Here is a 56,727-nt window from a genome sequence, read left to right as displayed (position 1 = left end):
CCACCCGCGCATCCGCTCGGGACGACAGGAGGATCTCCATGCGATCTGCAACCACCGCGAGGGGGCGCGTCGGCATCGCCGCCGCGGGTCTCCTCGCCACCGCGGCGCTCGTCGCCGGCTGCGCGGCGGGCGGCGCCGACGGCGCGTCCGGCGAGCCCAAGGACGAGCTCAACTACGCGCTGCCCGCCAACGCGACGCCCAACTGGCTGATGCCCCTCGCCATCTCGGGCAAGCTGGCCACCCACAACTCGTCGCTGATTCGCGCGCTGTACGAGCCGCTCATCGCCTACGACGGTTCCATGGGCACCGTGGATCGCGTGCCGACCGCCGACCTGGCCGACGCGGTCGAGTTCTCCGAGGACGGCCTCAGCGTGACGATCACGCTCGACGAGCGCACGTGGTCGGACGGCACCCCCGTCACGTCCGCCGACGTGAAGTTCTGGTTCGACGTCGTCGCCGCGAACAAGGAGGACTGGGCCAGCTACCGCGTCGGCGCCATGCCCGACAACGTGACCGCGGTGGAGACCCCCGACGAGAGCACCGTGGTGCTCACGTTCGACCAGGTCTACAACCAGGAGTGGCTGCTGGCCTCGCAGCTGACCCTCATCGTGCCGATCCCGGCGCACGCCTGGGCCATCACCGAGGACGGCGGCGAGCCCGACACGGCGCTCGCCGAGACGCCCGAGGGCGCCCAGGCCATCTGGGACTACCTCATCGCCGAGGGCGAGGACCTCGCCGGCTACGAGGGCAACCCGCTCTTCGACATCGTGAGCGGACCGTACACGCTGGGCGCGTTCAGCGACTCGGGTCGCGTGACGCTGACCGAGAACGACGCGTACGACGGCGAGGACGCGGCCGGGATCCCGACCATCAACTTCCTGCCGTTCACGAGCGGCGACGCCGAGCTCGCGGCGGTGCGCTCGGGCGAGGTCGACTACGGGTACATCCCCACGAGCGAGCTCGACAACGCCGCGCAGTACGAGGACCTCGGCTACGACGTCGTGAACTGGGACGGCTGGTCCATCACGTACATGCCGTACAACTTCAACAACCCCGAGATGGGGCCGGTGTACCAGCAGCTCTACGTGCGTCAGGCGCTGCAGCACCTCGTCGACCAGGAGCAGATCTCCGAGGTCGTGTGGCACGGTGCGGCGAACCCGGGCTACGGTCCGGTGCCGCAGAACCCCGACAACAAGTTCCTCTCGGACGAGCAGCGCGAGAACCCCTACCCGTTCGACCCCGAGGCGGCGCAGGCGCTGCTGGAGGAGAACGGCTGGACGCTGGGCTCGGACGGCATCTACGTGTGCGAGACGGGTGCCGACTGCGGTGAGGGAATCGCCGACGGCCAGAAGCTCGCCATCACGATCCTCACGCAGAGCGGGTCGACCGAGACGGACAACATGTTCGCCGAGATGAAGTCGACCTTCGAGGAGGCGGGCGTCGGCGTGACGATCGAGTCCGCGCCGCTGAACACGGTCCTCGGCTCCATCGCCCCGTGCGAGCCGGACGCGGCGGAGTGCACGTGGGAGCTGCCGTTCTTCGGCACCGCCGGCTCGTGGTACTTCGGCGGGTACCCGTCGGGTGAGCGCATCTTCGGCACCGGCGCGGCCTCGAACTTCGGCTCGTACAGCGACCCCGAATTCGACGCGCTCATGGCCGACAGCCTGCGCGCCGACGACGACACCGCGATGCAGGAGTACTCGGCCTACGGCGCGATCAACCTGCCCGTCATGTGGATGCCGAACCCGGTGTACCAGGTGTCCGTCATCGACAGCGGACTGACCGGCACCGACCAGGACTCGCTCGGCAACTTCCACCCCCAGCGCTGGGCGTGGAGCGAGTGAGCACCCACTCGTGAGTCAGATCCCCGACGCCGTCCCCGCGACCGTCGCCGTTCAGGCGACGGCCGCGGGGCGGCGTACCCGCAACCCCTTCCTCTTCTTCCTGCTGCGCCGGGTCGGCCAGGCGCTCGTCGTGATCTTCGTCGTCACCGTCGTCGTGTTCGCCCTGCTGCAGATGCTGCCGGGCGGCCCCGCCCGCGGTGTGCTCGGGGTGCAGGCCACCGCCGAGCAGATCGAGGCGTTCAACCGCGCGCAGGGCTTCGACCGGCCGGTGTGGGAGCAGTACCTGCTGTTCCTCGGCCGCCTTCTCACCGGAGATCTGGGCGATTCGTACCTGCTCAACATGTCGGTCACCGATGCGATCGCGCAGCGGCTGCCCAAGACGCTGCTGCTGACCGGCATGGCGCTCGTCGTCGCGCTCGTCATCGCGATCCCCGTGGGCATCTTCCAGGCGGTGCGCCGCAACCGCGGCGCCGACTACACGCTCTCGGCACTCGCGATCGTCGCGTACTCCACCCCCTCCTTCTTCCTCGGGATGCTGCTGATCATGGTGTTCAGCCAGACGCTCGGCCTGCTTCCGGCCAACGCGCCCCAGGGCGGCACCGTCGCCGCCGTGCTCGCCGAACCCCAGCGGCTCGTGCTGCCCGTGCTCACCGGCGCGATCCCGCTCGTGGCGACCTTCAGTCGCTACATGCGCTCGTCGGCCCTCGACGGACTGAGCGAGGACTACATCCGCACCGCACGCTCGAAGGGCACGCCGTTCCGTCGCGTGCTCTCGCGTCACCTGCTGCGCAACTCGCTCACGCCGGTGGTGGCGATGCTCGGCTACCAGCTGCCCGTGATGTTCGGCGGGGCCCTGGTCATCGAGCAGCTGTTCAACTACCCCGGCATGGGCCTGTTGTTCTGGAGCGCGGCCCAGTCGAGCGACTTCCCCGTGCTGCTCGGCTGCGTGCTCGTCATCTCCATCGCGACGGTGGTGGGCTCGCTGCTCGCCGACGTCCTGCAGGCGATCCTCGACCCGCGCACGCGAGGAGGGATCGCATGAGCGGCCTCAAGCGCTTCGCCGCCAATCGGCTGGCCCTCGTGGGCCTCGTCGTGCTGCTGCTCGCGGTGCTGTTCGTCGTGGTGGGCCCGATCGTGCACCCCACCGAGCAGATCCGCACGGCCCTCGACCAGGCCAACCTGCGTCCCGGTGAGGGCGGGCATCCGCTCGGCACCGACGCCCTCGGCTACGACGTGCTGGGCCGGCTCATGCTGGCCGGGCGCACGTCGCTGCTCGTCGGCATCCTCGCCGGCGTGCTGGCGACCGTCATCGGCACGCTGTGGGGCGCCATCGCGGGCTATGTCGGTGGCATCGTCGACTCGATCATGATGCGCATCGTCGACGCGGGCATCGCGATCCCGGCCATCTTCCTGCTGCTCGTGCTGTCGACCATCGTCCGGCCCAGCGAGTGGATGATGATCGTCGTCATCGGTCTCGTGTCATGGCTCGTCCCCGCGCGGCTCGTGCGGGCGGAGTCGCTCTCGGTCAAGACGCGGGACTACGTCGTGGCGGCCCGCGCGATGGGCGCCACCCATCCCCGCGTCGTGCTGCGCCACATCGTGCCGAACACGGTGGGCACCGTCGTCGTGAACGCCACGTTCCAGGTGGCCGACGCGATCCTCCTCGTCGCGTACGTCAGCTTCCTCGGCATGGGCCTGCAGCCGCCGGCCACCGACTGGGGGGCGATGCTGAACGCCGGGCTCTCGCTCATCTATCAGAACGCGTGGTGGCTGATCCTGCCACCGGGCATCGCGATCGTCGTGGTCGTGTGCGCGCTCAACTTCGTCGGCGACGGGCTGCGCGACGTGTTCGATGTCAAGGGAAGGACCGCGTGATGGCCGCTGAGCGTGAGACGGTGCTGCGGATCGAGGATCTGCGGGTGCGCTTCGCGGGGCGCGACGAGGACGCCGTGCGTGGCGTCAGCCTCGATGTGGCGGCCGGGGAGGTCGTCGCCCTCGTCGGCGAGTCGGGTTCGGGCAAGTCGGTCACGTCGTTCGCCGCCATGGGGCTGCTGCCGCGCACGGCTCGCGCGACGGGCTCCATCCGCATCGCCGATCGCGGGGCGCAGCGCGAGGTGATCGGTGCCGGCGAGCGGGAGCTCGACGATGTGCGCGGCCGCGTGGTGTCGATGGTGTTCCAGGAGCCGATGACGGCGCTGAACCCGACGATGACGCTCGGCGCCCAGATCGCCGAGGCGGTGCGTAACCACACCTCCGCTTCGGCTCGGGAGGCCGCCGATCGCGCGGTCGAACTCATGCGCTCGGTCGGCATTCCCGAACCCGAGCGCCGAGCGAGGCAGTTCCCGCACGAGCTGTCGGGCGGGCAACGCCAGCGCGTGGTGATCGCGATCGCCCTCGCGTGCGAGCCGCGCGTGATCATCGCCGACGAGCCCACGACGGCGCTCGACGTGACCGTGCAGGCCGAGATCCTCGACCTGCTGCGTCGGCTCGTCCGGGAGCGCGGCACCGGCCTCATGATCATCACCCACAACATGGGCGTGGTCGCCGACCTGGCCGATCGCGTGTTCGTGATGCGACACGGCGAGGTGGTGGAGTCGGGCGACGTCATGCAGGTGCTGCGCGAGCCGCGCCACGAGTACACCCGCGCGCTCCTGGCCGCCATCCCGCAGCTGCCGCCGGGAGCGGTCCACGTGGGGGAGGCCGGCGCGCCCCGCGAACTGCCGGTCGTGACCGACCCCGTCATCGAGATGCGCGGCGTCGCAGCCGGGTACCGCGTGAACGGCCGACACGTGCCCGCCGTCGAGCACATCGATCTGGCCGTCGGAGCGGGAGAGATCGTCGGCCTCGTCGGCGAATCGGGCTCCGGAAAGTCCACCGTCAGCCGCATCGCGCTCGGCCTGCTGCCCGTCAGTGCCGGCGAGGTGACGCTGCTGGGTCAGCGGCTGTCCGGCCTGCGGGGAGCCCGCCGGCGCCGGCTGCACGCTGAGCTGGGCGTCGTGTTCCAGGACCCGGGCGGGTCGCTGGACCCGCGCATGACGGTCGGCGAGTCGATCGCCGAGCCGCTCGCGATTCACCGGCCGCGGATGTCGGGTGCCGAGCGGCGTGCGCGCGTGGCGGAGCTGCTCGACGCGGTGCGGCTTCCCAGCGACGCCGCCAGGCGATTCCCGCACGAGTTCTCGGGCGGCCAGCGCCAGCGCATCGGCATGGCGCGGGCGCTCGTGCTGAAGCCGCGCCTGCTTGTCGCCGACGAGCCCACGAGCGCGCTCGACGTGTCGGTGCAGGCCGAGGTACTCGACGTGCTGCGCGCGCTGCACGCCGAGCTCGGGTTCGGCTGCCTGTTCGTCAGCCACGACCTCGCGGTGGTCAACGAGCTCACCGATCGGGTCGTCGTGATGCGCCGCGGCCGCATCGTCGAGCAGGGGCCCACGGACGACGTGCTGGCGTCGCCGCGCGAGGAGTACACGCAGGAGCTGCTGGCCTCGGTGCCGGCGCCCGACCCCGTCGCGCAGCGCGAGCGTCGCGCCGCACGGCTGGGTCTTCTGGAGGGATGAGCATGACCACTGGCAAGCCCCGCATCGCGATCGTCGGCATGGCGATCGAGTCCAGCGCCTATGCCGCCCACCGCGCCGGCTACCGCGACTTCCCCGTCCTGACGGGCGAGGCGCTCCTCGAGCGCTACCCCCACCTCGCCCCCGGCCGTCCGCTGCGCGAGGCCGCCGAGTGGATCCCCGTGTTCATGGCCCGCTCGATTCCGGGCGGGGCCGTGCTGCGCGAGGTCTACGACGACTTCAAGGCGCGCATCGTCGACGGGCTGCGGGCGGCCGGGCCCCTCGACGGCGTGTACTTCGACATCCACGGGGCGATGAGCGTGGTGGGCATGGACGACGCCGAAGGCGACCTCGTCACCGCGGTGCGCGAGACCGTGGGCCCCGACGTGCTCATGACGGCGCCGATGGACCTGCACGGAAACGTCTCCGAGACCCTCGCCCTCGCGCTGGATCTGCCGACGTGCTACCGGCTCGCGCCGCACGAGGACGCGTGGGAGACGAAGGAGCGGGCCGCCCGCACCCTCGTCGAGTGGATCGAGCGGGGCGAGCGGCCGCTGCGCGCCTGGGTGCGGGTGCCGATCCTGCTGCCCGGCGAGAAGACGTCCACGCGTGTCGAACCGGCCCGGAGCCTGTACGCGCAGATCGAGCAGGTCGAGAAGCGCGCGGGCATCACCGACGCCGCCATCTGGATCGGCTACGCCTGGGCCGACGAGCCCCGGTGCCACGCCACGGTGATGGTCACCGGAGACGACGCCGCGGCGATCGCGACCGAGGCCGAGAGGATCGCCGGCGAGCTGTGGGACGTGCGTGAGGACTTCGCGTTCGTGGGCCCGCCCGGATCCCTCGACGAGGGCATCGCCGCCGCGATCGCCCACGCCGCCGCGGGCGGCGGACGACCGTATCTCGTCAGCGACTCGGGGGACAACCCGGGCGCGGGCGGCTCGGGCGATGTCACCTGGACCCTCGCCCGGCTGCTCAACAAGCCCGAGCTGACGGCACCGGACGCGCCGGTCACCTACGTGGCGTCGATCTTCGATCAGGGCGCCATCGAGCAGCTGTTCGCGCACACCCCCGGAGATGTCGTCGACGTCGAGGCGGGCGCGCGCGTGGACCACCGCGTCAGCGGGCCGGTGCGCATTCGCGGCGAGCTGCTCTCGCTGCGCGAGGGAGACCCGGCCGCCGGCCGCATCGCCGTGATCGGCGTCGGCGGCATCCGGGCGATCGTGACCGAGTTCCGCAAGGCGTTCCACGCGACGAACGACTTCAGCTCGCTGGGACTCGACCCGGGCGAGGCCGACATCATCGTCACGAAGATCGGGTACCTCGAGCCGACGTTGTACGACGTGGCGAAGGGCTGGACGCTGGCGCTCACTCCGGGACCGGTCGACCAGGACCTGGAGCGGCTGGGGCACCGGCGGATCGTGCGCCCCATGTACCCGTACGACGCGTTCCCGCAGCGCCCCGATCTTTCGGCCGCGCTGCTGCAGGGGCGCGAGTACGTGCGCGGCTTCGCCGCGGGCGGCATCGAGGCCGCCCCGGTCGGCGGGCGGGGGGAGCAGCGGTGACCGCGTTCGAGCTGGCTGTCCAGGACGCCGCCGGGCTCGCCGTGGCGGCGCGCGTGCGACCCGACCGCATCGAGCTGTGCGCGGCGCTCAGCACGGGCGGCGTGACCCCGTCGCCCGCCCTCACGGAGGCGGCGGTGGCCACCGGCGTGCCCGTGCACGTGCTCGTGCGCCCCCGCGAGGGCGGTTTCGACTACGACGACGCCGATCGCGAGCTGATCGTGGCCGACGCCCGCCACGCCGCGGGCCTCGGCGTCGCGGGCGTCGTGATCGGGGGGCTCGCGGGCGGGGCGGTCGACGCCGAGCTCGTGCGCCGCGTGCGCGGGACCGTCGGCGACCTGGAGGTAACCTTCCATCGGGCCTTCGACATGCTCGGCGACCTCGCGGGCGCTCTCGACGAGCTCGCCGGCCTCGGGGTGACCCGGGTGCTCACCTCGGGCGGCGCCTCCCGCGCCGCCGAGGCCGCGCCGATGCTGCGCCGGCTGGCCGAGCGCGCCGGCGACCGGATCCAGGTGATGGCCGGCGGCGGCGTGACCTCGGCGAACGCCGGGGAGCTCGCCGCCACGGGCGTGGCCGCCCTGCACGCGTCGGCCAAGCGGGAGGTCGTCGAGCACCTCGCCGTCGCGCTCGGGTCCGCGGCCCCGGCGGGACCGGCGCGGTACGCGACCGTGGACGAGGCCGAGGCCCTCGCGATCCGCGACGTCCTGGCCGGCGGTGCCGGCGCGTGAGGGCGCTCGGGATCGATTACGGCGGCACGCACACCAAGCTCCTGCTGCTCGAGGGGGAGCGGGAGGTGGCGCGTGACACCGTCGACACCGTGCGGCTCGAGGGTCTCGCCGATCAGGTGAGCTCCTTCCTCGGCGACGCGCGCCCCGCCGCGTTCGGCGTCACGGTCGCGGGCACCCTCGACCCCGTCTCGGGCGTCGTGGGCCGCAGCGCCAACCTGCCGTGGCTCGACGGCACCGCACCCGCCCGACTGCTCTCACAGGCGCTCGGCGTGCCCGGCGTGGCGGTGCAGGACGGTGAGGCGGCGGCACTGGCCGAGGCGCGCATCGGGGCCGGTCGCGGCTCCGACGACGTCTTCGTGATCGCCCTGGGTACGGGGATCGCCGGCGCGCACGTCTCCGGCGGTGCCGTGCGTCGCGGCGCGCACGGGGCGGCCGGCGAAATCGGGCACCTGCGGGTGACCGCCGCCGACCACGCGTGCTCATGCGGCGGCCGCGGCTGCCTGGAGACCGTGATCGGGGGTTCGCAGCTGGGCGCGCGCTGGAGCGAACGGGGCGGGGCCGGTGGCACCGCGCGCGACGTCGTCGCGGCGGCCCGCGCGGGAGACGAGGCCGCCCGTGCGGTGCTCGACGACGCCGCGCGCGGCCTGGGCCGCGCGCTGCTCGCGCTCTCCGCCCTCGTCGATCCGGCCCTCGTCGTCGTCGGGGGAGGCGTCGCCCGCGCCCCGGAGTGGACGGTGGAGCCCGCCCTCGCCCACGCTCGGGCAGAGGCGACCTTCCACACGCTGCCCGATGTCGCCCCCGCGGCGCTGGGCGTGTGGGCCGGGGCGCACGGGGCCGCCCTGGCGGCGCGCGACGCGGCCGCGGCGCGACCGGCGGACGCCTCGAGCGCGGCGCGCACGTAGTCGCTCGCGCGTTCAGCGCATGTCGGCGATCAGGCGCTCCACCGTCGATTCGCGCGCGCTCGCGGCGTGTCGGGACGCGGCGTCGGCCGCGGCGTCGGGGTCCTGCGCGGCGAACGCGCGCACGATCTGCTGGTGTTCCTCGACCACGGCGGCCATCCGTTCCGGCGTGAACGTGCGGGCGCCGAAGCGCCGCAGTCCGATCTCGACCGTGGACAGCAGCCGCGACAGATAGGCGTTGCCCGCGGCCAGGGACAGCTGCCGATGAAAGCCGACGTTGGCGTTCGAGAACGCGTGCGAGTCACCGGCTTGCGCCGCGCGGCGCATCTCGTCCTGCAGCTGCTCGAACGCCTCGAGCTGGGGGGCGCTGATCCGCGCCGCGACGAACCGCGCCGCGAGCGACTCCAGGCTCCCGCGCACCTGATACACGACCGACATGTCCTCGAGCGAGACCTGCGTGACCCGAGCGCCCGCGCCGCGCTCGCGCACGACGAGGCCCTCCTCCTCCAGCCGCGCCAGCGCCTCCCGCACGGGAGTGCGACTGACGCCGAGCGCCTCGGCCAGCACGACCTCGCGCAGCCACGCGCCGGGTTCCAGCACGTCGTCCAGGATCGCGTCGCGCAGCGCATCGGCCGTTGCCCCGACGATGTTGCCGCGCACGTTCTTCGTGATGCGGTAGGCCGCGAGCACATCGGCGAGGTCTCGTTCCGGTTCGGCGACCATGTCCACCCCTCGTTCCGTCTTCCTCGACGGTATCCGGGATGTCCACCGCCCATCCAGTCGGCCTGGGTGTGTCACCGCGCCCGCAGTCGCACGATTCGTCCCTCGGCGTCGATCGCGTCGTGGCGCTCGCGGACGCGCGGATCATGCCCCGGCACGACCACACCGCGCTCTCCGGCGAGCTCCGTGAGGCGGTCGAAGGCGCGGTACATGTCGCCCAGGTCGTAAAGGATGCCGTAGGGGTGATCGCCCTCGAGGTTGGCGTAGAAGTGACTCGCGTCCGACGCCAGCACGATCGGCCCCTCGTCGGTCTCGACGCGCACGACCTGCATTCCGGGGGTGTGCCCGCCCACGAGATGCGCACTGACGCGCTCGTCGATGGCGGCGTCGCCCTCCAGGAGGACCAGCCGTTCGGACCCGGTCAGCGCGCGGAGGCCGGCGATGTCGGCCTCGTGCTTCAGGTGCGCGAAGCTTCCGCGATCGGCCAGGGGTGAGGTCCAGAAGTCGAGCTCTGCGCGCTGCAGCCACACGCGCGCGCCGGGATAGGCGTCGATGAAGCCGGTGTGGTCGTAGTGCAGGTGCGTGACGATGAGGTCCGTCACGTCCTCGGCGCGTCGGCCCAGCCGTTCGAGCAACTCGAGCGGCGTCGCCAGGTACGGCCGGCTGCCGCGTTCGAGCGCGGTCTGCGGTGTGAAGCCGGCGTCGATGACGATCGTGCGGTCATCGTCGATCACCACCCACGTGAAGTAGTCGATCGGGTAGTCGCCGCAGCAGTCCGGCACATGCCCGTAGAAGTGCTCGCCGCGCTGCGACGCGGTCCGGTAGGCGTAGCGCAGCGCGAAGACGCCGTTCACCGGCCGCCCTCCGCCTCGTACGCGAGGGATTGGCCCGTCCACTCCTCCCAGAGCGTGGCGATCGCGGCGTAGTCGCGTCGGCCGAGGCCCCGCGCGGCGGCGAGGTCGTACACCGACTGTGCGGCCTGCGTCGCGAACAGGGGCACACCGGAGCGCTGCGCCATCGCGAGGGCGAGCGTGGAGTCCTTGCGCGCGGCGTCCAGCGGCATGCCGCCCTCGAACGATCCGTTCGCCACGCGCTCCATCATGCGGTGCGTGAGCGGCCTCATGAGTCCGCCGTCGGAGCGCTCGAGCATGTCGGCGATGTCGGCGAGCGCCACGCCCTCGGCCCTCGCCATCGCGAACGCCTCGGCGAGGACCACCATCACGGCGTGCGCGACGCCGTTGTTCACGACCTTCGCCGCCATGCCCGCCCCGAGCTCCCCGTAACGCTTCCAGCCCGCGCCGCCCATGGCGTCGAGCACGGCCGCGACGCGGTCGATGTGGGCGCTCGCGCCGCCGACGAGCAGGGTCGCCTGCCCCGACTCCATCTGGCCGACGCCCGAGAGCACCGCCGCGTCGATCACCAGCGCCCCCGCCGGTTCCAGGATGGTCGCCCATTCCCGGACGTCGGCGGGCAGCACGGTGCTCGTCTCGACGACGACGGTGCCGGGCGCCACGCGTCCGGCCAGCTCGCGGACCACCTGGCGCGACACCGCGGGGTTGGGAAGCGAGAGGACGATGATGTCGCACGCGGCGAGGTCGACGAGCGCCTCCGTCGTGGTGATCCGGTCGCGCTCCGCGGCGAGCGCGCGGCGCTCGGCGGTGATATCGAACGCGAGCACGTCGAAGGCGGCCGCGACGCGGCCCGCCACGGGCAATCCCATCTGTCCCAGGCCGCAGACGGCGATCGTGGTCATCTTCATCTCCTCGTCTCGTTCGTCGCTCATGCCTTGATCGCGAACGGGTCGCGGATGTCCTCGGAGAGGTCGATGAGCACGTTCTTGGTGCGCAGGTACTCGTCGATCGCCTCGACGCCGCGTTCCCGCCCGTGACCGGACTTCTTCACGCCGCCGAAGGGGGCCTGCGCGGCGCTGTAGCGGTAGGTGTTCACCCACACCGTGCCGGCGACCAGTTCGCGCGCGACCCGGTGGACGCGCGTGACATCGCGGCTCCAGATGCCGCTGGCGAGGCCGTACTCCGTGCCGTTGGCGATCTCGATGGCCTCCTCTTCGGTGGAGAACCGGTGCGTCGCGAGCACGGGGCCGAAGACCTCCTGCTGCGCCAGTGGCGAGGCGGGGTCGACATCGGCGAAGACCGTGGGCTGCACGAAGAAGCCGCCCTCCACGGCACCGGCGACCGCACCGGTGCCTCCCGTGAGGAGCCGTGACCCGTCGGCGAGCGCCTCGTCGATACGCGCGAGGATGCGCTCGCGCTGCAGCTCGCTGGCGACGGGACCCATCTGGGTTGCCTCGGCGCGCGGGTCGCCGAGGACGATGCCCCGCGCGACGTCCGCCACGCGGGCGACGAACTCGTCGTGGATCGAGTCGTGCACGAGCAGCCGGCTGCCGGCGATGCAGGTCTGCCCGCCGGCGGCGAAGATGCCGGCGACGGCGCCGGGGACCGCGCGCTCGAGGTCGGCGTCGTCGAACACGATGTTCGCCGACTTGCCCCCGAGCTCCAGCGTCACGGGCACGAGCGCTTCCGTGGCGGTGCGCTGGATCGCCTGCCCGACGCCCACCGAGCCGGTGAAGCTGATGCGTCCCAGGCGAGGGTCGGCGGTCAGGGCGACACCGGCCTCGGCGCCGCCCGTGACGATGTTCACGACGCCCTCGGGGAACCCCGCCTCCGACACGATCTCCGCCAGCTTCAGCGTCGTCAGCGGCGCGATCTCGCTCGGCTTGATCACGACGGTGCAGCCGGCGGCGAGGGCCGGCGCGAGCTTGTTGGCGAGCAGCTGCATCGGTGAGTTCCACGCCGTGATGAGCGCCGCGACGCCCACGGGCTCGCGCCGTGTGTAGTCGAAGGTGTCCCATGCGTCGAGCGGAATCGTCGCGCCGTGGAGCTTGTCGGCCAGACCGGCGAAGAACCGGTAGTTCCGCGCGGCAAAGCGCGCCTGTGTGCGCGTCTCGCGCAGCAGCTTGCCGTTGTCGCGCGTCTCCAGTTGCGCGAGCGACTCGGCATCTCGCTCGAGGATGTCCGCGAGGCGGTGCATCAGGCGCGCCCGCTCCACCCCCGGCACCCGGCGCCAGCTGGCGAACGCCGCCTCAGCGGCGCCGATCGCGTCGCGCACCTGCTCGGCGCTCGCATCCGCGATCGTCCCGAGATGCGCGCCGTCGATCGGGCTCGTCACGTTCAGCGTGCGTGCCGGGTCGATCTCCGGCCGCCTGCCGCCGATGAGCATCCGGGTGTCGAGGGTGGTGGGGATCGTCATGCGTGGATCTGCTCCAGTGCTCGGGCGAGGTGCGGTGCGAAGGCCGCAGGGTTCTCGCAGATGGGGAAGTGGCCGAGACCCGGCATCGTCCAGAACGTGGCGCCCGGGATCTTCTCGGCGGTGGCCCGCGACATGTCGGGCGTGCAGGAGTAGTCGTACTCGCCGGTCATCATGACGACCCGGCAGCGCCCGGTGTCGATGCGGGCGACCTTGTCGGTGCCGTCCCAGTCGCCGCTGTAGAAGTCGATGTCGCCGGCGAACGTTCCGGCGCCGCCCTGTGAGTACATCCAGAGGATGTCATCGCGGCAGCCGGCCGGCGCCGCAGGGCCGATGAGACCGGCGATCCACTCCGGCATGAACGTCATGCCGTCGACGCGGGGATCCCTCGCCCAGGGCGTCGTGCGCCCGGGCACCTTCTCGCTGGCCTCGCAGGCGATCACGCCGCGGAAGACCTCCGGCGCGCGGTACGCCATCTCGAGGCACACCTCGCCCGCCATCGATGCGCCGAGGAGGACGGGATCGTGCAGATCGAGCGCCGCGACGACCGCCAGGATGATGTCGCCGTACAGCTCGGTGGTGAGCGACCAGCCTCCCCACGGCCCGGGCAGGCGGCCGGAGCCGCCGTGCCCGGGGAGGTCGAAGGCGATGACCTCGTGGCGCGCCGTGAGGTGAGCGTCCGACAGCAGGGCGTGCGCCTGGCGCGCGTCGGCGCCGGCGGTGTGCAGCACGAGCAGCGGTGCGCCCTGCCCCGCACGCGCGACGTGGATGTCGACGGAGCCGGTCGGCAGGGCGATGCGCACATAGTGCTCGCGGATGACGGACCGGTCGATGACGGGCTCCTCCGGCAGCGAGGGCGCGCCGTGCAGCAGCTCGCGTCCGATCGCGAGCACGCGGTGGGCGATCCGCGCATGCTGGGCGTATGCCCGCTCGTCGCCGAGCACCCGCGTGCCCTCGATCCGCATCCGCATGGCGAGGAAGTGGTGGAAGCGTGGCGCGGGGGCGGGCTCGAAGAAGCGCGCCCAAGCGTCGCGCGGCGCCCGCAGCTCGAACTCCGCCTCACCGAGGCCGGGGCGGACCTTGCCGTGGTCGACCGCGAACCGCACGCGGTCGCCCTCCGGCGAGGACACCGCGAACTCGACGCGCGCCGAGCGGGCGGCGACGCGCAGGTCCGCGTCGTCGCCGCACCGCTCGATCCACTCCGCGGTCCGGCCGAAGGGGGCCGTCACGCGGCGATCCGCTCGTCGTCGGGAAGCGGCTCGGCCTCCCACTTGCGCCCCGGCCGGGTGGCGAACCACACGGCCACGAACGTGAGCACCGAGACGATGATGATGTACGGCGGAATCGACACCGAGGCGCCGAGGCCCGTGGCGAGCAGCGCGGTGAGGATCATCGGTGCGAAGCCGCCGCCGAAGATCGCCCCGATCTGGTACCCGAGCGACGCGCCGCTGTAGCGCACCTCGGGCGAGAACAGCTCGGCGAAGAGCGTCGCCATCGGGCCGTACATGAGCGGGTGGATCAGCGAGAGCCCGACGACCGACGTGAGCGCCAGCACCAGCTCGCTCTGCGCCGCCTCGTTGATGAGGAAGAAGGGGTAGGCGTAGAGGGCGAGCAGCACGGCGCCCGTGAGGAAGACCTTCCGGCGGCCGACGATGTCGGACAGCAACGCCGCGAGCGGCGTGGTGATCAGCTCGATCGCGCCGGCGATGGCCACGATCACGAGCACGATGCCGCGCTCGAAGCCGAGCTCGGTCGTCGCCCAGGTGAGGATGAACGTGGCGAAGAGGTAGAAGTTCACGAACGGCGCCAGGCACATCGCGATCGTGAGCAGGATGTTGAGCGGGTGGCGCTTGATGGCGTCGAGGATCGGCAGGCTGGAGGTGCGGCCCGTCGCCTCGACGTTGCGGAACTCGGGGCTCTCGACGATTCGGAGGCGGATCACGAGCCCGACGACGACGAGCACCGCGCTGAACAGGAACGGCAGTCGCCAGCCCCACGCGTTGAACTGCTCCGCGGGCATCAGCTGCGCCAGGCCGAAGGCGATGGTCGACAGCACGAGACCGGCGGGGGAGCCGGCCTGCGTCCAGCTGCCCGCCAGGCCGCGACGCTCGGGCCGCTCGTGCTCGACCGACATCAGCACGGCGCCGCCCCACTCGCCGCCGACGCAGAAGCCCTGCAGCAGGCGCAGCGCCACGAGGAGCACGGGGGCCCAGACGCCGATCTGCTGGTAGGTCGGCAGCAGGCCGATGAGGAAGGTCGCGAGACCCATGCCGATCAGGCTGATGACGAGCATCCGCTTGCGTCCGATGCGGTCGCCGAAGTGTCCGAAGACGATGCCGCCGATGGGACGGGCGAGGAAGCCCGCGGCGAAGGTGCCGAACGCGGCGATCGTGCCGAGCAGCGGGTCGGCGTCGGTGAAGAACAGCGCGTTGAAGATGAGTGCGGAGGCGGTGCCGTACAGGTAGAAGTCGTACCACTCGATGGCGGTGCCGACGAAGCTCGCCGTGACGACGCGTCGGCGCATGGTTCGGGCGCTGGCCGACGCGGTGCTCTGCTGGGTAGTCATCATTGACCCTTCTGCGGCCTCGATGCCGCACATGGTGTTGGGATACAGCTTGTATACAGAATGTAGACGAAGGAAGCAACCCTCTCGGGCCGCCGAGTTCAGGAGCGGGCGTACATGCGCAGGCGGGCCTCGCGCGCCGCCGACATGTGGCGCTCCGCGAGCTCGCGCGCGGCCGCGGCATCCTGGCGCGCGATCGCGTCGATGATGCCGTCGTGCTCGGCGAGCGCCTCGTGCCAGCGATCATCGCTGTCGAGCGTCGAGGTGGGGTACCTCCTCAGGTGGAGCCCGAGCCGATCGAGCAGGTCGACGAGGGTGGGGCTGTGGCTGGCCGCCCACAGCGCCTCGTGGAAGGCCTGGTTGGCCGCGGGCCGCTCCTCGCGTGACGTCAGGGCGCGCATGTCCTCCTGCCGCGCGCGCAGGCGCACGAGGTCGAGAGCGGACGCCTGCTGCGCCGCGCGCTGCGCCGCCGACCCCTCGAGGGTGATGCGCACGTCGTAGATGTCGAGGATCTCCTCCGGCGAGGTCGTGCGGACCACCGCGCCGCGCGGTCCCCGCTCGACGAGGCGCTCGATCTCGAGCCGGTGCAGCGCTTCGCGTACGGGGGTCCGGCTCGTGCCGAACTCGGCCGCGAGCGAGTTCTCGGAGAGCACGCGCCCGCCCTCGAAGGCGCCCGAGAGGATCGCGTCGCGGATCTGTTCGTATGCGCTCGTGGGCACGGGGCGTCCTCTCGGCTCGGCTGCGGATCGGTGGCGGTCGGTGTGGGGCGCCGCCCGGCGCCCCACACTATCTTCGCGTCGTCAGGCGACCGATCCCGCCCGCCGGCCGAAGACCATGCCGGCCGCCAGGCCGGAGCCGCCCGGGTAGTTGCCGCTGAAGAGGCCGCCCAGCATCTCTCCGCACGCGAACAGGCCGGTGATCGCCGAGCCGTCCTCCCGCAGCACGCGTCCCTGGAGGTCGCCCCGCACGCCGCCGAACGTGAAGGTGATGCCGCACGTCACGGGGTAGGCGTAGAAGGGCGGCGTCTCGATCGGCACCGCCCAGTTCGACTTGGGGGGCTCCACGTCGGCCCGGCGCCCGTCCTTCACGGTCGGGTCGAAGGGGACCTCGCGGTCGATCGAGGTGTTGAAGGCGGCGATGGTCCGGGCGAGACCGGGGGCGTCGATGCCCGCCGCCTGCGCGAGCTCCTCGAGCGAGTCGGCGACGTACTCGCTGATCCCCGGCATCTCGTACTCCTCGGCGCGCAGGGCGGGGCGCAGGGTGGCGTCGAAGATCTGCCAGCCGATCGAGCCCGGCTGCTTGAGGATCTCGCGGCCGAACTTCGCGTAGGTGTAGTTGCGGAAGTCCTGCCCCTCGTCCACGAACCGCGCGCCGTCGCGGTTCACGATCACGCCGAGGGGGTACGACTGGCGCGTGAGGCGGTTGGTGAGCTCGCGGTTCGACTCGTTGTTCTCGGCCTCCGCGTCCCACTGCGTGCTGTGGCAGGTCGACCAGTCGCCGTGCTTGGCGGCGCCCAGCGCGAGCGCGGCCTCGAGCATCTCGCCGAGGTTGTACGGCGTGCCGCGGACCTTGGCGTTGGCCCAACCGGGGCCGAGGTGCCTCTCGCGCAGCTCCGCCGACGACTCGAACCCGCCCGCCGCGAGGATGACGCTCTCGGCGCGGATCTCGTGTGCGGCGCCGTCCTCGGACTCGTAGCGCACACCGACGACGGCGTCGCCCTCGGTGAGCAGCGCCACGACGTGCGCGCCGTACCGCACCTCCGTGCCCAGCTTCGCGGCGACGGCCGTGTGGTCCTGGATGAGGCCGATGCCGCCGCCGACGTTGCCGATGTGCAGGCCACCCCAGAACAAGTACGTGCCGTCGGGGCGCTCGTACGCCTGCCGCTCGTACATCAGCCGGTACTTGAGGCCGAGCCCGCTGAGCCAGCGCACCGCATCCCCGGCCTCCGTGGTGAGCACCTCCGCCATGGCGCGATCCGTCTTGCCGTCGGTGACGCGGACGAGGTCGGCCATGTACTCCTCGGCGGAGTACGGCGGCACGATCGTGCGGTCGTGGCGGTCGTCCGGCTCGACCACGTCGCGCAGGCCGTCCAGCCCGTCGTGGGCGATGCGGGTGGCGCCCGCGGTGTAGTAGCTGTTGCCGCCCTCCATGCCGGGGGCGCCGCGCTCGAGCAGCAGCACCTTGCGGCCGCGCTCCGCCGCCGCGTGGGCGGCGGAGAAGCCGGCGTTTCCGCCGCCGACCACCACGACGTCGTAGGTTTCGGGGTTCTGCGTCATCTGGGTCTCCTGATCCGGCCACGCCCGAATCCGCGCGACCTGTACCCATCTGTATACAGATGCGTACAGAAGATCGCAAACGCGACGTCGCGGATCAGCGCGAGACGGTCTCGCGCGGCGCGGCGCCGTCGCGTCGCAGGGCGAGCCGGCGCCGCCGGCCGAGCTCGAGCCCGACGAGCGGCGGTACGACGAGCAGCAGCGCCGCGATGATCCACAGCACCACCGTGAGCGGGCTCGAGAGCAGGATCATCGGGTCGCCCTCGGACAGCGTCATCGCACGGCGCAGCTGCGCCTCCATGAGGGGGCCGAGGATGAGGCCGACCACGGCGGGCGCCGCGGGGATGTCGGCCAGGCGCATGAGCATGCCCACGAGTCCCAGGATCGACAGGATCACGATGTCCGCGGTGGATCCGCCGGCCGCGAAGGCGCCGAGGGCGGCGAACACCGTCACCGCGGCGTAGATCGACCAGCTCGGCAGCAGCAGCAGGCGCGCCCACGCCTTCGCGAGGGGCAGGTTCAGGATGAGCAGGAACACGTTGCCGATGAAGAGCGAGGCGATGAGGGCCCACACGAGGTCCCCCGATTCGGCGAACAGCGCGGGCCCCGGCTGCAGGCCGTACGACTGGAACGCCGTGAGGATGATGGCGGCCGTCGCCGACGTCGGCAGGCCGATGGTGAGAAGGGGCACGAGCACGCCGGCGGCGGCGGCGTTGTTCGCCGACTCGGGGCCGGCGACGCCCTCGATCGCGCCGTGGCCGAACTCGCCGCGGTGCTTCGACAGTCGCTTCTCGGCGGCGTAGGACAGGAAGGTCGGGATCTCGGCGCCACCGGCAGGGAGAGCGCCGATCGGGAAGCCGAGAGCGGTGCCACGCAGCCAGGCGGGCCAGGAGCGGCGGAACTCCTCGCGCGTGAGCACGGTGCGGCCCTTGACGGGCGTCACCGTCGAGGAACCCGACCCCGCCAGCACGTGCGAGAGCGTCTCGGCGATCGCGAAGAGACCGACGACGACGAGCACGACATCCAGGCCGTCCAGGAGCCGATCGGAGCCGAAGGTGAGCCGCGGCTGCCCGGACTGCACGTCGATGCCGACGAGCCCGATCGCGAGACCGATCGCCAGGCTCGCGGCGCCCTTGAGGAGGTTCGGGCCGAGAAGCGCGGCCACGGAGATGAACGCGATCGCCATGAGCGCGACATACTCGGGCGGGCCGAGGGTGATCGCGAACTGCGCCATCACCGGGGCGAGCAGCGTCAGCCCGACGGTCGCCACGATGCCCGCGACGAACGAGCCGATCGCGGCGGTGGCGAGGGCCGCGGCCGCCCGGCCGGCGCGTGCCATCTTGTTGCCTTCGATCGCCGCGACGATCGACGCGGACTCCCCGGGCGTGTTGAGCAGGATCGACGTCGTCGAGCCGCCGTACATGCCGCCCGCGTAGATCCCGGCGAAGAGGATCAGGGCGGCCGAGGGCTCGAGCCGGAACGTGATCGGCAGCAGCAGCGCCACCGTGAGCGCGGGGCCGATGCCCGGCAGCACGCCCACGGCCGTGCCGATGGTCACGCCGAGCAGGGCCCACAACAGGTTCGCGGGGGTGATCGCCGAGGCGAACCCCTGCATCAGCAGGTCGAAGGTCTCCATGTCAGAACCCCCAGGGCCCGGCGGGCAGCGTGAGCCCGATCAGGCGGTCGAAGATGAGCACGACGAAGCCGGCGATCAGCACGCCCGTGACGAGCAGATGCCAACCGCGGGGGGCGCCGATGAGCAGGGCGGCCGCGGCGTACAGCGCGACGGCCGCGACGAAGAAGCCCACGAAGGGCAGCAGGACGGCGAACCCGATCAGCGCAGCGATCAGCCCGAGCGCCCGGAGGGCCGCGCCGCGAGGCAGCAGTGCCTCGTGCGCCAGGCCGGAGCGGCGTGAGCGCACGAGCACGGTGGCGAAGCGCGCGTTGGTCGCGAGGAGCGCGACCCCCAGCAGCACGAGCACCGAGCCGATCACCAACGGGAAGGCCGCCGGCCCCAGCGGGTCGGTGGTCGGCGGCAGCCGGAGCGCGTCGACGATCACGACGACGCCCGCCACGGCCATGACCACGCCGACGATGAACGACGCCGCCCCCGACACCACCGCGGGATAGGCGCCGGCCTCGACGGGTGGCGGGGTCTGCTCGATCGCCGCGAGGTTCGTCGTCGTCAGTCCCGGCCGGTCCTGCGGCCGCGTCGTCTCCTCATCGCTCATCTCAGTCCACCAGTCCGATCTGTCGCAGCACGTTCTCGGTCGTCTCGATGTCGTTGGCGAGGAACTCCTGCAGTTCCGGCCCCGTCAGGTAGGCGTCCTCCCAGCCGCGGTCGGCGAGGATCTCCTGCCATGCCTCCGACTCGTGCATCTCGTCGAGCATGGTCAGCAGCGCCTCCCGCTCGTCGTCGGTGAGCCCCCTCGGCGCGGCGATGCCGCGCCAGTTCTGAAGCTCCACGTCGAGTCCCGCGTCGTACAGGGTCGGCACGCCGGGCATCGAGTCGAGGGGCTCGGGGCTGGAGACCGCGAGCGCACGCATCGAACCGTCCTCGATGTAGGGGGCGAGCTCGGAGATGCCCGAGATCCCGGCGGTGGAGCGGCCGGAGAGCATTGTCGTCAGCGCCTCGCCGCCGCCCGAGTGCGCGACGTACGAGGCCTCGCGCGGATCCGCACCGACCGCGCCGGCCAGAAGACCGGTCAGGATCTGCTCGACGCCTCCGGCCGACCCTCCCGCGATCGAGACCGAGCCGACGTCCTCGCGCATCATGTCGGCCAGCTGCTCCATCGACTGGATCTCGGAGTCCGCCGGCACCGCGATGACGAGGTACTCGGTCGTCAGGCGCGCGAGCATGTCCACGTCGTCGAGCGTGGCGTCCGAGCCGTTCGTGAGGATCGCGCCGACCATGATCGCGCCCGTGACCATGAGCTCGCTCGCGCGGCCCTCGTGGCGGACGAACTGCGGCAGCCCGATCGTGCCGCCCGCGCCGCCGACGTTGTACACCTCCGTGCGCCCGACGATGTCGCCGAGGGCGGTCTGCACGGCGCGCGAGGTCTGGTCCCACCCGCCGCCCGGCTCCGCCGGTGCCATGATGCGCAGCTGCTCACCCCCGAGCGCGTTCTCGAGCGCGCTCGCCGCGGTGGAGCGCTGCTGCAGCCCGGTCACCGCCAGCACGGCCACCATCGCGACCGCGGCGACGGCCCCCAGCAGGAGCCCCAGGCGGCTGCGTCGTGGGCGGAGGGATCCGTCGGATGGCATCTGCTCGTCCTCTCGACATCATCGTCAGCGTCCGTGAGCGGGACCCTGCACACTATGCCAAGGGCGGTGGGGCGGTGCCAATCGCCACGCGCGGCGTGGCGTCAACCGGGCGCGCGGCCCGGCGTCAGGACCTGAGGACGACGTTGAGCGGCTCCTCGCCGCGAGCGAGGCGCTCGGCCTGCGTGGCGACGAGACGGGCGATCCGCGGGTTCATCGCCGCGGTGCGCCCGCCCACGTGCGGCGCGATGATGACGCCCGGCAGTGACCACAGCGGGTGGTCGGCGGGAAGCGGCTCGGGGTCGAACACGTCGCTCGCCATCCGAAGGCGGCCGCGGCGCAGGTGATCCACCAGCGCATCGGTGTCGACGGTGGGGCCGCGGCCGATGTTGACGACGAGCGCGCCGTCGGGCAGCGCCGAGAGCACGTCGTCGCCGATGAGGCGGTGCGTCTGATCGCCCCCGGGCAGGGCGTTCACGAGGATGTCGGCCGTCGCGGCGAGCTCGCGCAGCTCGTCGATGCCGTGGACGTGCACGCCGTCCTCGTCGCGGGCGCGCGACGCCACCGGCACCACCTCGGCCTCGAAGGCCGCGATGCGGGCGGCGATCGCCTTGCCGACGCCGCCGTAGCCCAGCAGCAGCACGCGGCGGTCGGCGAGCCCGGCCGTTGTCGTCGGCTCCCACACGCCGCGGTCCTGAGCGCGCACGTAGTCGGCCAGCCCGCGCTGCGCCATGAGGATGAGCGCGAGCGTCAGCTCCGAGGTGGCGGTCTCGTGCACGCCGGAGGCGTTGGCGTAGACGAGGCCCGGCGGCAGCACATCGGCGACGCCGTCGTAGCCGATGGCCTGACCCTGCACGAGACGCGGTCGCAGCTCGCGGAGCGCGCGCAGCGTGGCGCCCTGCCGCATGTACGGGGGCACGACGATGTCGACCGGACGGTCGGGGGTCGAGGCGTCGTCCTTCCAGACGATGACCTCGATGTCGAGGGACGGGTCCAGCAGCGCCCGCACGTCGTCGGCGAGGCGTTCGGTCGGCACGGAGACGGTGAGAGCGGTCACCCGCTCCACGCTACCGGCCCCGCACCGCGGGTCACGCCGCGGCGGCCACCGTGGCGGCGACGGCGCTGGTGAAGAACCCGAGGCCGTCCGTGCCCGAGCGCATCGCGGCGGGGGTGGCCGGTCCGAAACCGGGCTCCACGGCGTGCTCGGGGTGCGGCATGAGACCCACCACGTTCCCCGCCTCGTTCGTGACACCGGCGATGTCGTTCAACGAGCCGTTGGGGTTCACGCCCAGGTAGCGGAAGACGACGCGGCCATCGCCCTCGATCCGCTTCAGCGTCTCGTCGTCGGCGATGTAGCCGCCGTCGGCGTTCTTCAAGGGGATGATGATCTCCTGACCCGCCTCGAACGCGCTCGTCCACGCCGTGTCCGCGTTCTCCACCCGCAGGCGCTGGTCGCGCCGGATGAACTGCTGGTGCGCGTTGCGGATCAGCCCTCCCGGCAGCAGGTGCGCCTCGACGAGCATCTGGAAGCCGTTGCAGATGCCGAGCACCGGCATGCCCTTCGCGGCGGCCTCCGAGACCTCGGCCATGATCGGCGCGTGCGCCGCGATGGCACCGGCGCGCAGGTAGTCGCCGTACGAGAAACCGCCGGGCAGGATCACGGCGTCCACGCCCTCCAGGTCGTGCGATCCGTGCCACAGCGAGACGGGCTCGCCGCCCGCCATGCGAACGGCGCGGCGCGCGTCGCCGTCGTCGAGCGAGCCGGGAAAGGTGATGACTCCGATGCGTGCGCTCATTCGGCGACCTCCACGCGGACGACGTCCTCGATGACCGAGTTCGAGAGGATCTCGTCGGCGACCTGACGCGCCTCGGCGAGAATCTCCTCGGTGACCTCGCCCTCCACGGTCAGCTCGATGCGCTTGCCGATGCGGACGTTCTGGAAGGCGCCGTGCCCGAGGCGGGCGAGCGATCCGGTCACCGCCTTGCCCTGCGGGTCCAGCAGCTCGGCCTTGGGCATGACGTCGACGACGATGGTGGGCATGTTCGAGCCTTAGGGTCGCGGGCGGGGTACGACACGATTCTACGGGTGTCTGGCTCCACGTCCTCTCTTGACAGCGTGGGAGCGCTCCCATAATGTCTGCGTCAGACGCGGTGGGAGCGCTCCCACGGCGATGTCCCTGATAGAACACCCCCGCACCCACAAAGGAGTGGAACAGTGACCACACGTGCCCTGCGCCGGACTCTCGCCGGCGTCGCACTCGCTTCGGCCGGCGGCCTCGTGCTCGCCGGCTGCACCGGCGGATCGGCTGACGGCGGCGACGCCGGCGGCGAGATCGAGCTCAGCATCGCCACCTTCAACGACTTCGGCTACAGCGACGAGCTGCTGCAGGAGTACGAGGACGAGCACCCGGGCGTGACGATCGTCCACAACCGCGCCGCCACGTCGAACGACGCCCGCGCGAACTTCTTCCAGAAGCTGGGCAACACGGGCCTGGCCGACATCGAGGCGATCGAGATCGACTGGACCGCCGAGATGATGCAGTACGCCGACCTGCTCGCGCCGGTCCCCGACGACCTCAAGGGCCGCTGGATCGACTGGAAGGAAGCCGCGGTGACCGACGCCGACGGCAACATGGTGGGGTACGGCACCGACATCGGTCCGCAGGCCGTCTGCTACCGCGGTGACCTGTTCGAGGCGGCCGGCCTGCCCACCGATCGCGAGGAGGTCGCCGGCCTGTTCACCACCTGGGACGACCTGTTCGAGGTCGGCGCCCAGTACACCGAGGCCACGGGCAAGCCGTTCCTCGACTCCGCCAACTCCGTGCTGCAGGGCCTGGCCAACCAGCTCGAGGTGACGTACGAGGAGGCGGACGGCACCGTCGTGGCGACCGAGAACCCCGACGTGCGCGCCATGTACGACACCGTCGTCGAGAAGGCGATCCCCATCACCGCCTACCCGGGCCAGTGGAGCGAGGACTGGTACGCCTCGATGGCCAACGGTGAGTTCGCCGCCATGCTGTGCCCGCCGTGGATGCACGGCATCATCTCCGGCGAGGCCCCCGACGTCACGGGCTGGGACATCGCCGACGTCTTCCCCGGCGGCGGCGGCAACTGGGGCGGCTCGTACCTGGTCGTCCCGGCCAACGGCGACAACGTCGAGGCGGCGCAGGAGCTCGCCGACTGGCTGACCTCGCCCGAGATCCAGGCGCGCGCCTTCGCGAACGTCGGCGCATTCCCCAGCCAGCCCGAGGCGTATGAGATGCCGGAGGTCACCGACGCGACGAACGAGTACTTCAACGACGCGCCGGTCGGCCAGATCAACGCCAACCGTTCGGAGGCCGTCACGGTCTCGCCGATCAAGGGACCGAAGTACTTCCAGTTCCACGAGGCCCTCAACCAGGCCGTCACCCGCGTCTTCGACGGGCTCGAGTCGCCCGAAGAGGCGTGGGAGTCGTGGGTCACCGAGGTGTCGGCCTTCTGAGCATGACCGCCACGATCGCGGAACGCGACGCGGCGCCCGGGGTCCCCACCCCCGGGCGCCCCGTCCGCGTCCTCTCCTTCTCGCAGCGGCTGAGCCGATGGGACGTGCGGCTGTCGCCGTACCTCTACATCTCGCCGTTCTTCATCGTCTTCGCCGTCGTCGGGCTGTTCCCGATCCTCTACACCGCCGTCATCTCGTTCATGGACTGGGATCAGATCCGCCGCTCCGGCGAGTGGGTCGGGTTCGCGCAGTACGCGTGGATCCTGCAGCAGCCGAAGTTCTGGGTGGCGCTGGGCAACACGTTCAGCATCTTCCTGCTCTCGAGCGTGCCGCAGCTGATCCTCGCCACGTTCATCGCGGCGATGCTCGACCGGCACATCCGCGCGCGCACGTTCTGGCGCATGAGCGTGCTGCTGCCCTACGTCGTGGCGCCCGTCGCCGTCGGTCTCATCTTCAACGCCCTCTTCGCCGACAACTCCGGGCAGGTCAACGCCTGGCTGGGGATGGTGGGGATCGGACCCATCCCGTGGCACGTCGACCCCTTCTGGAGCCATGTCGCGATCGCGACGATGGTGAACTATCGCTGGACGGGCTACAACGCCCTCATCCTGCTGGCGGCGATGCAGGCGATCCCGCGCGACTATTACGAGGCCGCCACCGTGGACGGCGCCGGGCCGTTCCGACAGTTCTGGAGCGTCACGCTGCCCTCACTGCGGCCCACGCTCATCTTCGTGATCATCACCTCGACCATCGGCGGGCTGCAGATCTTCGACGAGCCGCGGATGTTCGACCAGTTCGGCCGCGGCGGCGCCGCCTCGCAGTGGCTGACGATCACGCTCTACCTCTACGACATCGGTTGGGGCGAGTGGAACTTCGGCCGCGCCGCCGCGATGGCGTGGCTGCTCTTCCTCATCATCCTGGCGGTCGGGCTGGTCAACCTGCTCGTCACGAGAGCGCTCGTGCGCGACGAGGGCGGCAGAGGCCCGGTGCTCACGCGCGCCGAGCGGCGCGCGCAACGACGCGCCCAGCGGAAGGAGGCAACGCGATGACCGCACAGCAGATCGCCGGCGGCGAGGCGACGGCCGCCGTCATCACGCCCCTCGGCCGGCGCGGCCGCACGGTGCGGATCCGCGGCGCGCGTCCCGGATTCTGGGTGTACGCCGGCCTGGCCGTCGTGCTCGTCGCCAGCGTCTTCCCGCTGTACTTCTCGTTCCTCATCGGATCGGGCGACGCCTCGACCCTGCGCGACCCGAGCCGCTCGTGGCTGCCCGGGGGTAACTTCTTCGCCAACGCCGCGTCGGTCATGAACGACCCTGCGGTGAACTTCTGGCTCGCGCTGTGGAACAGCGTGTGGAGCTCGACCGTCATCGCCGTGAGCGTGGTGATCTTCTCGACGCTGGCCGGGTGGGCCTTCGCGAAGCTGCGCTTCCGCGGCGGGCCGGCGCTGCTCGCGTTCGTCGTGGCGACGATGGCGGTGCCCCAGCAGCTGGGCGTGGTGCCGCTGTACGTGCTGTTCAGCGAGATCGGCTGGACCGGCCAGATCGGCGCCATCATCGTGCCGGCCCTCACGAGCGCGTTCGGCGTGTTCTGGATGACGCAGTACCTGCGGCAGGCCGTGCCCGATGAGCTCATCGAGGCCGCGCGCGTGGACGGCGCCTCCATGATCCGTACCTTCTGGACAGTCGGCGTCACGGCCGCGCGACCGGCGGCGGCGATGCTGTTCCTGTTCACGTTCGTGACGGCGTGGAACAACTTCTTCTGGCCGTTCATCGTCCTGGACCGCCAGAACCCCACCCTGCCGGTGGCGCTGTCGCTGCTGCAGTCGAACTACTTCGTGGACTATTCGATCGTGCTCGCCGGCGTGGTGCTCGCCACGCTGCCGCTCCTGCTGCTGTTCCTGGTGGCCGGGCGGCAGCTGGTCAGCGGCATCATGGCGGGCGCCGTGAAGGGATGATGATGCGCTCTTTCCCCGAGGACTTCCTCTTCGGAGCCGCTACGGCGGCGTACCAGGTGGAGGGGGCGGCGTTCGAGGACGGCCGCACCGCCTCGATCTGGGACGCCTTCAGCCGCGTGCCGGGGGCGGTGATCAATGCCGACAACGGCGACGTGGCGTGCGATCACTACCACCGATACCGCGACGACGTGGCGCTCATGAAGGAGCTCGGCCTGCAGAGCTACCGCTTCTCGATCTCGTGGGCGCGCGTGCGCCCCGACGGCGGCGCGGTCAACCCGCGCGGCGTGGACTTCTACAGCCGCCTCGTGGACGAGCTGCTCGAGGCGGGCATCCGGCCGTGGCCCACCCTGTACCACTGGGACCTGCCCCAGGCGCTCGAGGACCGCGGCGGCTGGACGGCCCGCGACACCGTCGACCGCTTCGTCGAGTACGCCGCGACGATGCACGAGGCGCTCGGCGACCGCGTGGACACGTGGACGACGCTCAACGAGCCCTGGTGCTCGTCGTTCCTGTCCTACACGGCCGGCGCGCACGCCCCCGGGCGGCAGAGCGTGCGCGACGGTCTCCTCGCCTCGCACCACCTGCTCCTGGCCCACGGGCGCGCCGGGGAAGAGCTGCGGGCCCGCGATCCGCAGCTGAAGCTCGGCATCACGCTGAACCTCACGGTCGCCGACCCTGTGGACCCGCAGGACCCGGCGGATCTCGACGCCGCTCGTCGCATCGACGGGCAGTTCAACCGCTGGTTCCTGGACACGCTGCGCCTGGGGGAGTACCCGCAGGACATCGTCGAGGACATCCGGGCGGTCGATGCCGACGCGGTCGCCGCGTTCGAGGCGGCGGTCCGACCGGGCGACCTCGGCACCATCTCGCGGCCGCTCGACTTCCTGGGCGTGAACTACTACCACGGCGAGTACGTGTCGGGCCGCCCGGCCGCGGTTCCCGCCCCGCCGGGCGAGGCGCCGACCGATCGGGCGATCCGTCTGCCCTACCCGTCGCACGAGGGCATCCACTGGCACGACCGCGACCTGCCGCGCACGAACATGGGATGGGAGGTGCAGCCGGAGGGCCTCACGCGCCTGCTCGAGCGCGTGGCGGGCGACCTGCCGGGGCTGCCGCTGTACGTCACCGAGAACGGTGCCTCGTACGACGACGTCGTCGTGGACGGCGCGGTGGACGACCCCGAGCGCACGGAGTTCGTCCGCGCGCACGTGTCGGCGGTGCTCGACGCCATCGAGCGCGGCGTGGACGTGCGGGGGTACTTCTACTGGTCGCTGTTCGACAACTACGAGTGGGCGTGGGGCTACGCCAAGCGTTTCGGCATCGTGCGCGTCGACTACGAGACGCAGGAGCGCACCGTCAAGCGCAGCGGGCGGGAGTACGCGCGGATCGCCGCGGAGCGCGCCGTCGATATTCCCGCGAAGGCATACTGAGAGCGTGATGCAGCGGCCGGATGGCGACGCCGTGACGATCGAGCAGGTCGCGGCGCGCGCCGGCGTGTCCCGCTCCACGGTCTCGAGGGTCGTCAACGGGGGCTCCCGCGTGAGCCCCGACGCCCTCGAGGCCGTGCGCCGTGCCATCTCCGAGCTCAACTACGTGCCCAACCGGGCCGCCCGCTCGCTCGCGTCGCGCCAGACCCACGCCATCGCGCTCGTCGTGCCGGAGGACACGACGCGCTTCTTCGGCGATCCCTTCTTCGCGGCCGTCGTGACGGGCATCAGCGAGCGGATGTCGCAGTCCGATCACGTGCTGAACCTCTTCATCGCCTCGGACGACCCGGGCGACAAGACGACGAGCTACCTGCGTGGCGGCAACGTCGACGGGGCGATCGTCGTGTCGCACCACACGAGCGACACGTACATCGAGCGCATCGCGGAAGCCGTGCCGGTGGTCTTCGGCGGCCGGCCGATCCGGGACCGCGACGCCTATCACTGGGTGGATGTGGACAACGTCGCGGGCGCGCGCATCGCGGTGGAGCACCTGATCCGCTCCGGTCGCCGCCGGATCGGCACGGTGACCGGCCCGCTCGACATGCCGGCGGCGATCGACCGCCTGGAGGGCTACCGGGCGGCGCTCGCCGCCGCGGGGCTCGAGCCGGGCCCCGTCGTCGACGGCGCCTTCACCCTCGACGGCGGGGCGGCGGCCGCCCGCGGCCTGCTCGAGCGAGGGGAGCGGTTCGATGCGCTCTTCGTGGCGAGCGACCTCATGGCACGCGGAGTCGTGTCGGCGCTGCGCGATGCCGGCCGTGTGCTTCCCGACGACGTGGCGATCGTCGGCTTCGACGATTCTCCGCTCGCGACGAGCATCGTGCCCGCACTCACCACGGTGCGCCAGCCCTCCCGCCTGCAGGGGTGGACGATGGTCGACGTGCTGCTCGCGCGCCTGGCAGGTCAGACCCCGCCGCGCGTGACGATCCTCCCGACGGAGCTCGTCCAGCGCGACAGCGCCTGATCGCGGGCGCCCGCGAGCGGGTGGCGGAGGGGCGGCGTCCGCCACGCCGGCGCCGCGACCGCAGGCCCGGGATCCGCCTCGCCGAGACCGTCGGGTCGGGGACCGATCGGCCCCCGACCCGGCGTCACCGCCGTCAGTCCTGCTGGGGGTCGCCGCCCAGCTGACCCACCGCGGGGATCGGGCCGCCGTCGTCCGCGCCGTTCTTCGTCGCGCGGGCGATGAGGTTGCCGAGATGGTAGATCGCGAACGCGGCGATCGTGCCCAGCGCGATGCCCTCGAGGCGGAAGTCGCCCCACTGCATCGTGTACTGCGCGATCGCGACGACGAGCGCCACGCCCGCCGTGTACTGGTTCACCGGGCGCGAGAAGTCCGAGCCGTTGTCGACCCAGATCTTCACACCGATGATGCCGATGAGGCCGTACAGTGCGGTGGTCGCGCCGCCGAGCACCCCCGGGGGGATCGAGTTGAACACGGCGCCGATCTTCGGCGAGAACGCGAGCAGGATCGCCGTGAGTCCCGCGATCCAGTACACCGCCGTCGAGTACACGCGCGTGGCGGCCATGACGCCGATGTTCTCGCCGTAGGTCGTGGTGCCGGAGCCGCCGAACACGCCCGCCAGGGCCGTGGCCGCGCCGTCTCCGATGAGCGCGCGGCCGGTCTCGCGGTTGGCCCGCGGAGAGGTCATGGTCGCGACGCCGCGCACGTGCCCCACGTTCTCGGCGACGAGCACGAGGACGACGGGCAGGAACATCGGCAGCAGCGCCCATGTGCCGGGCGAGGCGAAGTCGGGGAAGGCGAACTGCGGCGGTCCGAACCAGGCGGCCTCGCCGATCACGTCGGCGGGCGTCACGCCCGCGTCGTTGGGCGTCGTGAAGTGGCCGGTGGCGACCTCGTAGAGGTAGCCGACGAGCACCCCGAGGAAGATCGAGATGCGGCCCAGGAAGCCCTTGAACAGCACCGCGAAGAGGATGATCGCCGCGAGGGTGACGATGGCGCCGTCCGGGCCGCCCTGCACACTGCCCCACGCGGCGGGTGCCAGGTTGAAGCCGATGAGCGCGACGATCGTGCCCGCCAGGACCGGCGGCATGGCCTTATCGATCCAGCCGACCCCGACGACGTTGACCACGAAGCCGATGAGGGCCAGCAGCACACCCACCGAGACGATGCCGGCGAGGGCGGAGCCCATGCCGTTCGTCGCGATGGCGGCCTGCAGGGGCGCGATGAACGCGAACGACGAGCCGAGGTAGCTGGGCAGGCGGTTGCGCGTGACGATGAGGAACAGCAGCGTGCCGAGACCGCTGAACAGCAGGGTCGTCGAGACGGGGAAGCCGGTCAGGGTCGGCACGAGGAACGTGGCGCCGAACATCGCGACGACGTGCTGGAGGCCCATCGCGATCGTGGCGCCCCAGCTCAGGCGCTCCTCGGGGGCGACGACGGCGCCGGGTTTCACCGTGCGTCCGTCGCCGTGCAGCTTCCAGATGGCCATACGGGTCCTTCGGGTCGAGGGGGCGGCGGGTTCCGCCTCGACACACCGTAGTGGCACAGCGCCGTCCCGGCGGAACGGCCGGCCGCCTCGCGGTCGGCGGGGCGGGTCGCTAGCGTTTTCCTTCGAGGAATCACCGGACGGAGTCGCATGAGCGAATCGAGCAGGACGAAGCCGCGCACGGGGAGCACCCGGACCGAGCCCGTGAGGCGCGTGCTGAAGGAGTTCACCCACCCCGCGCTGATCCCGGGGATCGGGGTCGAGGACACCCCTCGCCAGTTCTCGACCAACTGGGTGGTGCTGGGCGTCGCTGGTGTGGCGGTCTCGGCCGTGGTGGTGTGGGGCATCATCGCGCCGGAGAACATCCTCGGCGTGGGTCAGGCCGCGCTCGCCTGGGTCACCGACGGGTTCGGCTGGCTGTTCTCGCTGCTGGCGATCCTCACGCTCGTGTTCATGTTCGTGCTCGGCTACGGCCGCACGGGCGGCGTGCGCCTGGGCGCCGACGACGAGGAGCCCGAGTTCTCGACCGTCGCGTGGGTGGCGATGCTGTTCTCGGCCGGCATGGGCATCGGCCTGCTGTTCTGGGGGCCGTCGGAGCCGCTCGACTACTTCCACAACGTGCCGCCTGGCCTGGGCGGCGTCAACGAGGACGGCTCGACGTGGGGTGTGCAGCCGGGCACGCGTGAGGCGATGATGGCCTCGCTCGCGCAGGCGACGCTGCACTGGGGACCGATGGCGTGGGGCTTCTACGCGCTGGTGGGTGGGGCGATCGCCTACGCCGCCTACCGGCGCGGCCGGCCGCCGCTCATCTCCGCCATCCTGTACCCGATCTTCCGCGAGAAGACCGAGGGATGGATCGGATCGGTCATCGACATCTTCGCGATCCTCGTCACGCTCTTCGGCACGGCGGTGACGCTCGGGATCGGCGCGCTGCAGGTGGCCGAGGGCGTCGAGGTGGTCTCGGGCATCGGCGACGTGGGCAACGCGGGTCTGATCATCATCGTGACGATCCTCACCGCCGGGTTCGTCGTCTCGGCCGTCTCCGGCCTGAAGAAGGGCATCCGCCTGCTGTCGAACATCAACATGGCGCTCGCCGGGGTGGTGGCGTTCATCGTCTTCGTCGCGGGACCCGTCGTGTTCCTGCTGAACATCATCCCCGCCAGCGTGCCGGCGTTCTTCGCGGAGCTGTTCACGATGCTCTCGCGCAACGCCGCGCAGGGCGAGGAGGCAGCGGCGTTCATGGACACGTGGACGAACTACTACTGGGCGTGGTGGATCTCGTGGACGCCGTTCGTCGGCATGTTCATCGCGAAGATCTCGCGGGGGCGCACGCTGCGCGAGTTCGTCACGGTGGTGATCCTCGTGCCGTCGGCCGTGTGCGTCGCCTGGTTCGGCATCCTCGGCGGCTCGTCGATGTACTACGACGAGCAGACGGGCGGCGACCTGCTCACCGCGTACGAGGACGGTGGCTCGCAGGCGGTGCTGTACGCGCTGTTCTCGGCGCTGCAGTCGGATTTCGTGATCGGGGGTGTGCAGATCCCGATCGCTCCGGTGCTGAACGTGCTCGCGATGATCTCGATCGTGCTGTTCTTCGTCACCTCGGCCGACTCCGCGTCGATCGTGATGGGCTCCATGACGCAGCGCGGCAAGCCGGAGCCCAGCACGTGGGTGACGGTGGTGTGGGGCCTGCTGCTGGCCGTCAGCGCGCTGGTGCTGCTGCTGGCGGGCGGCACGAATGCGCTCGACGGGCTGCAGGCGATCATGGTCGTCACGGCGCTGCCCTTCGCCGTGATCGTGCTGGCGGTCATCGTCGCCTGGGCGAGCGAGGTGCGCAACGACCCGTACATGCTGCGGCGGCGGTTCGCGCGCGCGGCCATCGCGCAGGGCGTGCGGCGCGGGCTCGAGGAGCACGGTGACGACTTCGTGTTCGGGGCCACCGAGGTGCCCGCGGAGGAGGGTGCGGGGGCGAACATCGATACGGACGACCCGGCGCTGACCGAGTGGTGGGACACCGCCACCGAGCAGGTGGACGTGATCCCGGAGCACGAGGAGCGGCGGCACGCGGTGACGGCGACGGACGTGGCGCGCACGCTCGAGCCCGGGCGGGTGCAGAAGCCCGGGCCGGGCGACCCGCGCCACACCGCATCGGGTGACGCGTCGCTCACGGTGGGCGAGGACCGCCCGCGCCGCCGACGCCACCACGACGGGACGGGGCACGCCGGCCCGGATGCCGACGGCGAGGAGAGCGTCGATCCGGACCGGCGGACCGACTGATGCGCCGTCGCGAGGGGGCGGGGCCGTGACGGCGATCGATCTCAACGCCGACCTCGGCGAGGGGTTCGGGCGGTGGTCGCTGGGCGACGACGCGGCGATGCTCGACGTCGTCACGAGCGCGAACATCGCCTGCGGGTTCCACGCCGGCGACCCGGGGGGCATCCTCGCCACCGTCGAGGGCGCCCACCGGCGCGGGGTCTCGATCGGGGCCCACCCGGCGTACCGCGACCTGGCGGGTTTCGGCCGGCGATACGTCGACGCGACGCCGCGGGAGCTGTACGCCGACGTGCTGTATCAGCTCGGCGCCCTGGCGGGCCTCGCTCGCGCGGTCGGGGCGGAGGTGCGTTACGTCAAGCCGCACGGCGCGCTCTACAACACCATCGCGGCGGGGCACCCCCATGCGGGAGCCGTGATCGACGCGATCGGCGCGTTTGACCCGTCCCTGCCGGTCGTGGCGCTCGCGGGCTCGCCGTTCGCGGAGCGGGCGCGCACGGCGGGCCTGCGTGTGGTTCCGGAGGCCTTCGCCGATCGGGCCTATACACGCGACGGGTCGCTTCTTCCGCGCCGTGAGCCGGGGGCGGTGATCCACGACGCCGCGCGCGTCGCGGACCGGATGGTGCGGCTGGTCGAGGCGGGCGAGATCGAGGCGATCGATGGCACGATCGTGCCGGTAACGGCCGAGTCGATCTGCGTCCATGGCGACTCGCCCGGCGCCGTGGCCATGGCGGGCGCCGTGCGCGAGGCGCTGCAGTCCGCCGGCGTCGCGATGCGCCCCTTCGTCTGACGGCCGGCGCGATGCGGTTTCTGCGGGCGGGCGTCGACGGGGTGCTCGTCGAGGTCGAGGACCTCGACCGCGCCATCGCGCTGCTGCGCGCGCTGGAGGCCGATCCCGTGCCGGGCGTGCACGAGCTGATCCCGGCCGCGCGCACGGTGTACGCGCGATTCTCGCCGTTCGCGACGACCCCGCCCGAGGTGACGGCGGCCATCCGGTCGAGGCAGGCGGCCGCCGTCATGGTCGCGGAGGGGCGGCTCGTGTCCCTTCCCGTCGTGTACGACGGCGAGGATCTCGCCCAGGTGGCGAGCCTGACGGGGCTGGGGGTCGACGAGGTCGTCGCCCGGCACGTGTCGGCCACCTACACCGTGGCATTCGCGGGCTTCGCGCCGGGGTTCGCGTACCTGGCGGGCCTGGACCCGCGCCTGCACGTGCCGCGGCGCGATGTGCCGCGCACCGCGATCCCGGCCGGCTCGGTGGCGGTGGCGGGGGAGTTCACGGGCGTCTACCCGCGATCCAGTCCCGGCGGCTGGCAGCTGCTCGGCCGGGCGCTCGAGAGCATGTGGGATCTGCGGCGCGATCCTCCTGCGCTGCTGCAGCCCGGCATGCGCGTGCGGTTCGAGGCCCGCCGGGAGACCCTGGCGGCACCGGGCCTCGGGGTCACGCACGACCGCGTGTCCTCGCCGTCAGCACCGGACGCCGGCGCCGCGGGAGGTGCGGTCGTCCCCGCCGCGACGGTGGGGGCGTCGGGCTCGCGCACGGGGGCCGGCGTGGAGATCGTCGAGGCCGGGCCGCAGTCGCTGGTGCAGGACCTCGGCCGGCCGGGCCACGCCGCACTGGGCGTGTCGGCGTCGGGGGCGATGGACCGCGCGGCGCTGCGCCGCGCCAACCGTCTCGTGGGGAACCCGGTCGGGGCCGCCGGCGTGGAGGTGGCGGTGGGAGGGCTCGTGCTGCGGGCGCGGGGCGAGCTCGTCGCGGCGGTGACCGGGGCCCTCGTCCCGCTCGCCATCCGCTCCCGGTCCGGCGTGCCGCGCGTCGCTCCGTGCGAGGCGGCCTTCGCCCTTGCCGACGGGGATGAGCTGGAGCTCGGGGTGGCCACGGCGGGTGTGTACGCGTACGTCGCGGTGCGCGGCGGGCTCGGCGTCGCTGGGGTGCTCGGATCGGCGTCGCGCGACGTGCTCGCCGCGCTCGGGCCCGACCCGCTGCGCCCCGGAGAGGTGCTGCCCGTCGGTCGTGCGAGCGCGTCGGCCGTGCTGGCGGACGCCGTGCCTCCGGCGCCGCCACCGGCCTCCGGGGAGGAGATCGTCGTGGCGCTCGCGGCGGGTCCCCGCGACGACTGGTTCACCGAGGCCGCCCGCGCGGCGCTGTTCGCGCAGCCGTGGGAGGTGACGCCGCAGAGCAACCGGGTGGGCCTGCGGCTCGCGGGCTCGCCGCTGGAGCGGGCGATCCCCGGCGAGCTGCCGAGCGAGGCCACTCCGGCGGGGGCGCTGCAGGTGCCGGCGAGCGGTCAGCCGGTGCTGTTCACCGCGGATCACCCTCTCACGGGCGGGTACCCGGTCGCCGGGGTGGTCCCGGAACGGGATCTCGACCGTGCGGCGCAGGTGCCGCCGGGGGGTCGCATCCGCTTTCGCCGCGTTCCCTGACGGCGTTGCCTGCCCCGGCGGGTCAGGCCGTCATGCGCTCCAGGAGCTCGCGGTACCGGGCGACGGTGCGGTCGATGATCTCCGCGGGCAGCTCGGGCGGCGTGCCCTGGCGGTCCCAGTTCGCGCTGAGCCAGTCGCGCACGATCTGCTTGTCGAAGCTGGCCATCCGCTCCTTCGGCGTCGTTCCGCTCCGCCAGGCAGCGAGATCCCAGTAGCGCGACGAGTCACTCGTGAGCACCTCGTCGGCCAGCCGCAGCACGCCGTCGTCGCCCACACCGAACTCGAACTTCGTGTCCGCGAGGATGAGCCCACGCGATTCGGCGGAGGCGGCGGCGCGGGCGTAGATCGACAGCGAGGCGGCGCGCAGCTGCGCTGCGCGCTCGGGGCCGACGAGCTCCACACTGCGCTCGAACGAGATGTTCTCGTCGTGCTCGCCGAGCGGGGCCTTGTACGCGGGCGTGTAGATCGGCTCGGGAAGGCGGTCGCCGTCCTGCAGCCCCGGTGGCAGCGCAATGCCGCACACCGTGCCGCTGTCGCGGTACTCCAGCCACCCCGATCCGGTGAGGTAGCCGCGCACCACGCACTCGATCGGCAGCATCTCCAGGGAGCGGACGATCATGGCGCGGCCGGCGACCTCGTCGGGGACCGCCTGGCCGGTCAGGTGGTTCGCGATCGGGTCGCCGCCGTCGGCCCCCGCCAGCTGCTCGAACCACCACAGGCTCAGCTCGGTCAGCAGCGCGCCCTTGCCGGGGATGCCGGGGGACAGCACGTGGTCGAAGGCGCTGACCCGGTCGGAGGCGACCACGAGCATGCGGTCGTCGGCTCCGTCCGCGGGTCGGTACAGATCGCGCACCTTCCCGGAGTACACGTGCGTCCAGCCGGGGATCTCGCGCGCCTCGCTCATCGGACCATTATCGCGGTCGCGGAAGGGCCCGTGATGCTCGGCGGACCGCCACGCGGACAGGGGGCGGTCAGACGTGGTCGCGCCAGGAATGGCGCGGCTCATAGCCGAGCACGCGACGCGCCTTCTCGATCGACAGGAGCGTCTCGTTCTCGCCGAACTCCCGCTTGCGGGGCACGTCCGGGAAGACCTCGTCGAGAAGCTCGGTGTTGGGGCGCGTCATGACGGTGTCGGCCGCCGCGATGATGAAGCGGTCGAACCCCGGGCGCGCGGCGTCGAGGGCCTTCTCGATCGCCTGGGCGCCGTCGCGGGCGTCGATGTAGCCCCAGAGATTCCACTTGCGTAGCCGGGCGTCCGCGTCGAAGGAGGGGAACTCCGCATAGTCCTCGGGCGTCATGACGTTCGAGAACCGCAGTGCTGTGATCGACAGGTCGGGGTGCCATCGCGCCAGCTCGATCGCGAGCTGCTCCTCGAGGTGCTTCACGAGCGAGTACACCGATTCCGGGCGGGCGGGATAGTCCTCGTCGACCGGCACGTACGGCGGCGGCGCGTCGAAGGGCAGGCCGAGCACCGTCTCGCTCGAGGCGTAGACGATTCGTCGGATGCCGAGGCGGGTGGCGGCCCAGAAGGCGTTGAACGTGCTCGCGATGTTGTTGTGGAACGTGGCCACGTCGGGACGAATGCCGGGAGCGGGGATGGCGGCGAGGTGCACGAGGGCGTCGACGCCGTCGTGCTGGTCGCCGACCGCCTGCAGGGCATCGACGACCTGGCCGTAGTCGGTGAGGTCCGTCTGCACGAAGCCCTTGCCTCGCCGGCCGGAAAGGTCGAGGCCGATGACATCGTGCCCGTGCGCGCGCAGCTGCCGCGCGACGACGGTCCCGAGCTTGCCTGACGACCCCGTGAGAGCGATGCGCATGGAGCAACCATGCCACGGCGGGCCGCCCGCGGACAGAGACCGCGCGGCTCCCGGCGTCAGTGGAAGGTCGCGCTGCCGGTGTAGTCGGTGGGCGTTGCGGGGCCGTCGCCCAGACCGAGCGCCTCGACGAGCCCGGAGCGGGCGCCGGCGCCGTCGAGGCGACGCTCGACGAGGTGCGCGTTGAAGCGGTTCGGGTACACGTAGACGGCGAGCAGCACGAGCGAGATCGCCCCGCCGATCGCATACGTGATCATCGTGGCGCCGGGCAGCGAGAACAGCAGCGCAACTGAGACGAGCGCCGGCAGCGTCGCGAACGCCATTCGCACGAACATCGTCGACTGGTACGCGGCGACGCCCGCGTCGTCCCGCACGCGCACGTTCGAGGCCGGGAGCGGCGGCACGCGGAACCCGACCGTGATGATCCCCGCCCAGGCGGCGACGCCGACCACGGCGGGCGCGATGAGTCCCGGCAGGTCGGGCATGCCCCACGGGTCGGACGACGGCGCGACGAACACCAGGGCGATCGTCATCACCGGGATCGCCCCGAGATAGGCCAGCGCGATCGTGCGCATGGTCCGCAGTCGCGCGGTGCCCATCGCCCCTGTCGTGCGGTCGGTCACGTTCGTCCCCCTCGAGTTCGCGGCTGGCCTCCATCATGGCACCCGCCTGCGTGGTGGGAGGATGAGGACGATGACTCGGCCGGGCGCAGACGACGACCGCTGGCGCGGGGTCGCGGGCGGGGCGATGCTCATCGGCGTGGCCGTGATGGCCGCCATCTACGCGCCGCAGCCGCTGCTGGCCGAGATCGCGGCGGAGTTCGGCAGGAGCGCCCTGGAGGCCAACCTCGTCGTCTCGATGACCACCCTGGGCATCGCCTGCGGGGTGTTCCCGGCCGCGTGGATCGCCGAGCGCGCGGGGCGCGGGCCCGTCCTCATGGTGTCGCTCGCGTGCGGGGCGGTGCTGACCGTCGTGACCGCGGCCACGCCGCAGTGGACCGTGCTTGTCGTCGCCCGGTTCCTGGCCGGCCTCCTCATGAGCGGCGTGCTCGTCTCGGCCGTCGTCTGGACAGGGGCAGCCGTGCCGAGGGTCCGCCGCGCGCGTGTCGCGGCCGCGTACGTCTCGGGCACGACCGTGGGCGGCATGAGCGGGCGCATCCTCGCCGGGGTCGCAGCCGAGGCGTGGGGCTGGCGCGCGGGCATCCTCGTCGTCGACGCGCTCGTCGTCCTGGGCGGCGCGGCCGGGGTCGCGGCAGTGGTGGCGCTCGCGCGCCGTCGCCGAGCCGCGGTGCCGGCGGTGACGGGCGGGATCCCGGTGGTGGGGGGCTGGACGCTCCGCGCCCGGCTCTACGCGATCGCGTTCCTCGCCATGGCCTCGTTCATCGGCGTCTACAACGCGGTCGCCTTCCGCATGGCCGAGCCGCCCTTCTCCCTCGGTGTGGGCCTCACGTCCCTGCTCTTCCTCGGCTACATCGCCGGCACCGTCAGCTCGGCCCGCGCGGGCGCGGTGCTCGACCGCATAGGGGTGCGCGCGACCATCCTCGCGGGCGTCGTGCTGGAGCTGGCCGGGATCCTCGTGACCCTCGTCGACAGCCTCCTCGCCGTCGTGCCCGGTCTGCTCCTGATGGCGGCCGGCTTCTTCGTCCTGCACGCGGCGGCATCGGCGACGGTGCCGGCGGTATCGCCGCGACCGACCGTCGGCTCGGCCTGGTACACGCTCTGGTACTACGCCGGATCGTCCGCGGGCTCGCTGCTGCTGGGCGCCGCCTGGGACGCGGGGCGATGGCCGGCGGTGGCGGGGCTGGCGGGCGCCATGTCGGTGCTGGCCGCCGGTGCCGCGGCCACCCTGCCCGACCGCCCCGCGATGCGCTGACGCAGCGCGGATCCCGGCGCAGGGCGGCGCGCCGCGACGGCGTGGGGCCCGGAATCAGGCGGCGCCGGCGGCGATGTCGCGCCGGTGGTGCGACCCCTCGAGCCCAATGCGGTCGATGGCGTCGTACGCCCGAGCCCGCGCGGTGGCGACGTCGGGCGCGAGCGCCACGACGTTGAGCACGCGGCCGCCCGTGGCCACCAGGGCGTCGCCCTCGGCGCGGGTGGCGGCGTGGGCGAGATGCACGCCCTCCACCGCGGCGGCCTCGTCGAGGCCCGTCAGCGGGCGACCCGTGACGGGGGCGTCCGGGTAGCCCTCGCTGGCCAGCACCACCGTGACGGCGGTGTCGTCCGAGAACGCCGGCGCGGGGGTCTCCTCCAGCGTGCCGCGCGCGGCGGCGAGCAGCAGCTCCGACAGCGGGGTGCGCAGCCGCGGAAGCACCACCTGGGTCTCGGGATCGCCGAAGCGGGCGTTGAACTCGATCACCTTCACGCCCCGCTCGGTGAGGATGAGCCCGGCGTAGAGCAGGCCGACGAACGGCGTGCCCTCCGCGTCGAGCTGGCGGATGACGGGCAGCGCGATGCGCTCGGTCACCTCCGCGACGAACGCCGCCTCGCTGCCGAAGCGGTCCGCGAGCCAGGGCAGGGGCGAGTACGCGCCCATGCCGCCCGTGTTCGGTCCCTGGTCGCCGTCGAGCGCGCGCTTGAAGTCCTGGGCCGGGCTCAGGGCGCGCACGGTGTCGCCGTCGCTGAGGAAGAACAGCGAGACCTCGGGCCCCGACAGGAACTCCTCCACCAGCACGGGCCCCGTCGGCAGGTAGGCCGCCGCGTGCGCGAGGGCCGCCGCGCGGTCCTCCGTGACGATGACGCCCTTGCCGGCGGCCAGGCCGTCGGCCTTGACGACGTAGGGCGCGCCGAACTCGTCGAGCGCGGCGGCGACATCGTCCGCTGTCGCGGCGTGGACCGCCCGTCCCGTGGGAACCCCCGCGGCCTGCATGATCCGCTTCGCGAACGCCTTCGAGCCCTCCAACTGGGCCGCGGCCCGCCCGGGGCCGAACACCGGGATGCCGCGCTCGCGCAGGGCGTCGCCGACCCCGGCGACGAGCGGCGCCTCGGGCCCGATGACGACGAGGTCGACGGCGTCCTCGTTCGCGAAACCCGTGACCGCGGCGGGATCGAGCATGTCGAGATCGACGATGCGGGCGTCGCGCGCGATGCCGGCGTTGCCGGGGGCGGCGAGGATCTCGTGCTCGGTGGGCTCCGAGCGCAGGGCCAGGATGATCGCGTGCTCGCGGGCGCCGGAGCCGAGGACGAGGATCTTCACGCGCACCAGCCTACGGGCCGCGCCGTGCTCGCGCCCGCGCGCGGATGTTGAATGGGGTCATGGCGAAGCGGATCGACACGGGAGAGGGGCGCGAGGCGCTGGCCGCCGTGCACGCGGCGCGGGATGCGGGCGCGAAGCCGGCGCGGGCGCACCTGGCGACGGCGGTGCGTTACCTGCTGCAGCTGCTGATGGAGAAGGCGCCGGGCGGGTCGGTGGAGGTGCGGGTGCCGCCGTTCGGTGCCGCCCAGGTGATCCAAGGGCCCCGGCACACCCGCGGCACCCCGCCCAACGTCGTCGAGATGGACGCGGCGACATGGATCGACCTGGCCACCGGCGACACCCCCTGGGAGGCGGCGCTGGCCGACGGACGCATCTCCGCGTCGGGGGTGCGCGCCGACATCGCCGCGCTCCTGCCGCTGCGGCCATGAACCGCCCACCGACGTCACCGCCAGCACTCAGGGACGGAGTGTTTGAATAGCCGCATGGCCCCGCAAACCCCCGTGCGATCCGGCGAAATCGTCGGCGTCCGCCGCGCGCCGAAGTACGGCGTCTTCGCCGCACTCGGCGCGATGCTGGGCATCGTGGCCGCGATGATCCTGTCGACGGTGTTCGACGGCACGAGCGAGCCGAGCCGGTACACGGAGATCGAGTACACCGCCTCGCAGGCGTTCGGGTTCATCCTGCTCTGGTGCCTGCCGGCAGGCATTCTCGTGGGCATGCTGGTCGCGCTGCTGCTCGACCGCACGGTCGGCCGCCGCGTGCGCGAGACGCGCGCGGTGCATGAGGTCGTCGACGAGGTTTAAGCCTCAGAGCAGGTCGGCCACGATCGGCCGGATCGCCGAGCCGAAGGCGGCGACATCGCCGCGCAGGCCGTCGCTCACGGCGATCGTGAGCTCGCCGAGCCGCCAGATGCCGCGCTGCGCGAACGGCAGGATCTGCACGTTCAGCACGAACGGGTGCGCCGCGCGGCCGATCCGGCGCTCCTCGGTGCGAACGGCGTGCGGCCAGGTGAGGTCGTTCACGCGCCCCCTCTGCTCCAGCCGCTGTCGCTCGTGCGCGGCATCGGCGTAGGCGAGGGCCGGCGCCGCGAGCGGTTCGATCGCCCGCCGCAGGGCCGCCGCCTCGGCGGGCAGGGCCACGTGGGTCTCGAAGCCGGGCACGAGCTCGAGCGGCGCCCCGGCCGGGTGGGCGAGTGGTTCGACCGTCATCTCCCAGTAGCGCAGCCACTGGGCGGCCAGCTCGTCGGAGGCGGGCCCGCCGGCGGGCACACCGCGCAGCGGCGGCAGTTGTTCGGGAGTGCGCACGCCGAGGGCGCCGCGCAGGTACAGCGCGATGAGCACGCCGAGGTCGGTGCTCTCGGTCACCTGCCACGTGGGCGCCTCTCCCCGCTGCATGCGGTCAGTCTAGGGAGGGCCGTGCAGCGAGCGGGCCGTCGGCGTCCAGCCCGCTCGCATCCAGCATCCCGGCGCGGAAGCTAGTCTTGACGCGTGGCCCCCGATCCCACTTCCGCGCGCCCGTCCGCGCACACCTCCACCTACAGCGAAGCCGGTGTCGACACGGCAGCCGGCGACCTCGCCGTCGAGCTGATGAAGTCGTCCGTGCGCGCCACGCAGGGGCCCGAGGTGCTCGGCGGTGTCGGCGGCTTCGCGGGGCTCTTCGACGCGAGCGCGCTGCGCGGCTACCGGCGTCCGCTGCTGGCCACGAGCACCGATGGCGTGGGCACCAAGGTCGCGATCGCGCAGGCGATCGACAAGCACGACACGATCGGGCAGGACCTCGTGGGCATGGTCGTCGACGACATCGTCGTGGTGGGCGCGCGTCCGCTCTTCATGACCGACTACATCGCGTGCGGCAAGGTGTTCCCCGAGCGCATCGCCGACATCGTGCGCGGGATCGCCGAGGCCTGTCGTGCCACGGGCACCGCGCTCGTCGGCGGCGAGACCGCGGAGCACCCGGGCCTGCTCGGCGTGGACGACTACGACGTGGCGGGCGCCGCGACCGGCGTGGTCGAGGCCGACGCCGTGCTCGGCGCGGAGCGCGTGCGCCCCGGTGACGCCGTGCTCGCGCTCGGATCGAGCGGCCTGCATTCCAACGGCTACTCCCTCGTCCGCCACATCCTCACGAAGGCCGGCATCGGCTACGCCGATCACGCCGCCGAGTTCGGCACGACGTGGGGCGAGGCGCTGCTGGAGCCCACGCGGCTGTACACCTCGCCGCTGCTGCGCCTCCTGGCGCAGGTCGGCGAGGGTGTGCACAGCCTCAGCCATGTCACCGGCGGCGGCATCGCGGCCAATCTCGCGCGCGTGCTGCCTCGCGGCACGTGGGCCGAGGTCGATCGGTCCACGTGGAGCCCGAGCCCCGTCTTCCGCGTGCTGAGCGACATCGCCGGCACCTCGCTCGAGTCGAGCGAGGGCACGTGGAACCTCGGCATCGGCTTCCTCGCCGTCGTCGATCCGGCCGTCGTCGACACCGCCGTGGCGGCGCTGGCCGAGGACGGCATCCCGGCCTGGCAGGTCGGATCCGTCGGAGCCGGCGACCCGCCGGGCGACGGCTTCGAGCAGGGCGCCAAGGGCGTCGACGGCGGCGCGGTGCGCCTGGTCGGCGCGTATGCCGGCGGCGCTGGCTGATACCGAGAGAACGGACGAAGTAACCACCCCATGTGCGGCATCGTCGGAATGGTCGGGAGCTCCCCGGTCAACCAGGACATCTACGACGCGCTTCTTCTTCTGCAGCACCGAGGCCAGGACGCCACGGGCATCGCCACGGCCGAGCCGAACGGTGTCATGCACCTGCAGAAGAAGCCGGGCCAGGTGCGCGAGGCCTTCCGCACCCGCGACATGCGCTCGCTGCTCGGCAACGTCGGCCTCGGCCACGTGCGCTACGCCACGAAGGGAACGGCGTCGGCGGAGGAGGAGGCGCAGCCCTTCTACGTGAACTCGCCGTACGGGCTCATCCTGATCCACAACGGCAACCTCACGAACACGCGCGAGCTCACCGCCGACATGGCCCAGCGCGACCGTCGGCACCTCAACTCGTCGAGCGACACCGAGCTGCTGCTCAACGTGCTCGCCAACGAGCTGCAGGCCACGACCAGCCCCGTCGACCTCGACCCCGAGCGCATCTTCGAGGCCGTCTCGCGCACGCACCGCCGCATCGAGGGCGCCTATGCGGTGATCTCGATCATCGCCGGCTACGGCCTGCTCGCCTTCCGCGACCCCTTCGGCATCCGCCCGCTCATCCTGGGCCGTCGCACCGGCGAGGACGGGCGCGACGAGTGGGTCGTCACGAGCGAGTCGCTGGTGCTCGAGAACGCGGACTACGAGGTGGTGCGCGACGTCGAGCCGGGTGAGGCCGTGTTCATCTCCAACGACGGCGAGCTGTTCGCCAAGCAGTGCGCCGACGACCCGACGCTGTTGCCGTGCTCGTTCGAGTACGTCTACCTCGCGCGCCCCGACTCGATCATGAACGGCGTCTCGGTGTACGAGTCGCGACTGCGCATGGGCGAGAAGCTGGCGGCCACCATCGCCAAGCACGTGCCCGACGGGCTGATCGACGTGGTCATGCCGATCCCGGACTCCTCCCGGCCCGCCGCGATGGAGGTCGCGCGCGTGCTCGGAATCGAGTACCGCGAGGGCTTCTACAAGAACCGCTACGTGGGCCGGACGTTCATCATGCCCGGCCAGGCGGTGCGCAAGAAGAGCGTGCGGCAGAAGCTCAACGCCATGTCGAGCGAGTTCAAGGGCAAGAACGTGCTGCTCATCGACGACTCGATCGTGCGCGGCACGACGAGCAAGCAGATCGTGCAGATGGCCTACGCGGCGGGGGCGAAGACCGTGACGTTCGCGTCGGCGGCCCCGCCCGTCCGGCACCCGCACGTGTACGGCATCAACATGCCGTCGCGTCACGAGTTGGTGGCCCACGGTCGCACGATCCCGCAGATCGCCGAGGAGCTCGGCTGCGACTACCTCGTGTACCAGGAGGTCGAGGATCTGCGAGACGCGATCATCGAGAGCGCGACGGGCGAGGCGACGTTCGCCGACCTCGACATGAGCTGCTTCGACGGCCGTTACGTGACCGGAACGGTCACGGAGGAGTATCTCGAGTGGGTCGAGGGCTCGCAGAGCTCCTGAGCGCCTTCGCCCTCAAAGGCGAGGGGATGGACGCACAAGAAGATCGCCGCGGGCCCTGGACCCGCGGCGATCTTGCTGTGTGGTGACGGCCTCAGGCGTGTCGTGCCTGATACTCGTCCTCGTCTTCGTCCGCGTACTGGTCGGCCCACTTGTCGACGTACAGGTCGTCGTCGTTGTGGCTGCCGAGTTCGCGCTCCAGCGCGTTGTAGTCCACGGCAGGGCTATACGACTTGAGTTCACGGGCGAGCTTGGTGTGCTTCGCCTTCTGACGGCCACGCCCCATGCGCGAGACCCCCTCGTATTGAGCTGCGGGTGCTGCCCCGATGTGATCGAGTTCACCGGCAAAACGGCCGGAAAGAGTAGAATTCAGGATACCACGAGGGTCGGAAGCACCGGCCGCCGGGCAACCCTGAAGGGGGCGATGACGATGTCGGAGAACCAGGCGGAGGCGGCGGGAGAGGTCCGCATCCCCGAGGAGGACAAGGCGCTGCACGGGGCTGTCGTCGTCGGAGCGATCCCCGATCAGAACCCCCGCGTGCTCAAGGAGGCCGCCCGTTACGCCACGCTCATGGGCGTGCCGCTGGTGGTCGTGCACGTGGATGTGACGCGCTTCGTCACGTACGAGGACCCGGACGGCTACGTGCATTCGGCACCCATCGACATCAACGTCGATGCCGGCGCGGAGGAGTTCGCGGCGGTCAAGGCGGTCGCGGCGGAGGTGCTCGACGGCAAGGCGGAGTGGACCGCGCGCCAGCTCGTGGGTGACCCCGCGCTGGCGATCAAGCACTTCACGGCGAAGATCGGCGCGAGGCTCATCGTGATCGGCACGCGCAAGCGCGGCTTCGGCGAGTCGCTGCGCGAGTTCTTCACCGGGTCGGTCGCCGCGCGCCTGTCACACCGCCAGTCGATCCCGCTGCTCGTCATCCCGCAGGGCGAGCTGCTGGCCGACGACGAGGACTACCCGGAGCGCTGACCGGCGCGCCGCGCCGGGTCAGCGGCCGACGGCGCCGCCCGATGCCCTGCGTTCCCGGCGTCGCCGCCACCACGCGGCGACCCGGGCCACCTGCCGGCGGAGCCAGGCCGCCCCGCGCCGCGCCCACGCGAACTCGGTGCCGAGGATCGCGAGCCCGCCCAGCAGCACGAGCGCGCCGGGGCCGGGCAGCGGCAGCAGGATCACGCCGAGCACGGTGACGATCCCGCCGACCGTGCCCACCGTGGCGCGGTAGCCCCGGCGGATGCGCGGGTGGCGCTCGATCCAGCCGCGCACCCGCCCCCGGCCGACCCCCGCCGAGGGTGGCCGGCCGGAAACGGGCGTGCGCTCGGGGCCGGTCACGTCAGCCCCTGAGGGCGCGGGTGACCTCCCGCGCGGCATCGTCGAGGGCCCTGGTGAGGTCGTCGACGATCGACGACGCGAGGTCGCCGCCGCGGGCGACGTGCGCACGCAGATCGCTGCGCACCCGACCGCGGAAGTCGGCGATCACGGCCTCGGCCCGTTGCAGCTGCTCGCGCGACTGCGCCCGGTCGTCCGCCGCGGGCGGGGGAGAGGTGCGCTCCGCGTGAGCGGCCGCGGCGAGATCCGCACGCAGGCTCTTCATCGCCTCCCGCACGCTCGCGCGCACGCCGTCGGCGATGAGGCGGACCGAATCGGCCAGCCCGGCCTCGATGCCGGCGATGTCGTCGGCGCGGGAGGCAACCTCGGCGCGGCCGGCCTCGGTGATCTCGTAGACCGTCTTGCGGCCGTCCGCCGTCTTGGTCACGAGTCCCTCCTCCTCGAGCTTCGCGAGTCGGGGGTAGATCGTTCCGGCGCTCGGCGTGTAGGTGCCGCCGGTGCGCTCGGCGAGCGCCTGCATGATGTCGTAGCCGTGACGAGGCGACTCGTTGAGCAGATTCAGCAGATACAGCCGCAGATCGCCGTGGGAGAAGACGGCGGGCATCAGAGGTCACCGTCCCTCGGGGGAGTGAGGGGCGTCTCGGCGCTCGCGGCGCCCTCGGCGCCCGTGGCGGTCGTGCGGCGCAGCACGGTGATGTCGCCGGCCACGGTGTTGGCGCGGACATCGGCGAAAGCGCCGGAGAGCTCGCCGGTCGATCCGTTGTAGCTGGAGGGCAGCCCGCTGCCGCGAGCCACGCCGTCGACCGTGATGCGCCCGCTGGCGCTGCGCAGCACGTAGTTCGCGGGGTACTCGGCGTCGAGCCGGAAGGTGGCGGCGCCCGAGACGCCGTTCAGTGAGATGGCGCCGATGGGGCCCTCGGCGTCGACGAAGGCGGTGCCCGACATCGAGTCGATGTCGGCCTTGGTCACGGCGCCCGACACCATGACGTCACCCGACACGGTGTGCGCATCGAAGGGCCCGGACAGGCCGCGCACCTGCACGTCACCCGAGACGGCGTTCACGCGCAGCGCGCCCTCGTGGCCGTCGACGAGCACGTCGCCCGACACCGTGTTGACGGAGGCGTCGCGGCGCAGTCCCGCCACGAGCGCCGTCGCGCTGACGACGCCGAGCGTGAGGGCGACATCGCGCGGCGCGGCGACGCTGATCTCGGCTCGCGGGCCGGCGGTGCCGAAGTTGCGGAACACCTCGAGGAAGTTGTCCCAGCGCAGCTGCGGGTGGTCGATCTCCAGCTGCCCGCCGGCGAGCTCGACCCGCAGGTCCTTCACGGTGACCCCGCGCACCTCGACGCGCACGTCGGGCTCGTCGTGGGCGATCACATCGATCTGGCCCCCGACGAGGCCGATCTTGAGGGACAGCACGCCCTCGACGTCGATGACCCGGTTCTCACCCGGGTGAATCAGCCATTTCTCCATGGTCCTCGCTCCTGCAAGACGGCCGGACGGTCCGGCGGCGAACTCGAGATATATCTCGATACGGAGAGTGAAACACGATATATCTCGATGCGCAAGAGGGGCCACCGCGTCCGCGGGAACGCCGCAGGCACCGATCAGCGGTTGCGCTCGGACTGCCGCGACTCCCGGGAGCCGCCGACCTCCTCGGGGAGCTCGTCGATGGGGATGACGACGATGTCCTGCACGCGCCAGTCGAGGTCGATGCAGCCGTCCCGAGCCGCCATCAGCTCCTGCAGGCTCGGTGTCCGTCCCTCTCGGGGCACGACGAACGACTCGACGTGGAAGACATGGCCCTGGTCGCGCATGCGGCTGCCGGCCTGCTCCACCCAGGGCAGGCCGCGCAGGTAGTCGTCCACCCGCGCGCCCACCGGGTGAGGCTTGCCGTCGTCGAACGTCGTGGCGCGGGTGTCGACGAGGTCCGTGATGGCGGCGCGCAGGTTGCGGGCACCGTCCCAGACGATGCTTCCCGCGATGAAGAGGGCGGCGGCCGCGTCGGCCCACCACAGGCCCAGGCCGATGCCGGCCACACCGACGATCGAGCCGGCCGCCGTCATCCAGTCGGCCTTGTTCATGTCGGCGTCCGCGTAGAGCACCTTGTCGTGCAGCTCGCGGGCGAGCCTCATCTTCACGCGCCCGAAGTAGATCGGCAGCGGGATGGTCAGCGCCATCGCGAGCATCATCAGCCATCCGAGCCAGACGGGCTGGCCGAAGAGCACGACGGATCCGATGGGCGGGTGCTCGGCGCGGAGCAGCCCCGAGGCGGAATCGACGATGAGGAACGCCCCCATCGCGAACAGCGCGACGCCCGCGACGAGATGGGCGACACCGACGGCGCGGTGATAGCCGTACGGGTACTTCTGCGTGGGCGGGCGGTTCACGATGCGCACGGCCACGAGGAAGGCGATCGGCGGCGCGAGGGAGAGGAGGTCCTCGATCCACGCCGCCTTCATCGCCTGCGAGCTGCCCATGACGAGGTACACCATCGTGATCGCGGCGGCGAGGAAGAGCAGCGTGAGCCACTCCATGCGGATGGCCGCGCGCAACGCGCGCTGCTGGCGCTCGGGCAGCTCGGTCCGGCCGAAGCGCACCGTCATGACCCCTCCTCGAAGAGGAACCGCTCCAACGCGACGAGCAGGCCGTTCTCACCCATCCGCACGAGCATGACGTGCTTGTCCCGCCCGCCCGCCGTCGCCGTGTAGGGGAAGGTCGTGGCCGCCTTGTCCACCCAGGGCGTGTCGTCGAGGAAGCCGCCGACGACCACGTCCAGCCGACCGCGTTCCAGCGCGTCGAGCAGATCGGCCTCGCTGCCCGTCGTCCATTCCACCGTGGCGTCCTGCGCCGCCGCGAACGCCTCGATCAGTGCCGGCTCGCTGCCTTCCGGTTCGTCGTCCTCGAGCTCCACCCACGGCGGGTTCTCGGTCGCACCGACGCGCAAGGTGCCCCCGGCGACGCGGTCGAGCGTGCCGTGGGGATCGTTCGGGATCTGGATCCCGCATCCGGTCAGCAACGCCGCGAGCGCGCCGAGCGCCGCGATCCCCCGAACGCCTCTGCTCATGAGCCCGACCATAACGAACAGCCCGGCGACCGGCCGCGACCTGGCTCGTGCGCCGTGCGAACGCGGATGGCGGACCGCCCGCGCGACGATGGCCACGGGATGAGCGGATACCGTGAAGTCGTGACCGTCCGCTTCCGTCGCACCCCGCTCCCGTGGGGGCTGCTGCCGCTCGTCGTGTCGGGCGGGGCGGTCGGTGTGACGGCACGGTATCTGCTCACGGCCGACGCGGCGGATCCGCTGCAAGGGCTGCCCGTGATCCTCGCCGTGAACGTGCTCGGCTCGGGCCTGCTCGGGATGCTCGTCGGCTGGGCGGGAGACCGCCCCCGCCTGCGCGCCTTCCTCGGCACGGGCGTGCTCGGCGGCTTCACCTCGTACAGCGCGCTCGCCCCCGTCCTCGCGCTCGCCGCGGCGCACTCGGTCGAGACGGGGGCCCAGTCGGGGCTCCTCGTCGCGGGCGGCACGCTGCTGCTGTTCGCGGGGGGAGGGGCCCTGGTGTTGGTCGCGCTGCCCGTGGGGGTGGCGGCTGCCGGCTATGCCCTCGGCGCGCGCGCGGCTCGGAGGCGCGACGCATGAGCCCGATCGAGGTGCTCGCGGTGGCGCTCGCGGGTGGTGTCGGTGCCGGCCTGCGCTGGATCATCGATGCCGCCCTGCGCCCCTCGCGCGGCTTCCCCTGGCCGATCCTGCTCGTGAACGTGACCGGCTGCTACGTCATGGCGCTGCTCGCCACCGTCTTCGCCGGCGTCGCGTCGCCCGTCCTGACCGTCGCGACGGCGGGGCTGCTCGGTGGTTACACGACCTTCTCGACCGTGTCGGTCGACACCGTCGAGCTGTGGCTGGCCCGGCGCCGGGCGGCCGCGGTCGGCAACGGCGTGGGCACGCTGCTGCTGTGCACGCTTGGTGCGGCCCTCGGGCTGGTGACGGCGACGGCTTTCCTGCCCTGAAGACGGGGGCTGACCCCCGCGCGCGCCGGGCGGGCGCTGTGTCAGACTGAACGCGTCGGATACAGCACCGTATCGGCGGTGCCGATCGGCGCTGCCGGTCGCGATCGAGAGTCACGTCTTGTCGAAACTCGCCGTCCTCAGCCTGAAGAACCGCGCCCTCATCGCGCTCATCACGATCTGCGCCGCCGTCTTCGGCGGCATGGCGCTCACCAATCTCAAGCAGGAGCTCATCCCGTCGATCGAGCTCCCCGCGCTCATCGTCATGACGAGCTACCCGGGCGCGTCTCCCGAGGTGGTCGAGAACGACGTCTCGACGCCGATCGAGGAGGCCATTCAGTCGGTCCCCGACCTCGACTCGACGACCGCGACGAGCACGACGAACGCCTCGATCGTGCAGGCGATGTTCGACTACGGCACCGACCTGGCCACCGCCGAGCAGAAGATCCAGCAGGCCATCAACCGCGCGCAGCTGCCTGAGGACGTGGATCCGCAGGTGATGTCGGTGAGCATCGACGACCTGCCGGTCATCCAGATCGCCGTGAGCGGCTTCGGTGAGGGCGACGACGCCCAGGGGCAGCTGGAGAACTCCGCCATCCCCGAGCTCGAGGATGTCGACGGCGTCGGCTCTGCGTCGATCGTGGGCGGCCTGGGGCAGCGGATCACGATCACGCCGAACCCCGCCGAACTGGCCGCCCGCGGCTTCTCGACGCAGGCGATCGGCGACGCGATGGAGCAGAACGGCGTGCTGTTCCCCGGCGGCTCCCTCACCGAGGGCGACGAGACGCTCACGGTGCAGACGGGCGCCAAGGTGACGTCGGTGGACGATATCGAGGCGCTGCCGCTCGTGCCGTCCGCCGCCGAGCCGCAGGGGGATCCCGCCACGGGCGCCCCGGTGGTCCCGCCCGTCACGACGATCGGCGACGTCGCGACGGTGGAGCTGGCGACCGACCCGGTCTCGTCGCTCTCGCGGGTCAACGGCGAGGACGCGATCTCGATCTCGATCACCAAGCTGCCCGCCGCGAACACCGTCGAGGTGTCGGACGGCGTGCTCGCGGCCGTCGACGAGCTGCGCGAGACGTACCCCGACGCCGAGTTCACCGTCGTCTTCGACCAGGCGCCGTTCATCGTCCAGTCCATCGAGACGCTGGCCGTCGAGGGCATGCTGGGCCTCGTCTTCGCCGTGGTCGTGATCCTCGTCTTCCTGCTGTCGATCCGCTCCACCCTCGTCACGGCGATCTCGATCCCCACGAGCGTGCTCATCGCGTTCATCGGCATGCAGGCGTTCGGCTACTCGCTCAACATGCTCACGCTCGGTGCGCTGACGATCTCGATCGGTCGCGTCGTCGACGACTCGATCGTCGTGATCGAGAACATCAAGCGGCACTACGTGGGCGACGCCGACAAGGGCGATGCCATCCGGCTCGCGGTGCGCGAGGTCGCCGGGGCCATCACGGCGTCGACCATCACGACCGTGGCGGTGTTCCTGCCGATCGCCTTCGTGGGCGACATGGTCGGGGAGCTCTTCCGGCCGTTCGCCCTCACGGTGGCGCTCGCGATGCTCGCCTCGCTGCTCGTGGCGCTGACCATCGTGCCCGTCCTGGCGTACTGGTTCATGAAGCCCGGCAAGCCGCTGCTCGACGGCGACGGGCGCCGCATCGACCCGGAAAGCCCCGCGGCACCGCCCTCGCGCCTGCAGCGCGCCTACCTGCCGGTGCTGCGGTGGACGCTCAGGCACGGTTGGGTGACGCTGCTGATCGCTGTTCTCGTGCTCGGCGGGACGGTGGCGATGGCGCCGCTCATGAAGGTGAACTTCCTCGGCGACACCGGCCAGAACACGATGACCGTGACGCAGGACCTCGGTCCGAGCGCGAGCCTCGAGGCCAAGGACGAGGCGGCGCGGAAGGTCGAGCAGGCCCTCGAGGGCGTCGACGGCATCGAGGCGGTGCAGGTCTCGGTGGGATCGAGCGGATCGCCGCTGCAGGACGCCTTCACGGGCGGCGGATCGGCGACGTTCTCGATCATGACCGACGCCGACGTGGACCAGGAGGTGCTGCGCGCCGACGTGCAGGACGCCGTCGCCGATCTGACGGACGCGGGCGAGATCACGGTGAGCGCGGCCGCCGGGTTCGGTTCCACCGACATCGAGATCAGTGTCTCGGCGCCGGACTCCCAGACCCTGCAGGAGGCGACCGACGCGATCGTCGCCGAGCTCGACGGGCGTGACGGGGTCGGCGAGGTCACGGACGACCTCGCCGCGAGTCTTCCCTACATCGGCGTGGTCGTGGACCGCGAGGCGGCGGCGCAGCGGGGCCTCAGCGAGGTCGCCGTGGGAGGGATCGTCTCGAACACGATGAACGACCAGCAGATCGGAACCGTCGAGATCGACGACACCGCGCTGACCGTCTATCTCGCGGTCGAGAACCCGCCGGTGACCGTGCAGGAGCTGCGCGAGCTGCAGATCCCGAGCGCGCTCGGAATGGTGCAGCTGCAGGAGATCGCCTCCGTGGAGGAGACCGCCAGCCCCACCTCCATCACGACGGTGGAGGGCCAGCGCACGGCCACCATCACGGTGCCGCCCGCGAGCGACAACCTGGCGGAGGCGACGGCCTCGGTCACGGCGGCGCTCGACGCGGTCGACCTGCCGGCCGGTGCCCGGGCCGAGGTGGGCGGCGTCGCCGAACAGCAGGCGGAGTCGTTCTCGCAGCTCGGGCTGGCGATGCTCGCCGCCATCCTCATCGTCTACGTCGTGATGGTGGCGACCTTCAAGTCGCTGCGCCAGCCGCTGCTGCTGCTCGTCTCGGTCCCGTTCGCCGCGACAGGGGCGATCCTGCTGCAGGTCGCCACGGGCGTGCCGCTCGGCGTGGCCTCGCTCATCGGCGTGCTCATGCTCATCGGCATCGTCGTGACGAACGCCATCGTGCTCGTCGATCTCGTGAACCAGTACCGCGACCACCACGGCCTCAGCACGCGCGACGCCACGCTCGTCGGCTCGTCCATGCGTCTGCGCCCCATCCTCATGACGGCGCTCGCCACGATCTTCGCGCTCACGCCCATGGCGCTGGGCATCACCGGTCACGGCGGCTTCATCTCGCAGCCGCTCGCGGTCGTCGTGATCGGCGGCCTCGTCTCGTCCACGTTCCTCACGCTCATCGTGCTGCCGACGCTGTACAACCTCGTCGAGGGCGCGAAGGAGCGGCGGATCGCGCGTCGCGGCGGGGGTGCGGCCCCCACGGACGACGGCGGCCCGGACGACCCGTCCGACCCGCAGGGACCGGATGGCGGAGCCGTGCACGAGCGGGCGGAGAGGGCGGCGCAGGCGGCGCCCTCGCCCACGGCGACGCCCGCGAGCTCGAGCGGTGCCCCCGGCGGGGGCCGGGCCGCGGGGGAGGACGAGTCGGTGCACGGCGTCGGGGCTGCCGGGCTACCCAGCGCGTCGCCGGTGCAGACCAGCCGGAGGGCCCTGCGGGGCTGACGGCTCGCCGGCACGGGCGGTTTCCCAGGTGGGCCCGATACTCTGGTGTGTCGGCTTTGGGATGCCGCGTATGTATGCGCGGGTGTGTGTGGTCCTGATGTGGCCGCAGAACACCTACGGAAGGTGCGTACTTTCGCATGCCCAAGAACACCAATCGATCCGGCGCCCGCGCTCCGAAGAACTTCGACCCGCGCTACGCCAAGAAGTCGACCGGCGGCCCGTTCCGCGGCCACGGTCGCGACGACGAGCGTGGCGCGTCGCGCAAGCCGCGCTGGTCGGCCGATGACCGAGGCGCCCGTACGGGCGCCCGCGACGAGCGGTCCGCGCACGGCGAGCGCCGCTTCGACGGCCCGCGCCGCGACGACCGTGCCGGTTCCGGTCGTTTCGACCGCGCGAACGACCGCGGCGAGCGTCGCCCTTACGGCAACGACCGCCCCGGCGCCGACCGCGGGGAGCGCCGCAGCTACGGCGACCGCCCCGAGCGCGCCGGCGGCTTCCGCCGGGATGACCGTCCGGCTCGTGACGACCGTCCCCGCTACGACCGCGACGAGCGTTCGGCTCGCGGCTACGGCGACCGCCCTGCTCGGGACGACCGCGCGCGTGACAACCGCGACGACCGCCCCGCCCGCCGCTTCGGCGACCGCCCCGCGCGGGACGACCGCGCGCGCTTCAACCGTGACGACCGGGCGCGCACCGACCGCTTCGGCGGCGAGCGTGCAGAGCGTCCCCGTTACGACCGGGACGACCGCCCGGCCCGCCGATTCGACGGCGAACGCCCCCGCTTCACGCGGGACGACCGCCCGGCGCGTCGTTTCGACCGCGACGAGCGGCCCGCGCGCCGCGAGTTCGACGGCGAGCGCCCCGCCCGCCGCCAGACCGACGGTGAGCGGGCGTGGCAGGAGCGCCGCGAGGCGCCCGTGCGCACGCGGCAGCAGGAGGAGCAGATCGACGTCGTCCACGAGCGCCTCGAGGCGCAGGCCGTGCAGGCCGAGGACGTCGCCGAGGTGACCTTCGGCGACCTCGGCCTGGGCGACAACATCGTCCGCGCCCTCGCCGAGCTCGGAGCGACCCGGCCCTTCCCGATCCAGGCCTCCACGGCGCCCGCGATCCTCGACGGCCGCGACGTGCTGGCGCGCGGCCGCACCGGCTCGGGCAAGACGATCGCCTTCGGTGCGCCGCTGGTCGAGAAGATCCTGCGCGCCAAGGCCGGTCAGCGCCGCGAGTTCGGCCGGTCTCCGGTCGCGCTCATCATGGCGCCCACGCGCGAGCTCGCCCTGCAGATCGACCGCACGGTCCAGCCGATCGCGCGCAGCGTCGGCCTGTTCACGACGCAGATCTACGGCGGCGTGCCGCAGGCCCGCCAGGTCGGCGCGCTGAAGAAGGGCGTCGACATCATCATCGGCACCCCGGGCCGCATCGGCGACCTGCAGCGCCAGGGCAAGCTGGACCTCTCGCAGATCCAGATCTCGGTGCTCGACGAGGCCGACCACATGTGCGAGCTGGGCTTCCTCGAGCCGGTGCAGGAGATCCTGCGCCTCACGAGCGAGGGCGGCCAGAAGCTGCTGTTCTCGGCCACGCTCGACCGCGAGGTCGCCGCGCTCGTGGACGAGTTCCTCGTCGATCCTCAGGTCTACGAGGTCGCGGGCGAGACGCAGGAGACCGGCACGATCGAGCACCGCGTGCTCGTCGTCGACCAGCGCTCCAAGGCGGAGGTGCTCGACACCCTCGTCGACCGCGACGGCAAGACGCTCGTGTTCACGCGCACCCGCGCGTTCGCCGAGATGCTCGCCGAGCAGTTCGACGACGCCGGGATCGACGCGATCTCGCTGCACGGCGACCTGAACCAGGCCAAGCGCACGCGCAACATCGAGCGCTTCATGAAGGGCCGTGCGCGCGTGCTCGTCGCCACCGACGTCGCCGCGCGCGGCATCCACGTGGACGACGTCGACCTGGTGATCCAGGCGGATGCGCCCGACGAGTACAAGACGTACCTCCACCGCGCCGGCCGCACGGGCCGTGCGGGCAACGCCGGCCGCGTCGTCACGCTCATCACGCGTCAGCGCCGCCGTCGCATGACCGAGATGCTCCAGCGCGCCGAGATCGACGCGCCCTTCGACGAGGTCCGTCCGGGCGACGACCTCATCGAGGAGCTGGCCGGCGCGCCGACCGTCGAGGAGCTCACGACGGCCTGACGCGACCGCGCAGACCCATGAAGGCGGGCCACCCCTCGGGGTGGCCCGCCTTTGTCATGCGAGTCAGTCGGCGCTCTCGCCGTCTTCGAGATGGATCAGGCTGAGCTCGAACTCGAGCGTGATGCGCTCCGAGACGAGCACTCCGCCCGCATCCAACGGGACCTGCCACTCGAGGCCGAACTCGCGACGGTCGATCCGCCGGCTGCCCTCGAAGCCCGCCCGCAGCCGCCCGTCGGCGTCGCGCCCCATGCCGGTGAACTCCAGCGGGATGCCCACCTGCTTCGTCGTGTTCTTGATGGTCAGGGCGCCGTTGACGAGGAAAGCGGTGTCGCCCACCTGGTCGAAGCTCGACGACTCGAACGTGATCTCCGGGTACGTGTCTGCCTCGAAGAAGTCACCCGTGCGCAGATGCGCATCGCGCTGCTCGTTGCCCGTGCTCACGCTCGCGGCCTTGACGTGCACCTCGACGTAGGCGTCGTCGATGCCGCCCTCGCCGACGACGAGCTTGCCCGAGACGTCGTGGAAGGCGCCGCGCACCTTCGACACCATCGCGTGCTTGACAGCGAAACCGAAGCGCGAGTGGGCGGGATCGATCACCCACGTTCCGGCGTATGCCGGGTCGAACTCCGTCATGTCGTCTCCAACTCTCGACGGCGCCAGCGCTCTGCGCCGATCCCCTGCGGGCAGGAGGTCCCCAAACCCGCCCTTACTCTGTCACATCCACCCGGCCGGAAGTGAGAGGGTTGCGCCGGTGAAGAAGACCACGGCGGTCGTCGCCCATCCGACCGCCACGGCGCCCGTGTCGACGGGTCGCCACCGCGGCACATGGCGCTCGGTGCGCGTGGAATGGGCGCCGAACGCGCGGGCGTCCATCGCCAGGGCGACGCGCTCGGCGTGCCGGATGGCGCCCGCCATCAGCGGCACGAGTGAGGTGACGGTCCGCGAGAGCCAGGTGCCTCCCGTGCCCCGCACCCGGTGAGCGGCGCGGATGATGCCCAGCTCCCGCCGTAACCGGGGCGCGAAGCGGTATGCCGCGAGTGCGGCGTAGCCGATCCGGTACGGCAGGCGCAGATGCCGCACGAGGGCGCGCACCAGCTCGGGCCCCGACGTCGTCAGGCCCGGCACGAGCGCGATCGCGAGCATCGCCGTCAGCCGCGTGCCCGTCGCGGTGCCCGTGAGCGGATCGGTCCACAGGGCGAACCCCGCCGACAACACGACGAACATGGCGGGCAGCGCCGCGGCCAGCCAGAGCGCGAGGCGCCGATCTCGCCGCGCGCCGATGAGGAGGACGAGGGCGGACAGCAGCGCAAGCGCGGCCGGGGTGGCGACATCTCGCGTGAACACGACGCCGATGAGGGCCGGCAGGACGGCGACGAGGCGGGCGAGCGGGTCGAGTCGTTCGAGCGGAGCGCGCCGGGTCGCCGGGGCCTCGTCACGGGCGGTGCCCGCCGGCTCGCCGGGGCGCGGGCGGGCGAAGAGGTCGCGAACGGCGGGCAGCGTCTCGTGCGCCGGGCCGAAAGCGGTGAGCTCGCCGCCGTCCATCACGGCGATGTGCGTGGCGTGCGCCGCGACGAGTCGCAGGTCGTGGGTGACGACGACGATCGTCGTGCCGCGGGCGTGCAGCTCGTCGAGCAGGGTCAGCAGCTCGTCGGCCCGCGCGCGGTCTTGGCCGAACGTCGGCTCGTCGAGCACGAGCACGCCGCCCGGCCGATCCGCGCCGGCGATGAGCGCCGTCGCGACCGAGAGCCGCCGCTTCTGTCCGCCCGAGAGCCGGTACGGGTGCCGTTCGGCGTGCTCGGGGAGCCCGAAGCGCGCCAGCATGGCATCGACGCGCGAATCGCGCTCGGCGCGCGGCACGTGCCGCAGGCTGTG

The 56,727-nt window shown here is 72.0% G+C and carries 53 protein-coding genes (1 of these 53 cut by a window edge); 25 read left to right on the top strand and 28 right to left on the bottom strand.

Annotation, left to right across the window (positions count from 1 at the left end):
* The first annotated feature begins 38 nt into the window (after nt 1-38).
* The 7 genes from N8N77_RS06425 to N8N77_RS06395 are packed head-to-tail and all read left to right on the top strand — an operon-like array spanning nt 39 to nt 8,584.
* The gene (locus tag N8N77_RS06425; protein ID WP_261165532.1) at nt 39-1,844 is read left to right on the top strand and encodes a peptide ABC transporter substrate-binding protein; all 1,806 of its coding nucleotides are present in this window, start codon (nt 39-41) and stop codon (nt 1,842-1,844) included.
* Nucleotides 1,845-1,854: 10 nt separating this feature from the next.
* Nucleotides 1,855-2,886, top strand: coding sequence for an ABC transporter permease (locus tag N8N77_RS06420; RefSeq protein WP_261165530.1), 1,032 nt, complete (start codon nt 1,855-1,857; stop codon nt 2,884-2,886).
* Entirely contained in the window at nt 2,883-3,719 is an 837-nt protein-coding gene (locus N8N77_RS06415) for an ABC transporter permease (RefSeq protein WP_261165529.1), read from the top strand. The genes N8N77_RS06420 and N8N77_RS06415 overlap by 4 nt, the downstream gene beginning before the upstream one ends.
* Entirely contained in the window at nt 3,719-5,395 is a 1,677-nt protein-coding gene (locus N8N77_RS06410; protein ID WP_261165527.1) for an ABC transporter ATP-binding protein, read from the top strand. Before N8N77_RS06415 ends, N8N77_RS06410 begins: the two co-directional genes overlap by 1 nt.
* Before the next feature lie 2 nt (nt 5,396-5,397).
* Nucleotides 5,398-6,957, top strand: a complete 1,560-nt coding sequence (locus tag N8N77_RS06405; protein WP_396652806.1) for a M81 family metallopeptidase — start codon at nt 5,398-5,400, stop codon at nt 6,955-6,957.
* Nucleotides 6,954-7,682: a copper homeostasis protein CutC gene (locus N8N77_RS06400; protein ID WP_261165524.1), complete on the top strand. Its 729-nt coding sequence runs from the start codon at nt 6,954-6,956 to the stop codon at nt 7,680-7,682. Before N8N77_RS06405 ends, N8N77_RS06400 begins: the two co-directional genes overlap by 4 nt.
* A complete protein-coding gene (locus N8N77_RS06395) occupies nt 7,679-8,584 on the top strand; it encodes an ROK family protein (protein WP_261165523.1) in 906 nt (301 codons plus the stop codon). Before N8N77_RS06400 ends, N8N77_RS06395 begins: the two co-directional genes overlap by 4 nt.
* A 12-nt stretch (nt 8,585-8,596) precedes the next feature.
* Here the strand turns inward: N8N77_RS06395 and N8N77_RS06390 are convergent, their stop codons facing one another.
* The 14 genes from N8N77_RS06390 to purS all read right to left on the bottom strand — a co-directional run bounded on the left by N8N77_RS06390 (nt 8,597) and on the right by purS (nt 22,703).
* Nucleotides 8,597-9,304, bottom strand: coding sequence for a GntR family transcriptional regulator (locus tag N8N77_RS06390; RefSeq protein ID WP_261165522.1), 708 nt, complete (start codon nt 9,302-9,304; stop codon nt 8,597-8,599).
* Between the two features lie 71 nt (nt 9,305-9,375).
* Nucleotides 9,376-10,155, bottom strand: a complete 780-nt coding sequence (locus tag N8N77_RS06385) for an N-acyl homoserine lactonase family protein (protein ID WP_261165520.1) — start codon at nt 10,153-10,155, stop codon at nt 9,376-9,378.
* Nucleotides 10,152-11,084: an NAD(P)-dependent oxidoreductase gene (locus tag N8N77_RS06380; RefSeq protein ID WP_261165518.1), complete on the bottom strand. Its 933-nt coding sequence runs from the start codon at nt 11,082-11,084 to the stop codon at nt 10,152-10,154. The genes N8N77_RS06385 and N8N77_RS06380 overlap by 4 nt, the downstream gene beginning before the upstream one ends.
* Entirely contained in the window at nt 11,081-12,568 is a 1,488-nt protein-coding gene (locus tag N8N77_RS06375; protein WP_261165516.1) for an aldehyde dehydrogenase, read from the bottom strand. Before N8N77_RS06375 ends, N8N77_RS06380 begins: the two co-directional genes overlap by 4 nt.
* Complete coding sequence (locus tag N8N77_RS06370; RefSeq protein WP_261165515.1) at nt 12,565-13,794, bottom strand: alpha/beta fold hydrolase; 1,230 nt, start codon at nt 13,792-13,794, stop codon at nt 12,565-12,567. The genes N8N77_RS06375 and N8N77_RS06370 overlap by 4 nt, the downstream gene beginning before the upstream one ends.
* The gene (locus N8N77_RS06365; RefSeq protein ID WP_261165513.1) at nt 13,791-15,131 is read right to left on the bottom strand and encodes an MFS transporter; all 1,341 of its coding nucleotides are present in this window, start codon (nt 15,129-15,131) and stop codon (nt 13,791-13,793) included. The genes N8N77_RS06370 and N8N77_RS06365 overlap by 4 nt, the downstream gene beginning before the upstream one ends.
* Nucleotides 15,132-15,229: 98 nt before the next feature.
* Complete coding sequence (locus N8N77_RS06360; RefSeq protein WP_261165511.1) at nt 15,230-15,847, bottom strand: GntR family transcriptional regulator; 618 nt, start codon at nt 15,845-15,847, stop codon at nt 15,230-15,232.
* A gap of 81 nt (nt 15,848-15,928) precedes the next feature.
* Nucleotides 15,929-17,404: an FAD-dependent tricarballylate dehydrogenase TcuA gene (tcuA, locus tag N8N77_RS06355; protein WP_261165509.1), complete on the bottom strand. Its 1,476-nt coding sequence runs from the start codon at nt 17,402-17,404 to the stop codon at nt 15,929-15,931.
* Nucleotides 17,405-17,498: 94 nt separating this feature from the next.
* Complete coding sequence (locus N8N77_RS06350) at nt 17,499-19,037, bottom strand: tripartite tricarboxylate transporter permease (protein WP_261165507.1); 1,539 nt, start codon at nt 19,035-19,037, stop codon at nt 17,499-17,501.
* Between the two features lies 1 nt (nt 19,038).
* Nucleotides 19,039-19,632 carry a tripartite tricarboxylate transporter TctB family protein gene (locus tag N8N77_RS06345; RefSeq protein WP_261165505.1) on the bottom strand — a complete coding sequence of 198 codons (594 nt, stop codon included), beginning with the start codon at nt 19,630-19,632 and terminating at the stop codon, nt 19,039-19,041.
* A gap of 1 nt (nt 19,633) precedes the next feature.
* On the bottom strand, nt 19,634-20,665 hold the full coding sequence (locus N8N77_RS06340; RefSeq protein WP_261165504.1) for a tripartite tricarboxylate transporter substrate binding protein: 1,032 nt from the start codon (nt 20,663-20,665) through the stop codon (nt 19,634-19,636).
* 124 nt (nt 20,666-20,789) lie between these two features.
* Nucleotides 20,790-21,719: a 2-hydroxyacid dehydrogenase gene (locus N8N77_RS06335; protein WP_261165502.1), complete on the bottom strand. Its 930-nt coding sequence runs from the start codon at nt 21,717-21,719 to the stop codon at nt 20,790-20,792.
* A 31-nt stretch (nt 21,720-21,750) separates the two neighbouring features.
* Nucleotides 21,751-22,458 (bottom strand): phosphoribosylformylglycinamidine synthase subunit PurQ, encoded by a 708-nt coding sequence (gene purQ / locus N8N77_RS06330; RefSeq protein WP_261165500.1) that lies wholly within the window; start codon nt 22,456-22,458, stop codon nt 21,751-21,753.
* A complete protein-coding gene (purS, locus tag N8N77_RS06325; RefSeq protein WP_261165499.1) occupies nt 22,455-22,703 on the bottom strand; it encodes a phosphoribosylformylglycinamidine synthase subunit PurS in 249 nt (82 codons plus the stop codon). Before purS ends, purQ begins: the two co-directional genes overlap by 4 nt.
* Nucleotides 22,704-22,877: 174 nt before the next feature.
* On the opposite strand from purS, the gene N8N77_RS06320 reads away from it, so the two are divergent.
* The 5 genes from N8N77_RS06320 to N8N77_RS06300 are packed head-to-tail and all read left to right on the top strand — an operon-like array spanning nt 22,878 to nt 28,545.
* The gene (locus N8N77_RS06320) at nt 22,878-24,143 is read left to right on the top strand and encodes an ABC transporter substrate-binding protein (RefSeq protein ID WP_261165497.1); all 1,266 of its coding nucleotides are present in this window, start codon (nt 22,878-22,880) and stop codon (nt 24,141-24,143) included.
* A 2-nt stretch (nt 24,144-24,145) separates the two neighbouring features.
* The gene (locus N8N77_RS06315; RefSeq protein WP_261165495.1) at nt 24,146-25,192 is read left to right on the top strand and encodes a carbohydrate ABC transporter permease; all 1,047 of its coding nucleotides are present in this window, start codon (nt 24,146-24,148) and stop codon (nt 25,190-25,192) included.
* A complete protein-coding gene (locus tag N8N77_RS06310; RefSeq protein ID WP_261165494.1) occupies nt 25,189-26,097 on the top strand; it encodes a carbohydrate ABC transporter permease in 909 nt (302 codons plus the stop codon). Before N8N77_RS06315 ends, N8N77_RS06310 begins: the two co-directional genes overlap by 4 nt.
* Nucleotides 26,097-27,527 (top strand): GH1 family beta-glucosidase, encoded by a 1,431-nt coding sequence (locus N8N77_RS06305; protein WP_261165641.1) that lies wholly within the window; start codon nt 26,097-26,099, stop codon nt 27,525-27,527. The genes N8N77_RS06310 and N8N77_RS06305 overlap by 1 nt, the downstream gene beginning before the upstream one ends.
* 7 nt (nt 27,528-27,534) lie before the next feature.
* A complete protein-coding gene (locus tag N8N77_RS06300; RefSeq protein WP_261165639.1) occupies nt 27,535-28,545 on the top strand; it encodes a LacI family DNA-binding transcriptional regulator in 1,011 nt (336 codons plus the stop codon).
* 133 nt (nt 28,546-28,678) lie between these two features.
* Here N8N77_RS06300 and N8N77_RS06295 read toward each other — a convergent pair whose 3' ends face one another.
* Nucleotides 28,679-30,031, bottom strand: a complete 1,353-nt coding sequence (locus tag N8N77_RS06295) for a uracil-xanthine permease family protein (RefSeq protein ID WP_261165493.1) — start codon at nt 30,029-30,031, stop codon at nt 28,679-28,681.
* Nucleotides 30,032-30,178: 147 nt separating this feature from the next.
* Between N8N77_RS06295 and N8N77_RS06290 the strand changes: the two genes are divergently transcribed.
* From N8N77_RS06290 to N8N77_RS06280, 3 genes are read left to right on the top strand one after another with little or no spacing between them, the layout of a single operon-like run.
* The gene (locus tag N8N77_RS06290) at nt 30,179-32,302 is read left to right on the top strand and encodes a BCCT family transporter (protein WP_261165490.1); all 2,124 of its coding nucleotides are present in this window, start codon (nt 30,179-30,181) and stop codon (nt 32,300-32,302) included.
* Between the two features lie 25 nt (nt 32,303-32,327).
* Complete coding sequence (locus tag N8N77_RS06285) at nt 32,328-33,086, top strand: LamB/YcsF family protein (RefSeq protein ID WP_261165488.1); 759 nt, start codon at nt 32,328-32,330, stop codon at nt 33,084-33,086.
* A gap of 11 nt (nt 33,087-33,097) precedes the next feature.
* Complete coding sequence (locus N8N77_RS06280) at nt 33,098-34,717, top strand: 5-oxoprolinase/urea amidolyase family protein (RefSeq protein ID WP_261165487.1); 1,620 nt, start codon at nt 33,098-33,100, stop codon at nt 34,715-34,717.
* A 22-nt stretch (nt 34,718-34,739) separates the two neighbouring features.
* Here N8N77_RS06280 and N8N77_RS06275 read toward each other — a convergent pair whose 3' ends face one another.
* From N8N77_RS06275 to N8N77_RS06265, 3 genes are all read right to left on the bottom strand, one after another.
* A complete protein-coding gene (locus N8N77_RS06275) occupies nt 34,740-35,621 on the bottom strand; it encodes a phosphoribosylaminoimidazolesuccinocarboxamide synthase (RefSeq protein ID WP_261165486.1) in 882 nt (293 codons plus the stop codon).
* 67 nt (nt 35,622-35,688) lie between these two features.
* The gene (locus tag N8N77_RS06270) at nt 35,689-36,534 is read right to left on the bottom strand and encodes an NAD(P)-dependent oxidoreductase (protein ID WP_261165484.1); all 846 of its coding nucleotides are present in this window, start codon (nt 36,532-36,534) and stop codon (nt 35,689-35,691) included.
* A gap of 56 nt (nt 36,535-36,590) precedes the next feature.
* A complete protein-coding gene (locus tag N8N77_RS06265; protein WP_261165483.1) occupies nt 36,591-37,154 on the bottom strand; it encodes a hypothetical protein in 564 nt (187 codons plus the stop codon).
* A 70-nt stretch (nt 37,155-37,224) separates the two neighbouring features.
* Between N8N77_RS06265 and N8N77_RS06260 the strand changes: the two genes are divergently transcribed.
* Nucleotides 37,225-38,403 (top strand): MFS transporter, encoded by a 1,179-nt coding sequence (locus N8N77_RS06260; protein ID WP_261165481.1) that lies wholly within the window; start codon nt 37,225-37,227, stop codon nt 38,401-38,403.
* Nucleotides 38,404-38,457: 54 nt separating this feature from the next.
* Here N8N77_RS06260 and purD read toward each other — a convergent pair whose 3' ends face one another.
* Complete coding sequence (gene purD / locus N8N77_RS06255; RefSeq protein WP_261165480.1) at nt 38,458-39,723, bottom strand: phosphoribosylamine--glycine ligase; 1,266 nt, start codon at nt 39,721-39,723, stop codon at nt 38,458-38,460.
* Nucleotides 39,724-39,782: 59 nt separating this feature from the next.
* Here purD and N8N77_RS06250 point away from each other — a divergent pair, with 59 nt between their 5' ends.
* On the top strand, nt 39,783-40,151 hold the full coding sequence (locus N8N77_RS06250) for a sterol carrier family protein (protein WP_261165479.1): 369 nt from the start codon (nt 39,783-39,785) through the stop codon (nt 40,149-40,151).
* A gap of 54 nt (nt 40,152-40,205) precedes the next feature.
* Nucleotides 40,206-40,526, top strand: coding sequence for a potassium transporter Trk (locus N8N77_RS06245; RefSeq protein WP_261165478.1), 321 nt, complete (start codon nt 40,206-40,208; stop codon nt 40,524-40,526).
* Between the two features lie 3 nt (nt 40,527-40,529).
* Here N8N77_RS06245 and N8N77_RS06240 read toward each other — a convergent pair whose 3' ends face one another.
* A complete protein-coding gene (locus tag N8N77_RS06240; RefSeq protein WP_261165476.1) occupies nt 40,530-41,117 on the bottom strand; it encodes a zinc-binding alcohol dehydrogenase in 588 nt (195 codons plus the stop codon).
* Nucleotides 41,118-41,210: 93 nt separating this feature from the next.
* On the opposite strand from N8N77_RS06240, the gene purM reads away from it, so the two are divergent.
* On the top strand, nt 41,211-42,350 hold the full coding sequence (gene purM / locus N8N77_RS06235) for a phosphoribosylformylglycinamidine cyclo-ligase (protein ID WP_261165475.1): 1,140 nt from the start codon (nt 41,211-41,213) through the stop codon (nt 42,348-42,350).
* 30 nt (nt 42,351-42,380) lie between these two features.
* Nucleotides 42,381-43,853 (top strand): amidophosphoribosyltransferase, encoded by a 1,473-nt coding sequence (purF, locus tag N8N77_RS06230; RefSeq protein WP_261165473.1) that lies wholly within the window; start codon nt 42,381-42,383, stop codon nt 43,851-43,853.
* 91 nt (nt 43,854-43,944) lie between these two features.
* On the opposite strand, the gene N8N77_RS06225 is transcribed toward purF, so the two are convergent.
* Nucleotides 43,945-44,136 carry a DUF3073 domain-containing protein gene (locus N8N77_RS06225; RefSeq protein ID WP_261165472.1) on the bottom strand — a complete coding sequence of 64 codons (192 nt, stop codon included), beginning with the start codon at nt 44,134-44,136 and terminating at the stop codon, nt 43,945-43,947.
* Nucleotides 44,137-44,280: 144 nt separating this feature from the next.
* Here N8N77_RS06225 and N8N77_RS06220 point away from each other — a divergent pair, with 144 nt between their 5' ends.
* Nucleotides 44,281-44,826, top strand: a complete 546-nt coding sequence (locus N8N77_RS06220) for a universal stress protein (RefSeq protein ID WP_261165638.1) — start codon at nt 44,281-44,283, stop codon at nt 44,824-44,826.
* An 18-nt stretch (nt 44,827-44,844) separates the two neighbouring features.
* Here the strand turns inward: N8N77_RS06220 and N8N77_RS06215 are convergent, their stop codons facing one another.
* The 5 genes from N8N77_RS06215 to N8N77_RS06195 form a co-directional block, all read right to left on the bottom strand.
* Nucleotides 44,845-45,186 (bottom strand): TIGR02611 family protein, encoded by a 342-nt coding sequence (locus tag N8N77_RS06215; protein ID WP_261165471.1) that lies wholly within the window; start codon nt 45,184-45,186, stop codon nt 44,845-44,847.
* Nucleotide 45,187: 1 nt separating this feature from the next.
* Nucleotides 45,188-45,787 (bottom strand): PadR family transcriptional regulator, encoded by a 600-nt coding sequence (locus N8N77_RS06210; RefSeq protein ID WP_261165469.1) that lies wholly within the window; start codon nt 45,785-45,787, stop codon nt 45,188-45,190.
* The gene (locus tag N8N77_RS06205; protein WP_261165467.1) at nt 45,787-46,656 is read right to left on the bottom strand and encodes a DUF4097 domain-containing protein; all 870 of its coding nucleotides are present in this window, start codon (nt 46,654-46,656) and stop codon (nt 45,787-45,789) included. The genes N8N77_RS06210 and N8N77_RS06205 overlap by 1 nt, the downstream gene beginning before the upstream one ends.
* A 134-nt stretch (nt 46,657-46,790) precedes the next feature.
* On the bottom strand, nt 46,791-47,789 hold the full coding sequence (locus N8N77_RS06200) for a cation diffusion facilitator family transporter (protein WP_261165465.1): 999 nt from the start codon (nt 47,787-47,789) through the stop codon (nt 46,791-46,793).
* On the bottom strand, nt 47,786-48,250 hold the full coding sequence (locus N8N77_RS06195) for a transporter substrate-binding domain-containing protein (protein WP_261165463.1): 465 nt from the start codon (nt 48,248-48,250) through the stop codon (nt 47,786-47,788). Before N8N77_RS06195 ends, N8N77_RS06200 begins: the two co-directional genes overlap by 4 nt.
* A gap of 120 nt (nt 48,251-48,370) precedes the next feature.
* On the opposite strand from N8N77_RS06195, the gene N8N77_RS06190 reads away from it, so the two are divergent.
* From N8N77_RS06190 to N8N77_RS06175, 4 genes are all read left to right on the top strand, one after another.
* The gene (locus N8N77_RS06190; protein ID WP_261165462.1) at nt 48,371-48,823 is read left to right on the top strand and encodes a CrcB family protein; all 453 of its coding nucleotides are present in this window, start codon (nt 48,371-48,373) and stop codon (nt 48,821-48,823) included.
* Nucleotides 48,820-49,191: a CrcB family protein gene (locus tag N8N77_RS06185; RefSeq protein ID WP_261165460.1), complete on the top strand. Its 372-nt coding sequence runs from the start codon at nt 48,820-48,822 to the stop codon at nt 49,189-49,191. The genes N8N77_RS06190 and N8N77_RS06185 overlap by 4 nt, the downstream gene beginning before the upstream one ends.
* A 118-nt stretch (nt 49,192-49,309) precedes the next feature.
* Entirely contained in the window at nt 49,310-52,663 is a 3,354-nt protein-coding gene (locus tag N8N77_RS06180) for an efflux RND transporter permease subunit (RefSeq protein ID WP_261165459.1), read from the top strand.
* Nucleotides 52,664-52,800: 137 nt separating this feature from the next.
* Nucleotides 52,801-54,855, top strand: coding sequence for a DEAD/DEAH box helicase (locus N8N77_RS06175; RefSeq protein WP_261165457.1), 2,055 nt, complete (start codon nt 52,801-52,803; stop codon nt 54,853-54,855).
* A gap of 63 nt (nt 54,856-54,918) precedes the next feature.
* Here N8N77_RS06175 and N8N77_RS06170 read toward each other — a convergent pair whose 3' ends face one another.
* Nucleotides 54,919-55,488 carry a YceI family protein gene (locus N8N77_RS06170; protein WP_261165455.1) on the bottom strand — a complete coding sequence of 190 codons (570 nt, stop codon included), beginning with the start codon at nt 55,486-55,488 and terminating at the stop codon, nt 54,919-54,921.
* Between the two features lie 81 nt (nt 55,489-55,569).
* On the bottom strand, nt 55,570-56,727 hold the 3' portion of the coding sequence (locus tag N8N77_RS06165) for an ATP-binding cassette domain-containing protein (protein ID WP_261165453.1). It continues 1,119 nt past the right edge of the window; only the last 1,158 of its 2,277 coding nucleotides appear in the window; its start codon lies off the right edge, out of view; the stop codon is at nt 55,570-55,572.

This window comes from Microbacterium sp. Marseille-Q6965 (assembly GCF_946151065.1).
GTDB lineage: Bacteria > Actinomycetota > Actinomycetes > Actinomycetales > Microbacteriaceae > Microbacterium.
Note: the sequence above shows the minus strand (reverse complement) of the source record. Positions and strands in the feature narration are given on the sequence as shown.

Bases quoted from the DNA above. Each gene is read 5' to 3' on its own strand.
- N8N77_RS06225 (WP_261165472.1), bottom strand. From the start codon at position 44,136: ATGGGGCGTGGCCGTCAGAAGGCGAAGCACACCAAGCTCGCCCGTGAA.
- purS (WP_261165499.1), bottom strand. From the start codon at position 22,703: ATGCCCACCATCGTCGTCGACGTCATGCCCAAGGCCGAGCTGCTGGAC.
- N8N77_RS06375 (WP_261165516.1), bottom strand. From the start codon at position 12,568: ATGACGATCCCCACCACCCTCGACACCCGGATGCTCATCGGCGGCAGG.
- N8N77_RS06270 (WP_261165484.1), bottom strand. From the start codon at position 36,534: ATGCGCATCGCTCTCACGGGGTCGTCAGGCAAGCTCGGGACCGTCGTC.
- N8N77_RS06295 (WP_261165493.1), bottom strand. From the start codon at position 30,031: ATGGCCATCTGGAAGCTGCACGGCGACGGACGCACGGTGAAACCCGGC.
- N8N77_RS06405 (WP_396652806.1), top strand. From the start codon at position 5,398: ATGACCACTGGCAAGCCCCGCATCGCGATCGTCGGCATGGCGATCGAG.
- N8N77_RS06365 (WP_261165513.1), bottom strand. From the start codon at position 15,131: ATGACTACCCAGCAGAGCACCGCGTCGGCCAGCGCCCGAACCATGCGC.
- N8N77_RS06175 (WP_261165457.1), top strand. From the start codon at position 52,801: ATGCCCAAGAACACCAATCGATCCGGCGCCCGCGCTCCGAAGAACTTC.
- N8N77_RS06205 (WP_261165467.1), bottom strand. From the start codon at position 46,656: ATGGAGAAATGGCTGATTCACCCGGGTGAGAACCGGGTCATCGACGTC.
- N8N77_RS06240 (WP_261165476.1), bottom strand. From the start codon at position 41,117: ATGCAGCGGGGAGAGGCGCCCACGTGGCAGGTGACCGAGAGCACCGAC.
- N8N77_RS06185 (WP_261165460.1), top strand. From the start codon at position 48,820: ATGAGCCCGATCGAGGTGCTCGCGGTGGCGCTCGCGGGTGGTGTCGGT.
- N8N77_RS06260 (WP_261165481.1), top strand. From the start codon at position 37,225: ATGACTCGGCCGGGCGCAGACGACGACCGCTGGCGCGGGGTCGCGGGC.
- N8N77_RS06300 (WP_261165639.1), top strand. From the start codon at position 27,535: ATGCAGCGGCCGGATGGCGACGCCGTGACGATCGAGCAGGTCGCGGCG.
- N8N77_RS06380 (WP_261165518.1), bottom strand. From the start codon at position 11,084: ATGAGCGACGAACGAGACGAGGAGATGAAGATGACCACGATCGCCGTC.
- N8N77_RS06390 (WP_261165522.1), bottom strand. From the start codon at position 9,304: ATGGTCGCCGAACCGGAACGAGACCTCGCCGATGTGCTCGCGGCCTAC.
- N8N77_RS06250 (WP_261165479.1), top strand. From the start codon at position 39,783: ATGGCGAAGCGGATCGACACGGGAGAGGGGCGCGAGGCGCTGGCCGCC.
- N8N77_RS06305 (WP_261165641.1), top strand. From the start codon at position 26,097: ATGATGCGCTCTTTCCCCGAGGACTTCCTCTTCGGAGCCGCTACGGCG.
- purQ (WP_261165500.1), bottom strand. From the start codon at position 22,458: ATGAGCGCACGCATCGGAGTCATCACCTTTCCCGGCTCGCTCGACGAC.
- N8N77_RS06340 (WP_261165504.1), bottom strand. From the start codon at position 20,665: ATGCCATCCGACGGATCCCTCCGCCCACGACGCAGCCGCCTGGGGCTC.
- N8N77_RS06345 (WP_261165505.1), bottom strand. From the start codon at position 19,632: ATGAGCGATGAGGAGACGACGCGGCCGCAGGACCGGCCGGGACTGACG.
- N8N77_RS06220 (WP_261165638.1), top strand. From the start codon at position 44,281: ATGTCGGAGAACCAGGCGGAGGCGGCGGGAGAGGTCCGCATCCCCGAG.
- N8N77_RS06290 (WP_261165490.1), top strand. From the start codon at position 30,179: ATGAGCGAATCGAGCAGGACGAAGCCGCGCACGGGGAGCACCCGGACC.
- N8N77_RS06275 (WP_261165486.1), bottom strand. From the start codon at position 35,621: ATGAGCGAGGCGCGCGAGATCCCCGGCTGGACGCACGTGTACTCCGGG.
- N8N77_RS06200 (WP_261165465.1), bottom strand. From the start codon at position 47,789: ATGACGGTGCGCTTCGGCCGGACCGAGCTGCCCGAGCGCCAGCAGCGC.
- N8N77_RS06410 (WP_261165527.1), top strand. From the start codon at position 3,719: ATGGCCGCTGAGCGTGAGACGGTGCTGCGGATCGAGGATCTGCGGGTG.
- purF (WP_261165473.1), top strand. From the start codon at position 42,381: ATGTGCGGCATCGTCGGAATGGTCGGGAGCTCCCCGGTCAACCAGGAC.
- N8N77_RS06350 (WP_261165507.1), bottom strand. From the start codon at position 19,037: ATGGAGACCTTCGACCTGCTGATGCAGGGGTTCGCCTCGGCGATCACC.
- N8N77_RS06310 (WP_261165494.1), top strand. From the start codon at position 25,189: ATGACCGCACAGCAGATCGCCGGCGGCGAGGCGACGGCCGCCGTCATC.
- N8N77_RS06245 (WP_261165478.1), top strand. From the start codon at position 40,206: ATGGCCCCGCAAACCCCCGTGCGATCCGGCGAAATCGTCGGCGTCCGC.
- tcuA (WP_261165509.1), bottom strand. From the start codon at position 17,404: ATGACGCAGAACCCCGAAACCTACGACGTCGTGGTGGTCGGCGGCGGA.
- N8N77_RS06280 (WP_261165487.1), top strand. From the start codon at position 33,098: ATGCGGTTTCTGCGGGCGGGCGTCGACGGGGTGCTCGTCGAGGTCGAG.
- N8N77_RS06415 (WP_261165529.1), top strand. From the start codon at position 2,883: ATGAGCGGCCTCAAGCGCTTCGCCGCCAATCGGCTGGCCCTCGTGGGC.
- N8N77_RS06170 (WP_261165455.1), bottom strand. From the start codon at position 55,488: ATGACGGAGTTCGACCCGGCATACGCCGGAACGTGGGTGATCGATCCC.
- N8N77_RS06195 (WP_261165463.1), bottom strand. From the start codon at position 48,250: ATGAGCAGAGGCGTTCGGGGGATCGCGGCGCTCGGCGCGCTCGCGGCG.
- N8N77_RS06425 (WP_261165532.1), top strand. From the start codon at position 39: ATGCGATCTGCAACCACCGCGAGGGGGCGCGTCGGCATCGCCGCCGCG.
- N8N77_RS06315 (WP_261165495.1), top strand. From the start codon at position 24,146: ATGACCGCCACGATCGCGGAACGCGACGCGGCGCCCGGGGTCCCCACC.
- N8N77_RS06210 (WP_261165469.1), bottom strand. From the start codon at position 45,787: ATGCCCGCCGTCTTCTCCCACGGCGATCTGCGGCTGTATCTGCTGAAT.